The 57,671-nt window shown below is 45.0% G+C and carries 51 protein-coding genes (1 of these 51 running past the window's edge); 34 read left to right on the top strand and 17 right to left on the bottom strand.

Translation table 11 applies throughout. From position 1 onward, the window contains the following. The 3 genes from glnS to nagE all read right to left on the bottom strand — a co-directional run. Positions 1–163, bottom strand: the beginning of a protein-coding gene (gene glnS, locus GMA8713_RS01045) for a glutamine--tRNA ligase (RefSeq protein WP_062704884.1). The gene continues 1,505 nt to the left of window position 1, outside the view; the window shows 163 of its 1,668 coding nt (coding positions 1–163); it begins with the start codon at positions 161–163; its stop codon lies off the left edge, out of view. A gap of 204 nt (positions 164–367) precedes the next feature. Continuing rightward, the gene (locus tag GMA8713_RS01040) at positions 368–3,046 is read right to left on the bottom strand and encodes a beta-N-acetylhexosaminidase (RefSeq protein WP_062704882.1); all 2,679 of its coding nucleotides are present in this window, start codon (positions 3,044–3,046) and stop codon (positions 368–370) included. A gap of 96 nt (positions 3,047–3,142) precedes the next feature. Continuing rightward, positions 3,143–4,633, bottom strand: coding sequence for an N-acetylglucosamine-specific PTS transporter subunit IIBC (gene nagE / locus GMA8713_RS01035; RefSeq protein ID WP_062704880.1), 1,491 nt, complete (start codon positions 4,631–4,633; stop codon positions 3,143–3,145). A gap of 265 nt (positions 4,634–4,898) precedes the next feature. On the opposite strand from nagE, the gene nagB reads away from it, so the two are divergent. The 25 genes from nagB (at position 4,899) to GMA8713_RS00910 (ending at position 34,099) form a co-directional block, all read left to right on the top strand. Continuing rightward, complete coding sequence (gene nagB, locus GMA8713_RS01030; protein WP_062704876.1) at positions 4,899–5,699, top strand: glucosamine-6-phosphate deaminase; 801 nt, start codon at positions 4,899–4,901, stop codon at positions 5,697–5,699. A gap of 15 nt (positions 5,700–5,714) precedes the next feature. Next, on the top strand, positions 5,715–6,851 hold the full coding sequence (nagA, locus tag GMA8713_RS01025; RefSeq protein ID WP_062704873.1) for an N-acetylglucosamine-6-phosphate deacetylase: 1,137 nt from the start codon (positions 5,715–5,717) through the stop codon (positions 6,849–6,851). Between the two features lie 7 nt (positions 6,852–6,858). Then, a complete protein-coding gene (gene nagC / locus GMA8713_RS01020) occupies positions 6,859–8,073 on the top strand; it encodes a DNA-binding transcriptional regulator NagC (RefSeq protein ID WP_062704870.1) in 1,215 nt (404 codons plus the stop codon). Between the two features lie 171 nt (positions 8,074–8,244). Beyond that, the gene (locus GMA8713_RS01015; RefSeq protein ID WP_062704868.1) at positions 8,245–9,816 is read left to right on the top strand and encodes a cation:proton antiporter family protein; all 1,572 of its coding nucleotides are present in this window, start codon (positions 8,245–8,247) and stop codon (positions 9,814–9,816) included. A gap of 247 nt (positions 9,817–10,063) precedes the next feature. Further along, entirely contained in the window at positions 10,064–11,737 is a 1,674-nt protein-coding gene (asnB, locus tag GMA8713_RS01010; protein WP_062704867.1) for an asparagine synthase B, read from the top strand. Positions 11,738–12,358: 621 nt separating this feature from the next. Then, entirely contained in the window at positions 12,359–13,762 is a 1,404-nt protein-coding gene (locus GMA8713_RS01005; protein WP_062704866.1) for an undecaprenyl-phosphate glucose phosphotransferase, read from the top strand. A gap of 10 nt (positions 13,763–13,772) precedes the next feature. Beyond that, positions 13,773–15,005: an outer membrane beta-barrel protein gene (locus tag GMA8713_RS01000; protein ID WP_062704864.1), complete on the top strand. Its 1,233-nt coding sequence runs from the start codon at positions 13,773–13,775 to the stop codon at positions 15,003–15,005. A gap of 23 nt (positions 15,006–15,028) precedes the next feature. Continuing rightward, the gene (locus tag GMA8713_RS00995) at positions 15,029–15,562 is read left to right on the top strand and encodes a polysaccharide biosynthesis/export family protein (protein WP_062704863.1); all 534 of its coding nucleotides are present in this window, start codon (positions 15,029–15,031) and stop codon (positions 15,560–15,562) included. A 160-nt stretch (positions 15,563–15,722) separates the two neighbouring features. Beyond that, positions 15,723–17,951 carry a GumC family protein gene (locus tag GMA8713_RS00990; protein WP_062704862.1) on the top strand — a complete coding sequence of 743 codons (2,229 nt, stop codon included), beginning with the start codon at positions 15,723–15,725 and terminating at the stop codon, positions 17,949–17,951. A gap of 9 nt (positions 17,952–17,960) precedes the next feature. Further along, positions 17,961–19,097 (top strand): non-hydrolyzing UDP-N-acetylglucosamine 2-epimerase, encoded by a 1,137-nt coding sequence (gene wecB / locus GMA8713_RS00985; protein WP_062704860.1) that lies wholly within the window; start codon positions 17,961–17,963, stop codon positions 19,095–19,097. A gap of 131 nt (positions 19,098–19,228) precedes the next feature. Then, a complete protein-coding gene (gene wecC / locus GMA8713_RS00980) occupies positions 19,229–20,467 on the top strand; it encodes a UDP-N-acetyl-D-mannosamine dehydrogenase (protein WP_062704855.1) in 1,239 nt (412 codons plus the stop codon). Between the two features lie 428 nt (positions 20,468–20,895). Beyond that, positions 20,896–21,849, top strand: coding sequence for an O-antigen ligase family protein (locus GMA8713_RS00975; RefSeq protein ID WP_198159436.1), 954 nt, complete (start codon positions 20,896–20,898; stop codon positions 21,847–21,849). Beyond that, the gene (locus GMA8713_RS00970) at positions 21,849–23,174 is read left to right on the top strand and encodes an oligosaccharide flippase family protein (RefSeq protein ID WP_062704850.1); all 1,326 of its coding nucleotides are present in this window, start codon (positions 21,849–21,851) and stop codon (positions 23,172–23,174) included. The genes GMA8713_RS00975 and GMA8713_RS00970 overlap by 1 nt, the downstream gene beginning before the upstream one ends. Positions 23,175–23,191: 17 nt before the next feature. Then, a complete protein-coding gene (locus GMA8713_RS00965; protein WP_269747436.1) occupies positions 23,192–24,097 on the top strand; it encodes a glycosyltransferase family 2 protein in 906 nt (301 codons plus the stop codon). Next, positions 24,094–25,203: a glycosyltransferase gene (locus GMA8713_RS00960; RefSeq protein WP_062704846.1), complete on the top strand. Its 1,110-nt coding sequence runs from the start codon at positions 24,094–24,096 to the stop codon at positions 25,201–25,203. The genes GMA8713_RS00965 and GMA8713_RS00960 overlap by 4 nt, the downstream gene beginning before the upstream one ends. Beyond that, positions 25,190–25,750: a serine O-acetyltransferase gene (locus GMA8713_RS00955; RefSeq protein ID WP_062704844.1), complete on the top strand. Its 561-nt coding sequence runs from the start codon at positions 25,190–25,192 to the stop codon at positions 25,748–25,750. Before GMA8713_RS00960 ends, GMA8713_RS00955 begins: the two co-directional genes overlap by 14 nt. Next, complete coding sequence (locus GMA8713_RS00950; protein WP_062704842.1) at positions 25,747–26,778, top strand: glycosyltransferase family 4 protein; 1,032 nt, start codon at positions 25,747–25,749, stop codon at positions 26,776–26,778. The genes GMA8713_RS00955 and GMA8713_RS00950 overlap by 4 nt, the downstream gene beginning before the upstream one ends. Further along, positions 26,762–27,493, top strand: a complete 732-nt coding sequence (locus tag GMA8713_RS00945; protein WP_062704840.1) for a heparin lyase I family protein — start codon at positions 26,762–26,764, stop codon at positions 27,491–27,493. Before GMA8713_RS00950 ends, GMA8713_RS00945 begins: the two co-directional genes overlap by 17 nt. Before the next feature lie 10 nt (positions 27,494–27,503). Next, the gene (locus GMA8713_RS00940) at positions 27,504–28,244 is read left to right on the top strand and encodes a WecB/TagA/CpsF family glycosyltransferase (RefSeq protein ID WP_062704839.1); all 741 of its coding nucleotides are present in this window, start codon (positions 27,504–27,506) and stop codon (positions 28,242–28,244) included. 73 nt (positions 28,245–28,317) lie between these two features. Then, positions 28,318–30,477: a choice-of-anchor A family protein gene (locus GMA8713_RS00935; protein ID WP_062704838.1), complete on the top strand. Its 2,160-nt coding sequence runs from the start codon at positions 28,318–28,320 to the stop codon at positions 30,475–30,477. A gap of 101 nt (positions 30,478–30,578) precedes the next feature. After that, positions 30,579–31,208, top strand: a complete 630-nt coding sequence (locus GMA8713_RS00930; RefSeq protein ID WP_062704831.1) for a hypothetical protein — start codon at positions 30,579–30,581, stop codon at positions 31,206–31,208. After that, positions 31,201–31,596, top strand: coding sequence for a VanZ family protein (locus GMA8713_RS00925; protein WP_062704830.1), 396 nt, complete (start codon positions 31,201–31,203; stop codon positions 31,594–31,596). The genes GMA8713_RS00930 and GMA8713_RS00925 overlap by 8 nt, the downstream gene beginning before the upstream one ends. Positions 31,597–31,693: 97 nt before the next feature. Next, positions 31,694–32,155 carry a hypothetical protein gene (locus GMA8713_RS00920; RefSeq protein WP_062704829.1) on the top strand — a complete coding sequence of 154 codons (462 nt, stop codon included), beginning with the start codon at positions 31,694–31,696 and terminating at the stop codon, positions 32,153–32,155. Between the two features lie 80 nt (positions 32,156–32,235). Next, positions 32,236–33,663 carry an O-antigen ligase family protein gene (locus GMA8713_RS00915; RefSeq protein WP_062704828.1) on the top strand — a complete coding sequence of 476 codons (1,428 nt, stop codon included), beginning with the start codon at positions 32,236–32,238 and terminating at the stop codon, positions 33,661–33,663. Next, a complete protein-coding gene (locus GMA8713_RS00910; protein ID WP_062704827.1) occupies positions 33,656–34,099 on the top strand; it encodes a low molecular weight protein-tyrosine-phosphatase in 444 nt (147 codons plus the stop codon). The genes GMA8713_RS00915 and GMA8713_RS00910 overlap by 8 nt, the downstream gene beginning before the upstream one ends. 208 nt (positions 34,100–34,307) lie before the next feature. On the opposite strand, the gene GMA8713_RS00905 is transcribed toward GMA8713_RS00910, so the two are convergent. The 4 genes from GMA8713_RS00905 to htpG form a co-directional block, all read right to left on the bottom strand. Beyond that, positions 34,308–35,612, bottom strand: a complete 1,305-nt coding sequence (locus GMA8713_RS00905) for an inosine/guanosine kinase (protein ID WP_062704825.1) — start codon at positions 35,610–35,612, stop codon at positions 34,308–34,310. Positions 35,613–35,742: 130 nt separating this feature from the next. Continuing rightward, positions 35,743–36,714 carry a ferrochelatase gene (gene hemH / locus GMA8713_RS00900; protein WP_062704823.1) on the bottom strand — a complete coding sequence of 324 codons (972 nt, stop codon included), beginning with the start codon at positions 36,712–36,714 and terminating at the stop codon, positions 35,743–35,745. A 113-nt stretch (positions 36,715–36,827) separates the two neighbouring features. Next, a complete protein-coding gene (gene adk / locus GMA8713_RS00895; RefSeq protein ID WP_046305670.1) occupies positions 36,828–37,472 on the bottom strand; it encodes an adenylate kinase in 645 nt (214 codons plus the stop codon). A gap of 259 nt (positions 37,473–37,731) precedes the next feature. Next, positions 37,732–39,639 (bottom strand): molecular chaperone HtpG, encoded by a 1,908-nt coding sequence (gene htpG / locus GMA8713_RS00890; RefSeq protein WP_062704821.1) that lies wholly within the window; start codon positions 39,637–39,639, stop codon positions 37,732–37,734. A 220-nt stretch (positions 39,640–39,859) separates the two neighbouring features. Here htpG and GMA8713_RS00885 point away from each other — a divergent pair, with 220 nt between their 5' ends. Together GMA8713_RS00885 and GMA8713_RS00880 are read left to right on the top strand one after the other, a co-directional pair. After that, positions 39,860–40,738, top strand: coding sequence for a transcriptional regulator (locus GMA8713_RS00885; protein WP_084387633.1), 879 nt, complete (start codon positions 39,860–39,862; stop codon positions 40,736–40,738). Then, positions 40,729–41,283, top strand: coding sequence for a regulatory protein ToxS (locus GMA8713_RS00880; protein WP_062704819.1), 555 nt, complete (start codon positions 40,729–40,731; stop codon positions 41,281–41,283). Before GMA8713_RS00885 ends, GMA8713_RS00880 begins: the two co-directional genes overlap by 10 nt. A gap of 47 nt (positions 41,284–41,330) precedes the next feature. On the opposite strand, the gene recR is transcribed toward GMA8713_RS00880, so the two are convergent. From recR to GMA8713_RS00855, 5 genes are all read right to left on the bottom strand, one after another. Then, positions 41,331–41,933 (bottom strand): recombination mediator RecR, encoded by a 603-nt coding sequence (recR, locus tag GMA8713_RS00875; RefSeq protein ID WP_062704817.1) that lies wholly within the window; start codon positions 41,931–41,933, stop codon positions 41,331–41,333. Positions 41,934–41,935: 2 nt separating this feature from the next. After that, entirely contained in the window at positions 41,936–42,265 is a 330-nt protein-coding gene (locus tag GMA8713_RS00870; RefSeq protein WP_002539630.1) for a YbaB/EbfC family nucleoid-associated protein, read from the bottom strand. A gap of 56 nt (positions 42,266–42,321) precedes the next feature. Continuing rightward, a complete protein-coding gene (gene dnaX / locus GMA8713_RS00865; protein WP_062704815.1) occupies positions 42,322–44,472 on the bottom strand; it encodes a DNA polymerase III subunit gamma/tau in 2,151 nt (716 codons plus the stop codon). Between the two features lie 105 nt (positions 44,473–44,577). Further along, positions 44,578–45,123, bottom strand: coding sequence for an adenine phosphoribosyltransferase (gene apt, locus GMA8713_RS00860; RefSeq protein WP_062704813.1), 546 nt, complete (start codon positions 45,121–45,123; stop codon positions 44,578–44,580). 102 nt (positions 45,124–45,225) lie between these two features. Beyond that, a complete protein-coding gene (locus GMA8713_RS00855; protein ID WP_062704811.1) occupies positions 45,226–45,624 on the bottom strand; it encodes a YbaN family protein in 399 nt (132 codons plus the stop codon). 315 nt (positions 45,625–45,939) lie between these two features. Between GMA8713_RS00855 and GMA8713_RS00850 the strand changes: the two genes are divergently transcribed. Next, positions 45,940–46,287, top strand: a complete 348-nt coding sequence (locus GMA8713_RS00850; protein ID WP_062704810.1) for a hypothetical protein — start codon at positions 45,940–45,942, stop codon at positions 46,285–46,287. 22 nt (positions 46,288–46,309) lie between these two features. Here GMA8713_RS00850 and GMA8713_RS00845 read toward each other — a convergent pair whose 3' ends face one another. Next, complete coding sequence (locus GMA8713_RS00845; protein ID WP_232314303.1) at positions 46,310–46,960, bottom strand: YccT family protein; 651 nt, start codon at positions 46,958–46,960, stop codon at positions 46,310–46,312. Between the two features lie 57 nt (positions 46,961–47,017). Further along, on the bottom strand, positions 47,018–47,977 hold the full coding sequence (locus GMA8713_RS00840; protein WP_062704806.1) for a porin: 960 nt from the start codon (positions 47,975–47,977) through the stop codon (positions 47,018–47,020). A gap of 516 nt (positions 47,978–48,493) precedes the next feature. On the opposite strand from GMA8713_RS00840, the gene dinG reads away from it, so the two are divergent. From dinG to GMA8713_RS00810, 6 genes are all read left to right on the top strand, one after another. Continuing rightward, on the top strand, positions 48,494–50,569 hold the full coding sequence (gene dinG / locus GMA8713_RS00835; RefSeq protein ID WP_062704804.1) for an ATP-dependent DNA helicase DinG: 2,076 nt from the start codon (positions 48,494–48,496) through the stop codon (positions 50,567–50,569). A gap of 14 nt (positions 50,570–50,583) precedes the next feature. Then, entirely contained in the window at positions 50,584–51,357 is a 774-nt protein-coding gene (locus GMA8713_RS00830) for a sulfite exporter TauE/SafE family protein (protein WP_062704802.1), read from the top strand. Between the two features lie 22 nt (positions 51,358–51,379). Then, on the top strand, positions 51,380–51,928 hold the full coding sequence (gene priC, locus GMA8713_RS00825; RefSeq protein ID WP_062704800.1) for a primosomal replication protein PriC: 549 nt from the start codon (positions 51,380–51,382) through the stop codon (positions 51,926–51,928). A gap of 7 nt (positions 51,929–51,935) precedes the next feature. After that, positions 51,936–52,856: a histone deacetylase family protein gene (locus tag GMA8713_RS00820; RefSeq protein WP_062704798.1), complete on the top strand. Its 921-nt coding sequence runs from the start codon at positions 51,936–51,938 to the stop codon at positions 52,854–52,856. Next, entirely contained in the window at positions 52,853–53,023 is a 171-nt protein-coding gene (gene rsmS, locus GMA8713_RS00815) for a pleiotropic regulatory protein RsmS (protein WP_062704795.1), read from the top strand. The genes GMA8713_RS00820 and rsmS overlap by 4 nt, the downstream gene beginning before the upstream one ends. A 407-nt stretch (positions 53,024–53,430) precedes the next feature. Beyond that, positions 53,431–54,849: an alanine/glycine:cation symporter family protein gene (locus GMA8713_RS00810; protein WP_062704793.1), complete on the top strand. Its 1,419-nt coding sequence runs from the start codon at positions 53,431–53,433 to the stop codon at positions 54,847–54,849. An 82-nt stretch (positions 54,850–54,931) separates the two neighbouring features. Here the strand turns inward: GMA8713_RS00810 and GMA8713_RS00805 are convergent, their stop codons facing one another. The 3 genes from GMA8713_RS00805 to GMA8713_RS00795 form a co-directional block, all read right to left on the bottom strand. Then, positions 54,932–55,174, bottom strand: a complete 243-nt coding sequence (locus GMA8713_RS00805) for a TIGR02647 family protein (RefSeq protein WP_062704791.1) — start codon at positions 55,172–55,174, stop codon at positions 54,932–54,934. Positions 55,175–55,304: 130 nt separating this feature from the next. Then, positions 55,305–56,492 (bottom strand): MFS transporter, encoded by a 1,188-nt coding sequence (locus GMA8713_RS00800; protein ID WP_339385752.1) that lies wholly within the window; start codon positions 56,490–56,492, stop codon positions 55,305–55,307. Positions 56,493–56,653: 161 nt separating this feature from the next. Beyond that, entirely contained in the window at positions 56,654–57,547 is an 894-nt protein-coding gene (locus GMA8713_RS00795) for a Tim44 domain-containing protein (RefSeq protein ID WP_062704789.1), read from the bottom strand. Positions 57,548–57,671 lie beyond the last annotated feature (124 nt).

Here is a 57,671-nt window from a genome sequence, read left to right as displayed (position 1 = left end):
CGATACCAAAGTTCAGACAGATCGACTTTGCGTGACCGATGTGCAGATAGCCGTTTGGCTCTGGTGGGAAACGCGTGTGAACAGTGTTGTGAACACCACCTGACAAATCTTTATCAATGATTTGACGGATAAAGTTGGTTGGACGAGCCTCAGACTCACTCATCAAAAAATACCTCGTTGGAAGATCCGGATCTTATACTCAGGCGAACTTAATATGCTGCCGATCAGCGCCTAGGTTGGATAGATTTCAAATAACGCCCAATAATCCCCGATCGTGGCTATTTACTCAACCACTACTGAACGCTCTCAAGCCATTTGAACAAAAAAAAGCCCGCGAAGTGCGGGCTTTGATGCTTTAAGGGGGAAATTACAGAGAAACCGCGCGACCTTCGCGTTGTCTATCTGCACTCAATGCACGCACTTCTACGTTAGCATTGTTGTCAATAGCTACTGGAGCGACGAAGTCCATCCAAGATTGACCACCATCCACAGAGTATTGCATTGGCAGACCCGGCATGCTGGTGTTCATGTGCAGTTTGCCGTCTTGCATGATGGCACCTGGAACAGGAATACGGTAGTTGATACCTGATGCATCCAGTTTCGCCATTTCGCGCTGACCCATTACATTGGCAAAGCGCGTCCAGTCTTGCAGTTGCGCATCTTTATTAACGTGCGAAGTCTCCTGGTTGAATTGCTTACCTACTTGGTAATCCAATTCCCAGTCTGCTTTGTGCCATGCACGCTCAGCGGCGGCAATCACACGAGGGAATACCATGTATTCGTATTGCTCATCAGTACGAACGGTTTCACTCCAAAGTTGTGCCGACAGACCGTGGAAGCCTTCGTTGTGTTCAACGGTACCTTTACCATTAAATCCGTTGCCATCGCGGTCCACAGACGTTTCTGCGTTCTGAGGCAGGTTCTCTGGCGCAAACCCAAACATCTTGCGAGTGTCAGTTGCTCGGGTCGCCCAGTAGTAACCACGCTCTTTCGGGTCTACTTCGTATGGCATATCCATGTACACGTAATCAGGGTTAGAGACGATCAGGTCGTAACCTTTCGCAGCCCAGTCGTATGCAGATGCATCACCGCCCCAGTAAAGAACATCCCAGAAATTCACGCGGGTGCTTTCAGTTTTGAACGCTGAAGCATCTTTCGAGTACTTCAGACCATCTTGCCATGCCTGGAAGTTCTCAATGCCTTGCTCAGCAACTGCACCACTTACTTTCTCCGCAAAGAAGCTTGGTAGGTGACCAAAATCAGACACAACACCTTCTTCGATCAACTTCTGGCACATTGGAGACTTAGCAAACGGCTTGTCTTGCTGGCTAAGGTCAATATTGCCTTTCCACGCTACCTGGTCAGTTGCATTGATATCTTGGAAGCCTGCATTCAGTTTGATGTTCTTCGCTTCGTCACCACCGAAATGCCAGGTATTGAGCGGCATACCAGCAGCATCGTGCATCGCTTTTACTTCAGTGATCACTTTGTTTACGAAGTTCATGGACGAGTCCATACATGGGTTGATGAAGCTGCGCTTATCGTAGAACTGAACCGTGGTTACGTTAGACGTATCTTGCGGATCCATCAGACGGAATTCTTCTGCTTTCGCCAGATCACCCTGCTCTGCATATTTCTGGTAACGTGCTTCCATAGAAACCACCGCCGCACGTGAGTGCGCAGGCATGTCGATTTCTGGGATCACTTCAATACCGCGTGCTTTCGCATGACGCAGAATTTCCATGTAATCCGCTTTCGAGAAGTAGCCAGAACCAAAGTTGTCAGTGCTTGGGCCTGAACCCAACTGTGGCAGAAGACATGAGGTTTCGCTCAGGTCGTGGCAGCGGTTTGCGCCTACGTCAGTCAGCTCAGGGAGGCCCGGAATTTCCAAACGCCAGCCTTCATCATCCGTCAGGTGAAGGTGTAGCTTGTTCAGCTTGTATGCCGCCATTTGATCGATAGTGCGCAGCATCGCTTCCTTAGAGTGGAAGTTACGCGCAACATCTACCATCACACCGCGGTATTCAAAGCGAGGTGCATCTTCAATAGCTACCCAAGGCAGCATCTCGTCGTCACCGTTGTCCATCAGCGCCAGCATAGATTGCAGACCGTAGAATGCACCCACACTGTCGAAGCCCAGCACTTCAACACCACCAGCATTCACTGCCAGTTTGTATGCGCCTGATACCTCTTCTTTGCCTTCGAACGCTTTCGCATCAACATTGATGTTCAGCGCGATGTCACCCTCAACATTCACGCCCAGAAGCTCAGCGCGCTTTTCGAATGCCGCCAGTTGGTCAGCGTCCAAAGCGTTGTTGGTTACTGAGAAGCCTGAGGCAATGTGCAGCGCGCCACGCATTTGCTTGGTTTTCAGCGGAGTTGGAATGATAGAGGCTTCAATTGCACCTTCTGCCAGTGCTGCGACATCGCTGTTTTTCGCATAACGCGAAGCTGCAGTCGCCAGCACGTTGTTATCTTCCGGCGTACGCTTCCAGTTCTTGCCTTCGATCTCAGCCACGTAAGCATCGACGTTTTCTGTGTTGAGCGAAGCAATCGTTTTAGGAATAGCATTACCTGCTGTCACGTATGCACGAGGCATAAAGTCAGTTTCAAACAGCGTCCAGTATTCCTGAATAAGAGGGATCTCGATTGTTTCGCCAGCTGCAAAACCCTCGAAGGATGCCGTTGGAGTCATCACATAAAGGTCACCGGTGATGTGTTCAATCGCGAAATCTTTGTTCTCAACATCCAGAATGACACGAATGCTGTGCAAGTATATTTTCCAGTCGTTGCCGGAAACCGCTTCACCGTCGTTAACCACAGTCATCAGGATCTTGTTACAAGAAGCCCACTCTGCGCCCATATCCTGACACGCCATGCCTTCCTGTGCACCGTGGTTTGTCTCCACGTCGTAGCTAATATTCAGCTGAGAAGCCAGTGCATCAACCTTTCCTTGTTGCGCTGCGTCTGACTGCAGAGAACTGCAACCAGCCAGACCTGAAGCAATCGCAACAGACAAGATACCCATCTTAAATGTTTTGTTCATTGTTCATTTTCCCTACGAATAGCCTTAAAAAAGGCCCAAAAAAAGCCGACCCCGTTAGAGGCCGGCTATGTTGACTGTTTAGTCAGTATTTTTTTATTAAGGCAGTTTTACGTCAGACAGGTCTTCAGTAGTGCCGACTTTTTTCATTTCGCCAGCAACGATTTCTGCCAGTGGGCCCAGAATAACCTGAAGGTTGTTGGTACCCAGTTTAACAACACCCATCGCACCCAGTGCTTTCAGTGTTTTCTCGTCGATTTGGCTGCCGTCTTTAACAGTCAGGCGCAGACGAGTAATACATGCATCGATGTTAGTCAGGTTGTCGTGACCACCCAGTGCTTTCAGGTATTGACGAGCCAGAACACCAGTTTCGGCTGAACCTTGAACGTCTGAAGAAGTTTCGTCATCTTCTTCACGACCTGGAGTTGCCAGGTTGAACTTCAGAATAGCTGCGCGGAATACGGTGTAGTAGATAATCGAGAACACCAGACCTTGAACAATCAGCATGTACCAGTTAACCGCCAGTGGGTTACGGGTAGACAGAACCATATCCACCAGACCTGCAGAGAAGCCAAAGCCTGCAATCCACTGCATAGATGCTGCGATGTATACAGAGATACCGGTCAGCAGTGCGTGTAGTACGTACAGACCAGGTGCCAGGAACATGAATGAGAATTCCAGAGGCTCAGTTACACCAGTGAAGAAAGATGCGAAAGCAGCAGCCAACATGATAGATGCAACTTTCTCTTTGTTTTCTGGCTTCGCACAGTGGTAGATAGCCAGTGCAGCACCTGGCAGACCGAACATCATGATTGGGAAGAAGCCCGCCTGGTACATACCAGTCACACCAGCAACACCAGTACCTTCAGCGATAGACTTGGCACCGCCCAGGAAGTTAGGGATGTCGTTAATGCCGGCAACGTCGAACCAGAATACTGAGTTCAGAGCGTGGTGCAGACCAACAGGGATCAGAAGACGGTTGAAGAATGCGTATACACCCGCACCCAGCTCGCCCATACCTTGAATACCTTCACCGAAGCTTACGAGACCGCCGTATACAGTTGGCCATACGTACATCAGGATGAATGCGATGAAGATACCAGCAAAAGAGGTCAGGATTGGTACAAGTCGCTTACCAGAGAAGAACGCCAGTGCTTTGTGCAGTTCAACGTGAGAGAAACGGTTGTAAAGCTCAGCAGATACGATACCAACCAAGATACCTACGAACTGGTTGTTGATCTTACCAAAAGCTGCAGGTACCGCGCTTGGGTCAATACCCTGAATTTGCGCAACTGCACCTGGAGAAAGCAGCGTGGTTACAACTAGGAAGCCAACGAAGCCTGACAGTGCTGCCGCACCATCTTTATCTTTAGACATACCGTACGCAACACCAACCGCGAACAGTACAGACATGTTATCGATGATTGCAGCACCAGCTTTGATCAGGAATGCTGCCAGTGCGCTATTCGCACCCCAGCCATTCGGGTCAATCCAGTAACCAACACCCATAAGAATTGCAGCGGCAGGAAGCGTGGCGACTGGCACCATAAGTGCTTTACCTACTTTTTGGAAATAACCGAGAATATTCACCTTTGTTCCCCCTATAGTGGTTCTTTCTCAGATGTGTAATGACAACATGGGACTTTTTTTACTATCCAATGTGAGTCAGGAGGAGTTTATTCCATTAATTTCGCCCCGCAAATTAAAACGGATGCAATTGTGATTATCGTCACTCAAAACACTATGAGATCGGGTTTTTTGCTAGCACGCTCATAAAACTTATTTTATGATGAAAACTAAGATATAAATCCACTTTCATGTATAGTCAGATTTTGAATTAACTGAGAGGTGTCCCGTGAGACTTATCCCACTACAAACAGCACATGAAGTAGGCCTTTGGTCAGCACGTCATATCGTTGATACGATTAACAAATTTTCCCCAACCAAAGATCGCCCTTTTGTTCTTGGCCTGCCAACTGGTGGCACCCCTCTGAACACGTACAAGCAACTGATTGACCTTCATAAGCAAGGCGAAGTAAGCTTCAAACATGTTGTGACTTTCAACATGGATGAGTATTGCGGCATCCCGGCTGACCACCCAGAGTCATACCGAAGCTTCATGTATAACAACTTCTTTAATCACATTGATATTCAAGAAGAAAATATCAATCTTCTGAACGGCAACGCGGAAGATCATTTCGCTGAATGCCAACGTTATGAAGACAAGATCAAGTCTTACGGCAAAATCAACCTGTTCATGGGTGGCGTTGGTAACGACGGTCACATCGCATTTAACGAACCAGCGTCTTCTTTGTCTTCACGTACTCGCATCAAAACTCTTACTGAAGACACGCGCATTGCAAACTCGCGCTTCTTCGATAACGATATTAACCAGGTACCTAAGCATGCGCTGACTATCGGTGTTGGTACTTTGCTTGATGCTGAAGAAGTTATGATACTTATCACCGGTCATAATAAAGCACTAGCACTGCAAGCAGCTGTTGAAGGCTCAGTTAACCACCTATGGACTGTATCTGCGCTGCAACTGCACCCTAAAGCACTGATGGTATGTGATGACCCATCAACTGCGGAGCTGAAAGTGAAGACAGTTAAGTACTTCCAAGAGCTGGAAGCAGAAAACATCAAGAACTTGTAAGGTAAGGAAGTATTCATGTACGCACTGACAAACTGCCGAATTTTCACCGGTAGCGAAGTGCTGGATAAGCATGCCGTTGTCGTTAAAAGCGGTCTGATCCAGAACATCTGTCCAGAAAAAGAATTGCCAGAGGGCATTGAAATCCGTTCACTGGACGGCGCATTCCTGACTCCTGGTTTCATCGATCTGCAACTGAACGGTTGTGGCGGTGTCATGTTCAATGACAAAGTGACAGCGGAAACCATCCGCACGATGCACCTGGCAAATCTCAAGTCTGGCTGCACCAGCTTCCTGCCTACCCTCATCACATCTTCTGATGAAGATATGAAAGCATCTGTCAGTGCGATTCGTGATTACCAGGAGCAATACGCTAACCAAGCGCTTGGTCTGCACCTTGAAGGCCCTTACCTGAACGTTGCCAAAAAAGGTATTCACAGCGTGGATTACATCCGCCGCTCTGACGACGCGATGATTGATTTTATCTCGGCTAACGCAGACGTTGTAACCAAAGTCACGCTGGCACCTGAGCTGACACCTTCTGAACATATCGAGAAACTGGCGAAAGCAGGCATCGTGGTTTCAGCAGGCCACACCAACGCAAGCTATGTCGAGGCGCGCAAAGGTTTCAAAGCTGGTATCACATTCGCAACTCATCTGTTCAACGCGATGACACCAATTGCAGGTCGTGAACCTGGTATGGTTGGCGCAATCTACGATACACCTGAGGTTTACACTGGTGTTATCGCAGACGGTTTTCATGTCGACTATGCAAACATCCGCATTGCACACAAGCTCAAGGGTGAAAAACTTGTTCTGGTTACCGATGCAGCAGCGCCTGCAGGAGCGGACATGGATCACTTTATTTTTGTAGGTAAGAAAGTATATTACAGAGATGGCAAGTGTGTTGATGAGAATGGCACACTTGGTGGTTCGGCATTGACCATGATTGAAGCAGTACAGAACTCTGTCGAACATGTAGGCATCGCTTTGGATGAAGCGGTACGCATGGCAACCTTGTATCCTGCTCGTGCAATCGGCATGGATAACAAGCTGGGCGCTATCAAACAAGGATATGTAGCCAACCTGACCGTGTTCGACCGTGAATTCAATGTCAAAGCGACTGTGGTTAATGGCGAATATACATTGAATTAGGAAATTTATGACAGGCGGACAAATTGGTAACGTAGATCTGGTTAAACAGCTAAACGGTGCCGCCGTTTACCGACTCATCGACCAACAAGGGCCGATTTCTCGAATCCAAATAGCTGATGTAAGTAGTCTTGCGCCAGCCAGTGTTACCAAAATTACCCGCCAGTTACTGGAGCGCGGCTTAATTAAAGAAGTCGCGCAACAGGCATCCACTGGTGGTCGACGAGCTATTTCTTTGACCACAGAGTGCGCACCTTTTCACTCCCTTGCCGTCCGCCTTGGACGCGACCGCATTGAGCTTACACTGTTTGACCTTGCCGGTAACCCGCTTGCAGAACACGAAGAGCCATTCCACTATCCGAATCAGGATACGCTGATTGAAGGTCTGATCTACAAACTGCATACCTTCCTTGCCTCACATCAAGATGTCTTGAAAGAGCTGATCGCCGTTGCTGTTTCCCTGCCTGGTCTTGTTGATGCAGAGGCTGGTATTGTGGAATACATGCCACATATTACGATCGACAAATTACCGTTAAGTGACTTAATTCGTGATGAATTTGGCGTTCAGTGTTTTATTGGAAACGATACCCGAGGTCAGGCTCTTGCGGAACATTATTTCGGGGTAAGTAAAAATTACTACGATACACTGCTGGTAAGTGTCCACAATGGTGCAGGCGCAGGTATTATCGTGAATGGTCAGGTATTTTTGGGATATAACCGCAACGTCGGTGAAATAGGCCATATTCAAATTGATCCACTGGGTAAGAAATGCCAGTGTGGAAACTTTGGCTGTCTGGAAACTGTTGCTTCAAACCCGGCCATTATTGAGCACGCTCAACAACTGCTGGCACAAGGCCACGAGAGTATGCTTCAGGGTAAGAAAGATCTAAACGTATCAGACATCTGTCGTGCCGCTGTCGCAGGTGATGAACTGGCGCGTCAGGTTCTGGTGAAAGTGGGCAATCATTTAGGCAAAGCTATTGCCATGACCATCAACCTGTTCAATCCACAACAGGTGGTTATTTCGGGTGAAATTACGGAAGCTAAAAGTGTCGTCTTCCCAGCAATCCAACGTTGTGTAGAGAACCAATCTCTGCGCACCTTCCATCAAAACCTGCCTATCGTGGCTGCTGGTCTCTCAGGGACGCCAACACTTGGCGCTTTTGCTCTGGTCAAGCGTGCAATGCTAAACGGCGCACTGCTCCAGCGACTGTTGGAAGACTAACACTCAAACCGGCGCGGAATTAAGCGCATAGTTTGCAAAATGTTACAAAGGCAATACTGGTGACCAGTGTTGCCTTTGTTTTATCATTGATACCAACTTTCCAGAGTTGATACTCAGTCTTTCCGTTTTCCACGGCATCAACTCCCCCGATTTTAGGACATTTACTGCTTTATGGATCTAGTGATTATTGCCGTCGCATTTATCAGCGGCTTCCTTATGTTGCGCTGCCATATGCCTCCGTTAGTCGGCTTTCTGATAGCAGGGTTCGCGCTTCACGCTTCGGGATACACCAGTACGCCACTGATTCAGACTCTGGCAGATCTTGGCGTCACCCTGTTACTGTTTACCATCGGCCTCAAACTGGATGTAAAGTCTCTCCTAAACAAAGAAATTTGGCTGGGTGCGACGCTTCACAATATAGCGACCACTGCTCTGTTCACTCTTTGTTTGGTTGGTCTTAAAGCTATCGGTATATCGACATTTGCCAGCCTGAACCTCAATGATCTTGCTCTGATTGCTTTTGCCCTTTCTTTTTCCAGCACTGTTTTCGCCATCAAAGCACTACAAGAAAAAGGCGAGATGAATGCCACTTACGGCACCCTCGCCATCGGCATCCTGATTATGCAGGATATTTTCGCGGTGATTTTCTTAACGATCGCCTCGGGTAAAGTGCCGGGCATTGAAGCACTGTTACTCTTCGCATTACCATTGGCTCGCCCTATCCTTTTCAGGCTATTAGATCGCGCGGGGCACGGCGAAGTATTGGTGCTTTATGCTGTATTTCTCGCGCTGGTTGCCGGGGCAGGTTTGTTCGATGCGGTTGGCATGAAGCCGGATCTGGGTGCACTGATCCTAGGCATGCTGATGGCTGGGCACGCCCGTGCGTCTGAAATGGCAAAGTCCCTTTTTAATCTGAAAGAGCTCTTTCTTGTTTGTTTCTTCCTCAACATTGGCCTTTCAGAGCAGCCAACTGTTCAGGGCTTTTTCATCGCCATAATCCTCCTTCTCCTACTCCCTTTGAAAGGCGCGCTGTACTACCTGATTTTCAGTGCTTTCAAATTCCGGGTTCGTACATCACTGTTCGCGACACTGACCTTATTCAACTACAGCGAATTTGGCCTCATCGTCGGCGGTATCGCTTATCAAATGGGCATCATGCCAGGTAGCGTCTTGGTTGCTATTGCGATTGCTGTTTCCCTCTCCTTTGTTTTAGCAGCTCCACTCAACACCTTCAGTCACAAAATCTATGCGTATGCATCTGGTAAACTTCATGACCCCAACCCGAATAAGCTTCACCACAACGACCAGCTCATCTGCCTTGGGAATGCGCGAGTGGTGATTTTGGGGATGGGACGCATAGGTACGGGGGCATATGACGAGCTATCAGAAGACTACTCTGAAGCAGTGTTAGGCATTGAGGCTCGTGAAGACTCTGTCGAGCGTCATGGCAATGAAGGGCGCAAGGTTATTCTGGGAGACGCAACAGACCCTGATTTCTGGTCGCGGGTAACATCTTCAAAGCAAATAGAACTCATCTTACTAGCGATGCCAAACAGCCACGCTAATACCATTGCCATGGAACAGATTAATCAACTTAATTTTAAAGGCAGAGTTGCTGCTATCGCCCGTTACGCTGATGAACTGGAACAGCTTAAGGCGCTCGGCGTGGATGAAGCCTATAACATCTACCGAGAAGCAGGATCAGGTTTCGCACGTCACGTGAAAGAACAGTTAAATCGTTAAGCAGATTCTTCGCCTGCTAGATACTTTAAAGCGCCATTTCGCCCCGTCGATTGGCGCTTTTTCCATCATGCGCTAACATTTATTCATCAAAAGACCACTTTAATCGAATATTTTCTAATCACACACCAAGTTTGATATTTTTTTTCTCGCTCTTGCTTGCTTTTTTTGTCTAAGTTGGCAAATTGAACACAACGCAAAATAAAATGCGCCTTGAAAAGGCGGCAGTAGGAAGTTTGGAGAGGGATTTATGTGTTCTGTATTTGGCATTCTGGATATTAAGTCAGATGCGTCTGCACTTCGCGAAAGTGCTTTGGAAATGTCCAAGAAACTGCGTCACCGTGGCCCAGACTGGTCAGGTATTTACTCATCCGAGCGTGCTATTCTTGCTCATGAGCGCCTTGCCATCGTCGGTCTGAATTCTGGCGCCCAGCCTCTCTATAGCCCAGACGGCAAAGTGGTACTGGCTGTTAACGGTGAAATCTACAACCACAAAGAAATTCGCGCACGTTATGAGGGAAAATACGAGTTTCAAACTGATTCCGATTGTGAAGTAATCCTGGCTCTGTATCAGGACAAAGGTGCAGATCTTCTTGAAGAGTTAAACGGCATTTTTGCTTTTGCACTCTACGATGAAGAGAAAGATGAGTACCTTATTGGCCGTGACCATATTGGTATTATTCCTCTATATCAGGGTTATGATGAGCACGGCAACTACTATGTTGCGTCAGAAATGAAAGCACTGGTTCCAGTATGTAAAACCATCAGCGAATTCCCTCCAGGTTGCAGCTACGGCTCTAAAGATGCTGAGCCTGTTCGTTACTATGTGCGCGATTGGAATGAGTTCGCAGCGGTTGAAAACAACACCTCAAGTAAAGAAGAACTTACAGCGGCGTTAGAGGCTGCGGTTAAGCGACAGCTGATGACTGATGTTCCATATGGTGTTCTGCTTTCCGGTGGTTTAGACTCTTCTATTACTTCAGCAGTGGCTAAACGTTTCGCCGCAATGCGTGTTGAAGATGATGACAAGAGCGCTGCATGGTGGCCTCAGCTTCACTCCTTTGCGATTGGCCTGGAAGGCGCGCCGGATCTGAAAGCAGCTCGTGAAGTGGCAGAGAAAATTGGTACTGTTCACCACGAAATGACTTACACCATTCAGGAAGGTCTGGATGCTATTCGTGATGTTATCTATCACATTGAGACTTACGACGTAACAACTATCCGTGCATCCACGCCGATGTACCTGATGGGTCGTAAAATCAAAGCAATGGGCATCAAAATGGTACTGTCCGGCGAAGGTGCAGATGAAATCTTCGGTGGATACCTATACTTCCATAAAGCACCAAACGCCCAAGAGTTCCATGAGGAGACAGTGCGTAAACTGCTAGCTCTGAATATGTTTGACTGTGCCCGTGCGAACAAATCACTGGCGGCATGGGGTGTAGAAGGTCGTGTTCCTTTCCTCGATAAAGAGTTTATCGATGTAGCGATGCGCCTGAACCCGAAAGACAAGATGTGTGGCAACGGCAAGATGGAAAAACACATCCTGCGTGAGTGTTTTGAGCACTACCTGCCAGATTCAATCGCATGGCGTCAAAAAGAGCAGTTCTCGGACGGTGTTGGCTACGGCTGGATTGATACTCTACGTGCTGTTGCAGAAGAGAAAGTCACTGTTCAGCAAATGGAATCAGCCAGCTTCCGCTTCCCTTACAACACACCACAAACCAAAGAAGCTTACGTTTACCGTGAGATCTTTGAAGAGCTGTTCCCACTGCCATCAGCAGCAGAATGTGTACCAGGCGGCCCATCAATCGCCTGTTCAAGCGCCAAAGCGATTGAGTGGGATGAGAGCTTTAAAAACAGTGCAGACCCATCTGGTCGAGCTGTGGCAGCTGTTCACAACGAGGCTTACGCCAAGGCTTAAGATTAATCCATTATCGTTAAATAAAGGCTTTCCCAAGTGGAAAGCCTTTTTCTATACCGCAGCTCCAGATACAGTCCTATCACCTACATAAATAACACATATGGTCGCGAACAACTTGACCAAAATTAGTTCCGACTTCTTGCATTTCGTACCAAGACGATACTTATATGTTTCAAATGCATTACTCTTCACAATAATCATCTACTCAATAACAACAACAGCCACCCTTGTATCTAAACCTCACTAGGCATATTGAATAAGTCCGCTATTAACACTCTTGTTTATAGTTAACTCTATATATTTAGCTAATTTTATTTAGTTTCTCGTCGAGTTAATTTTATTTTTCTATATATCAGTTACATTCATTTGTGTGGCATCACGCACGAATGATTTATCGTCAAATCAAACACTCAATATCTATATAAACCCGTAATTTTCTGATGTTAATATCCTGCCATCTATTACTGCGTCAAACTTATGACGCGACAACTCTTTTTATTATCAAAACAATCAATAAGCGACTTTTTTATTTCGTACTTTGGGAACGACACTCAAGGGCGGTAGCGTCGAAAATCACAAGCCAACGATGGATCATCGATTAGTTATCTAAGGTCAGAGAAAATGGATTCCACTCTTAAATTACATAGTAACTACGGCGCACTACACGTTCTATATAGAACAATTGACTGTCTCATCATCTTATTGACACTTTACGTAATATCTACGTCCTATACCAATCAGTTCATCCAAAAAGACTTACTATTAGGAAGCTATGCGATTTTGGTATACATGCTCGTAGCAGAGAAAAATGAACTCTATCGCTCTTGGCGAGTTCATCTTTTTAGGGAAGAGGCGCTAAGTATCAGTAAGGCATGGTTTATTACTTTCATTGCGCTAGTTTTTCTGGCTTTCTTTACTAAAACAAGCACTGATTATTCACGTGTTGTTACTGGCGTTTGGTTGATAGCTACACCAGTAATACTGATTACTTGGCGATATGCAGCCAAACAGACTTTAAAGAAACTGCGCGATTACGGATATAATAAGAAAGAAGCCATCATCATAGGGGTGACAGAAAATGGTATTCGACTCGCTCACCAATTGAAAAAACACCCTGAACTTGGCATCAAAGTGAGCGGTTTTTATGATGACAGAGAAGCCAGCCGTCTAGATATCGACAATCTTCCAGCCCCATTTAAAGGCAATGTTCCTTCAGCGTTAGAGCTTGTTAAAAGTGGTGATGCCCAGCATGTCTACATTTCGATGCCACTGAAGGCAAATGAACGTATCACTGCGTATCTGAAAGACTTTTCAGATACCACTGCAAATACCTATTTGATACCGGATTTCTTTGTCTACAACCTTATCCAATCTCGATTGAGCGCCATTGGAAATATACCCACCATCAGTATTCATGATACCCCTTTCTACGGCACCAATGGATGGTTTAAGCGCGCTCAGGACATAGTACTTGCTTCATTGATTATTCTACTGATCAGCCCTGTACTTATCGGTGTCGCCATCGGCGTCAAGTTATCGTCACCTGGCCCAATCATTTTTAAACAATACCGCTACGGGCTGGATGGGCGCCGAATCAAGGTTTGGAAGTTCCGCTCAATGAGCACAATGGACAACGGCTCTGTGGTGAAACAAGCCACGAAAAACGACCCAAGGATTACCCCGTTTGGGGCATTTATCCGAAGAACGTCGTTAGATGAACTTCCTCAGTTCTTCAATGTGTTACAGGGCCGCATGTCTATCGTTGGACCCAGACCACATGCCGTTGCACACAATGAAGAATATAGGACCATCGTTGATCGTTACATGCTGCGACACAAGGTGAAACCAGGCATCACTGGCTTAGCGCAGGTTAACGGCTACCGCGGCGAAACAGATACCTTAGAGAAAATGCAGAAGCGCGTCGAATTCGACATCAAATACATTCAGTCATGGTCAACCTGGCTTGATCTAAAAATCATCTTTAAGACCGTGTTCAAAGGCTTTACCGGAAAAACTGCTTACTAAAGGAATGAAAATGAACAGCCCGAAGAAAACACTTATTGCTTTGGCTTTGTTAAGTACTAGCAGTTGGGTAGTCGCTAATGAAGATAATGGATACACCACAGAGTCAGGGATTAAAATCACCCCTCTCTTTGAAGCTTATTATGAATACAACGACAACGTCGGTCGCTATTCACCTTCTGAAAGCCTTGAATCCTCCAGTGCGTTGATTGCAAAGCCAGGTGTAATGTTTGAATCTGACCGTAACGGAAACCAATACCAGATTGCATACCAACTATCTTCCGGGAACTATTTTGACAGTGACGTCGACGACTTTCTCGACCACGCTTTCACGACAAACAATTTTGTGCAGATCAGCCAGAGAAGTGGGATTGGTTTTAACTATACGTACTTAAAATCTCACGAAGCTCGCGGTACAGGAATTTTGGCAGGTGACCAACTTACAACTATTGCCACTGAACCTGTTAAATACTCTCTCCACAACGCAAACGTTACCCATGTATACGGTGCAGAAGACGCGACAGGACGACTTGAGTCCAATTTAAGGTACGAAAACAAGAAATATAACAATTATCGCGACCTCACTGCTCCGGGTTTTGTTGCTTTGAGCACCAAGTATAAAGACTACGATGAAATCGCTGGCGGGCTAGCGTTTTACTATCAGATATTTCCAGCGACAGAGCTTTTACTCGAAATAGATTTAGCTGATCGTCAGTACAAGCTTGGTGACCCTATCAGTGGTAGTTCACAGAATAATCTTGATGCTTACTTTCTTGTAGGTACCCAGTGGGACATTACGGGCAAGACCACCGGCAAGCTGAGATTGGGCTTGCAAGACAAGAACTACGAAGATGATGCCAGAGAAGACTTCAATGGTTTCAGTTGGGATTTAGATGTTGTTTGGGAACCCCTTACCTATTCAATGATTGCTTTGTCTGCTGCACAGAGTGCCATCGACCCGGATCAAGGCAACAACTTCATCAATCAAACCAGTTTTGCCGCTAGTTGGAAACACTTCTGGTTATCGCGTGTATATAGCAACATCGCATTCGACATCATCAACGATGACTATTCACAAAGTGCCCGAGAAGACGACCTACTGAGATCCTCTTTCTACCTCGGATACGCGTTCAGGGAAGATACTGAAATTACTGCCGGCTGGCGATATGAAGACAATGACTCGTCAATTGACACCAACCGCTACAGCCAAAATGTATGGTACCTCGGCACTAATCTGGTGTTCTGATTTTACAAAGGATTACCGTTCAAATGACACACATCTATCGCTTACTCGTTACGTTCACCTTTATCCTCGTTTTTCCATTAAGTGCTCTCGCTAGTGGTAATGACTACACCATTGGCGCAGGCGATAAAATTCAAATCATCGTATATGGTGAGGAAGAGCTAACCATTGAAGAGTTATATATCGATAGCAGTGGCGAATTCGATTACCCCTATCTCGGTCAATTAATGGCAATTGGCAAAACGACCGAGCAGCTAAAGGCTGAAATTATCAGAGGTCTAAAAGGCGATTACCTTGTTTCACCCAAAGTTCGTGTGGGTATAGTTGGTTTCAGGAGTATTTTCGTCAACGGTGAAATCAAAAAGCCTGGCGGCTATGAATATCAACCAGGCCTTACCGTCGACAAGGCTATTGCACTTGCCGGGGGCTTCACAGAACGTGCCGCAAGAAAAAGTATCTACATTACTCGCGAAGATAAAAATGTACCTAAAAACCGGGTAAGCCTTTCTCACATGGTCGCACCTGGGGACATCATTGTTATTGAACAGAGCTTCTTCTAGACCCAGCGCCTCAGACGAATAAATTACCCCTAAGAGGGTATTAAAAATTTGGCTCATACTCCTGAAATATTAAATTTTCAAACCCCTTCTCTGTCGAGCCTTGGTCGATATAAATATCTCACGACAGTGAGAATAAACTGCATTTAAGATGGATTAAATAATGTCAGCTCACCCAAATGAAACTTCAGTACACCAAGAGCAACTGATTGATATTGGATATTATATTCATTTAATCAAGAAACGCTGGCTTTCTATCTCCTTCTTTACGTTACTCTGTACAGCGATTGCAGCTCTTGTGGCGTTATCAATCACACCTACCTATCGTGCTACAGCAACCCTTCTTATTGAGTCGCAACAGGCTAAAGCTATTTCTATAGAAGAAGTCGTTGGCATAGATAGCCGTGCAAACGAATACTATCTCACGCAATTCGAGATACTGAAGTCCAATCAAGTCGCACAGCGCGTTATCGACAAGTTACAACTTAGCCAGATTGAGGAGTTCAACCCATCAATCACTGCAAACAGTGAGCCTGGCTTCAAAGAACAATTCAAAGACTGGTTGCGCTCTCATCCAGTTATTGATTCTTTCTTTTCATCAAAAAAAGAAATGGCCATTGACCCAGAATTAGAAAAAGAGGCGACAAACTTAAAAATACTAAAAACATTTAAATCCAGACTTACAATATCACCAATTAGAAAAACGCAGCTGGTTCATATTTCGTTTGATTCACAGGACCCAAAACTTGCTGCTGAGATCGCGAATGCTGTGGGCTATGCCTTTATCGAAAACAATCTGGAGTCCAAGCTTCTCGCCACGGATAAAGCAAATGGGTGGCTAAACGAGCGCCTCACCGAATTGAAACAAAGCCTCAATTCATCAGAGCGAGCTTTGGTCGAGTTTCTACAACGTCAAGAGCTTATCGACGATAGCGGTATTGCGGCTCTAACCAGTAATGAACTACAAAATCTGACAGACAGAATCGCAGAAGCGACAGACCGAAGAACGAAAACCCAGGCGCTGTATAACGCGCTGAAAAGTAGTCCTAACGCCGATATTGCAACCCTCAGTGCTAACGCCCTGATTTCGAACCACCCGCAAGTGCGTGACATCCGCCTTGCAGAGTCGGAAGCTGAGAAAGAAGTCAGTCAGCTATCCAAGCGCTATGGCCCTAAACACGACAGAATGATTCAGGCCAACGCGAGGTTGAAGTCGGTTCAACGTCGTGCGGAAAGCCTAATTTATAAGCTGATCAATGGGGTCGAAAAAGAACTCGCCAGTGCGAAGGAGCAAGAAGCTCTGCTTAAACAAGAGCTGCTAAGCAAGAAAGAAGAGTTTCAATCTTTAAGTGTTGTTAAAAGTGAATACGATGCACTCAAGAGAGAGGTAGAGAGCAACGCCAAACTATATGACTTGTTCTTAACTCGCCAAAAAGAGACCTCTGCAACCAGCGATTTCAGCGCAGCCAATGCTCGCTTCAGCGACCACGCACTGGTTCCGCAAAATCCTTTTAAGCCGAATCGCAAACTCATCGTGGTCATTGCTTTAGTTGCAAGCATGGGTTTTGCTTGTGTTCTGGTGATTTGCTTAGATGCATTCAACAACACCATCTCTTCTGCCAGAGATTTTGAAAACAAACTCGGCTTGTTGCCTACAGGCACACTTCCTTTGGTTAAAGCCAAGGAGTATAAACGCAATCACATCGATGCTTCCGTTTTCAGCAACAGTAAGTTTGCCGCGTTTCAAGAGTCCATTGACTCCATTCGAACCTCGCTCTACCTGAGTATGCCGAAAACTGAAAGAAAATTTCTGGCACTGTCTTCTTCCGTACCTGGTGAAGGTAAAACGACAACAGCAGTCAATCTCGCCCAGTCTTTTGCAAGTATCGAAAAGGTTCTGCTGATTGATTGTGATTTGCGAAAACCTTCTGTGGGGATGCGCTTTGGACTCCCAAATAGTCATCCGGGACTGACCAACATTTTGGTGATGAATGCTTCACCCGATGACTGTGTGGCGTCCATTGATGGAACAAATCTTGACGTACTGCCCGCTGGGTTGATTGTTGCCAATCCGCAAGAACTTCTGAGTGGCACCTCTTTCCATAAGCTCATTGAAGAGCTGGCCGAACGATACGACCGCATCATCTTTGACACGCCGCCTATTTTGCCAGTGAAAGATGCATTTATCGTCGGGAAGTTGACCAAGGGAATTGTGCTCATTCTGAAAGCCAATAGCACAAGCAAGTCTGTTTATAAGCACACCATGTCCTTATTTACTAAACATCAAATATCTATTGATGGCGTAGTGATTAATCAGGTTCCTCAGCCAAAGAAAGGCACACATACCTACTCTGAGTATTCACGCTATGCCTACGGAAACATGGAAAGCTAAGGAAAGCATATGACAACTGCAATTAAAGTACTGACTGTCTTTGGCACCCGCCCAGAAGCAATAAAAATGGCGCCGTTGGTTCACAAGTTAAGTCACGCTGAGGGTATTGAGGCTAAGGTATGTGTCACCGCTCAACATCGCGAAATGCTTGATCAAGTCTTAGATCTCTTTGAAATTGAACCCGACTTTGACTTAAACGTGATGAAACCAGGACAATCGCTTTATGAGGTGACAAGCAATATTCTTTCCGGCCTAAAACCCGTACTTGAAGATTTCAAACCCGACATTGTTCTTGTTCATGGTGATACCGCAACGACACTTTCTGCCAGCCTAGCTGCCTACTTCCAACAAATTGCAGTAGGACATGTCGAAGCGGGACTTCGTACAGGGAACATCTACTCACCTTGGCCAGAGGAAGGGAATCGTAAACTGACCGGGGCAATATCAACGCTTCACTTCGCACCAACGAAAACGTCAGAATGCAACCTACTCTCTGAGGGAGTCAGCGCCGAGAGTATTTCTATTACAGGAAATACTGTCATTGATGCGCTTTTTCTTGTTAAAGAAAAGCTAGAGAATGACCAGGACCTCAATGACACCTTAACGGCTGTCTTTCCGCAAATAGATAACAACAAAAAGCTTATCCTTGTTACTGGGCATCGCCGGGAAAGTTTTGGCGGGGGATTTGAACGAATTTGTGAAGCGCTCGCTGAGATCGCGATTCGCCACCCAGATAGCCAAATTATCTATCCTGTTCACCTGAACCCTAATGTGAGAGAGCCGGTCAATCGCATACTTAAAGGTGTGAGTAACATTCACCTGATTGAACCACAAGAGTACCTGCCTTTTGTATATCTGATGAATAGAGCCCACATTATTCTCACCGATTCGGGCGGTATCCAAGAAGAAGCACCATCTTTAGGTAAACCAGTATTGGTGATGAGAGATACAACAGAACGCCCTGAGGCAGTAGAAGCTGGCACAGTAAAACTCGTGGGCACAGATACGAACAGAATTATCACAGCGGTTGAGAACCTACTTAATAACGAAGACGAATATGAAAGAATGAGCCGTGCACATAACCCCTATGGCGACGGTAACTCTTGTCAGAGAATTATCGAGAAAATAATGAAAACATTCTCCTAGCGTCTATTTCCTTCGTTGCTGAATAAACTGTCTGTTCTTCGTAATAAATGAAAACACAAATCTAATCCCATTTTATTCATTCTTAATTTTTAAAGCGCATACATGTTAAAAGTATGCCTTGAGGAGCTGTTATGTCCTTTAAAAAGGTTTCCGTCATTGGCTTGGGCTACATTGGTTTACCGACTGCCGCGGTAGTAGCATCCCGAGGCGTAGAAGTTGTAGGGGTCGATGTAAATCCAAAGGCCGTTGATACCATCAACCAGGGTAATATCCATATTGTTGAGCCAGACTTAGATATTGTTGTCCGCGGTGTCGTCAGCACAGGAAACCTTCGCGCAACCACGCAGCCTGAACCAGCTGAAGCTTTTATGATTGCTGTCCCTACCCCCTTTAAAGAGGGTCACTCGCCTGACCTTTCTTATATTGAAGCGGCCGCTAACGCCATTGCGCCTGTTTTAGAGAGGGGAAATTTGGTGATCCTCGAATCAACGTCACCAGTTGGCGCGACAGAAAAATTAGCTGCATGGCTAAAAGCTGCAAGACCTGATCTCACCTTCCCTCAAGACTCAGGTGATGCAGCAGACATCAAGGTTGCGCACTGCCCGGAGCGCGTATTACCAGGTTACGTACTTCAGGAGCTGGTTGCGAACGACAGAGTAATCGGTGGCTTGTCCAAAGCGTGTAGCGAAAAAGCGGTAGAATTATACAAAACGTTCGTGCGTGGAGAATGTATTGTCACCAACGCACGAACAGCAGAAATGGCAAAGCTTACTGAAAACTCTTTCCGAGATGTGAATATTGCGTTTGCCAATGAGCTTTCAATGATCAGTGACAAATTGAAAATCAATGTTTGGGAACTGATTCGATTAGCCAACCGTCACCCTCGCGTCAATATACTTAACCCAGGGCCAGGTGTTGGAGGTCACTGCATTGCAGTCGATCCATGGTTCATTGTCGACAGTTGCCCTGAAGAAGCAAAAATCATCCGACAAGCTCGCTTAACCAACGATTCAAAGCCTCATTACGTTATCGAGCAAGTGGCCAAAGCAGCAGATGAATTTAAACGCCCGGTCATTGCATGTTTGGGCCTAGCATTCAAAGCGGATATCGATGATCTAAGGGAAAGTCCTGCTTTGCAAATTGTTGAAGAATTGGCGAGCAAAAACATTGGGCAAATTTTTGCCGTTGAACCAAATGTAGAGTCAATACCAGAGCGACTTGTGCATGCTGGGGTCGAACAGATGACGCTAGAAGGGGCAATCGAGCGCGCCAATATTATTGTTGTTTTAGTAGATCATAAGCAGTTTAAAGAGTCTGACAAAATGCAATTTGCCACTAAAGTTGTGATTGATACCAGAGGCATCTTCTAGATAGAGCAGAGGTGTATGTCACACGTACAGAATATACATAGTTCGGTGAAGACCAAGTAACAGATAGTAGTTCCATACATACACCTCTATAACCTTTCATTGAACGCATGGAGGTTATATCGAAAAAATATTTTTCACAGGGTTTTCCTATAATCAACCTCTTATCCCTCACCTAACTTTGGTTAAAAAGAATGCCTAACATTTATGTAAATAAAAGACAGTTTATGAATATCAGTCTTTTTGTGTCATTTACATTGCTACTCCTAGGACATAATCTTTTTGATAGAAAAACACTATTCGCTTTATTCTTAATACTATGCATATATAATATTAAAAGAATTCCATTAATCGTCTCTAGGCTCGCAAAAAACGCTCCTATATTAGTTGTTATTGTATACTGCTTCGTTAGCATCAGTTGGTCTTCCTGGATGTATAAAAGTCTAGAAGAAGCGATGATTCAACTAATGCTAATATTAACAATTGCGATGCTCTCTTGTAGTTACACAACAAAAGAAGTCATAGCAATATTAAAAATAAGTCTGTGTACTATTGTATTAGTTAACATCATATCAATTCCATTATTAAACAACGCATCATATACAGCCGCAGGTTTACATGGGATATATCCGCATAAAAATCAACTAGGTTTAATAATGGCGTTGAGTGTAATAGTTTTTGTTTTTGACTATGTGGAAAAAAAATCAGCCACGACCCTAGTTTTTATAGTTCTTTCTGCAACTCTCCTCATCCTATCCATTTCAAAGACATCAATGTTGCTAGTAGCTTTGTCTATCGCAGTAGCTCTAGTAATAAAAAACACAACAATAGACATCAATCATGCATCCGTTCCTTCACTAAAATTATTCACTATAATATCTACGATGATATCTGCGTCATTTCTCATAACTTATAGATACGAGATTTTAGACTATCTTTACTATAACTTAAGTGAAGAATTATTAACAGGAAGGGGAAAGTTGTGGCTAACAATGCTAATTCATTCAGAGGAAAATATAATTAATGGATTTGGATTTCACTCTGTTTGGGGAAAGAATGATTATTCCGAAATATACTTTACTGACTTATATAGAACTAATCCACTATGGATTGAAGCACTAGCTGCTTCGGACAGTGGATACATAGACATAACGGTTTCATTAGGAATAGTTGGTTTATGCCTATTTTTTTTCTTCATCATAAATACGATGATCAATATAATCATTGTGAAAAAATCAATTTACTTCCCAGTATTATTTAGCTTTTTATTTTTTATCGCATTGCACAACATAACCGAAACTTCATTTTTACTTTCAACTAACATACTTTGGGTACTGACGATTTTGACATCTTTTTTAGCAATTAAAGAAAGAGAGAGTTACTAATGTCAAAAATGTCCAACATAAAAAAGGCCGCATGGTATGCCGTAGAAAACACAACAATGGTTGCGTTTGGTTTAATAAGTGTAATCGTTGTAGCTCGAGTATTTGGCCCTGAAAACTTAGGAAAATTAAGCTTTATACAAGCATTATCAGCCACAACAATGTTCTTAGTTGTTCTTGGCTTAGATCATATAATCGTTAGAGAACTAGCTAGAAAAAATGATGACTATGATTTAATTTTCACATCAATGATAATGCAAACCATCGGCTGGATTGCTCATGTGATTCTTGTGATTCTTGCAATATTTGTAATTAGCAACGATCCTATAGAAATAAGCATAATTTATATAACCATATCGGTATTGCTAGCAACTTACTTCGCCAGGGGAACTGTATTAAAGTTGTTTTTCCAAGCAATAAACGTGCCAAAGAAAATTGCAATATCCGCCATAATATCAAGAATTATATCACTGAGCTATCTAACAGCAGCTTTAGTTCTAAATTTAGATTATCACCTAGTAATAATCTTTATCCCAATACAAGCACTCGTTCAATTTTTGGTACTTTTAATACAGTTTTTAAGTTGTAGAAACATTGATATTAAAAGTCTTAAATTTGACCAAAAAAGGTCAAAATCACTAATCAAAGAAGCTCTGCCACTCATAGGCTCTTCGATGTTGTTTCCGGTATTTATGCAAGGTGACATATTGCTGATTTCATCAATTCTAGATGAGAAAAATACGGGGATATACAGCTCTGCAACTAGACTTATTTCTCAGCTAGTGTTTGTTGGTCATATCGTTACCATGACTTTTTATTTAGCACTATCTGATAAATATTTCGAAAAAAGCAACGACTATGAGTCATTTTTAAATGGCCTAATAAAAATTCTTTTCATACTAGGTTTTGGGATGGCTTTGTCTATATACATGCTGTCAGAACAAATCATAATCGCACTTTATGGAGAGAAATTCACCGGCGCAGAGGACATTCTAAAAGTTATATGCTGGAATTTAGTATTTATTTTTCCGGCGGCTTTGTTTTCTAGACTTCTTGTACTTCAAAACCTTGCCAAGTATGAGTTCATAAAGTCATTAACAATAGCAATATTTAGTTTATCGATGAACTTTATATTTATCGAAAAATACGGAATACTCGGATCAGCCGTTGTTTCCCTGTGTTCATATGCTCTTGCCGACCTAATATTCTACTCACTTTTCAAGGAAACGCGCGACATATTCAAAAAGGCCATATCATCTTATGCCACTACGATTTTTAACCCACCTAAAGCAATGAAAAACATCATAAAAACTCTGGAGGCAAAGTAGTGTATCTATCGATAGTTATGCCTGTATATAATGGTGAAGTTTTTATAGTGGAAGCACTTGAATCTTTTTTTACTCAGTATCATGACCAGATAGAACTGATTGTTATAGATGATGGTTCAACTGACGATACATATAAGTTAGTTAGCGAAAACTTCAAGGAACAAATAACTAAAGGCGCTCTGGTATTATGTCATCAATCAAATGCTGGCGTAAGCTCAGCAAGAAATAAAGCAATAGGCATGGCAAGAGGAAAGTATGTGACATTTTTAGATGCTGATGACATTCTTCTAGACAATTACACAAACTCCATAATTAATGTAATTGAGTCCTATGATATGGACGTGATTGAGTTTGGCTTTAAAACATTCATAGACTCAGAAAATATTAACTCATGTGATGATCAATTTGTTCATGACAATTTTGGATTGATCGAATTTAAATCAATCAAAAACGTAGTATACGAAAAATCCATCTGGTATCCATGTATACGTGTATTCCGGAAGACTTTATTCAACAATTATTCATTTCCCGTCGGTGTTCGTTTCTGCGAAGATATGATGGTACTTACAAAAATATATGAGAATGTTGAGTATGTATATCATATTGATTGTGCTCTCTATGGATATAGAATCAACGAGTCCGGCGCGACACGCAACATAAGGCCAGATTATCACTCAAACCTACTGACGTTTTACCATTCATTACCAAAAGTAGACGCTACACATATAGACTACATGAAAATAAATCTATCTTATTTACTATACAAGTGCTACAACGGGACAAAATTACCACTTATAATGAGAATTGAATTTCTCAAATTGTTCCTAAAGTATGCTTTTGATAGAAATTTGAATTCAAGAAAAAAATTAATTTTAGGGTTTCCCAATTCACATCGTTTTCTAAAGAGGATTTTGAGCAAGTGAAAATATTTTTTAGGATTTCTAAGTTGGGATTTGGTGGTGCGGAGCAAGTTTTCTTATCTATAGCAAAGGAACTTAAAAAAATTGTAGAAGCGGAAATCTCCTTTATCGTCGACAGTAAAAATGGAGAAAATGTAAAAACAGCTGAAGAACTTGGTTTTCGCGTCATCAGTTTAGAGGCCAACCGGACAATGTCCTCGATCTTTCCATTGAAACATCTTCTTGATTCTGAAAAGCCTGAAATCATGGTTTCCGCCTACACAGATACCAATGCAGCGTGTTTAATATCAAAGGTATTGTCCAAGTCACACTGTAAGGTTATTGTCAGTGAACACGCATCGTTAAAGGAACATTGGGGAAAAAAGTCAATATTAAAAAGGTATATTTTGCGATTTTATGTTTCTTATATCTACCAATTAGCTTCAAAAGTTATTTGTGTGTCAAACGGCCTAAAAAATCAAGTTGTTTCCTTATTAGGTTCAAATACACCTGTAGAAACAATCTACAATCCCGTTCGATATAGACCTTATGAAAAAATAGTAGAGAGGAATAAAGAGCGTCGCCCTATACTACAATTACTTGCAGTTGGTAGAATAACTGAGCAAAAGGACTATTCAACACTAATTAATGCTATTCCTAAAATACTAAAGTACCGTGAAGTAAGCTTGACAATTGTTGGGGGTATATTCTGCGAAAAGGAATATAGTAAACTAAAAGCTTTAATAACCAGTTTAGGGATAGAGAGTTGTGTGCACTTTGTAGGTTACACCGATAACGTAGCTGAATACTATAAATCGGCAGACATATTCGTTCTCAGTTCTGCTTGGGAAGGGTTTGGAAATGTTATTGTTGAAGCAATGGCTTTCGGATTACCTGTCGTAGCGACCAACTGTAATTACGGCCCATCTGAAATCCTTGAAGATGGTCGATATGGACGATTAGCCCCCGTCTCAGATAGTTATTCATTGGCAAAGGCTATCTTGGAAGAAGCAGAAAGACCTTTAATTAATCGGTCTGATTTGATATCCAGATCCACTGAATTTTCTGAAGAGAACATTGCATCTCAATACTTCACTGCAATTAAAAGCACACTAGATGAAAAAATATAGTTTCATATACTTGATAAAATCAGATCTTTATCGACAAAATGGAAAGGTAAGCTTTTTACTGTTCCTAAAAGATATCTTATTCAGAAAAGGGTTCAAATTTGTTTTTTGGATGAGGGCGGCAAAATACTTTGATACCACACCTGTACTAAAATACATCACCAAATTAATGTTCATCTATTATAAAAGAGCTTATACATCCGATGCAAACTATCGAACAGATATTGGCCCTGGATTCTCCATGTATCATGTTTTTGCGACTGCTTGGGATAAAGAGGTTAAAATAGGAAGCAACGTTACAATTTTACATTCGGTAACATTGGGCAGAAAAAATAATAAGTTCCCCGTAGTACTAAACAATGTATATATCGGACCCGGTGCATGCATCCTTGGGGATGTAGTTATAGGCAATAACGCTATAATTGGAGCCAATGCAACTGTGACTAAAGATGTACCAGACAATGCAGTTGTTGTAGGAAATCCTGCACGTATCGTTTCATATAATGGATCTTCAAGCGCCTTGGTTAATGTGTGGAAGGAGGACAATTGAAAGAGCATATAATTACTATTGGCACGGGAGCAAATGGTGGAATTGATTCTGTAATAAAAGGGTATGAAAAAGATGGTCTTTTCGATTCATACTCGCATATTCGAATCGTTAGCCATCTTGGAAAGTCGAAATTTCATGACCTATGGCTTTTTTTGAATGCACTCCTTTCTCTTTTTAAAGTATTTTTAAAATTAAGAGTTAAGATTTTACATTGCCATATGTCTTATAAGGGGAGTTTTTGGCGAAAACTCACCTTTGTTTTAATTGCAAAGTTATTCAATGTTCGTACACTAGTTCATCTGCATGGTTCTGAGTTTAAACAGTACTACTCTTCTAGAACCAACTTAACGAAAAATTCCATACTATGGCTAATCAGAAATGTTGATGAGTTCGTCGTACTCTCAGACAGTTGGAAACTTTATATAGAAGGGATTTCAGGTCGCAATGTCACTTCAATTAATAACTATGTGAACATAAATAATGTATCCACTAGTCGGCTAGAAGGACATATTCTATTCTTAGCAGCATTTATTCCCAGGAAGGGTATTTATGACCTGTTGAATGCCTGCGCATTACTCAATCGGGATTTCCATTTACATCTATGTGGCGCCGGAGAGGATGAGAAAGTTAGGCAGCTAGTCGGAAAGCTAAACTTAACAGAAAGTGTAACTTTCCATGGCTGGGTAGATGGAAGCACTAAAAAAGATCTTTTAAGTAAGTGCAGTGTAATGATTCTGCCATCATACAACGAAGGGTTACCAATGACGTTAATCGAATCATTGGGTTGCAAAATACCTGTCATCAGCACCCCAGTAGGTGCTATATCAGAAGTTATATTAGACGGCGAAACAGGGTATTTGGTTGAGCCAGGCTCTATTGATCAAATAGCAGATAAATTAAATCATGTGCTTTCCTCCCCACCTGAACTCAAAGCAATCGTAGATAATGGACATCGGAAATATGTCGAGAACTTTACTTCGGAGGTTATCCTGCCAAAATGGCAAAGCATTTATGAAAAGATGTCATAGTGCTCCTAAAATAATTTCCTCACTTATTCTTCTATCTTTATCTACTAAGTCTTTATCTAATCAAAAATCAGAGCAATTGGACAGCATAGCGAAATCTCTTAGTGCAGTTGAACTCATTGAATACTTTGAAGTCGAGTCTTATTATGGGAAAACAATTTTCTCGGAGACTGAAAAACTGAAGTTTTCCATTTCTGGTTCTCAAGAGAAAATAAACAATGGTCGCCGCTCCGAGTTAGCAATCGACTTTCCGTTCAAACTTGAAGATGAAGTCATTTATAGATACGAGTTATTTATTCCAAGTGATTATGAAAGTGATATACAAGGTCGTTGGTCATTAATAACCCAATGGCATGACCAACCTAATCCCAACAAAGGAGAAACATGGTCAAACTTTCCGGGTCGAAGCCCACTTGTCGCGTTATATGAAAAAGTTGACAAAGGTGAAACCAATTTCACAATTGTTTATGGTGGCCAAGTTATATCTATACCAATCAATCTCGGAACATGGAACCAGATTACATACCACTTCCGGTGGTCTAATAGTAATAGTGGGTTTCTTAACTTGAAAGTAAATAACTCAACTTTTACTTTTAATGGTCCCAATATGCACAACGACTATCAGCATTATCTAAAGATTGGACCATATCGGCATCCAGATATTTCCACAGATAATCATATCTATTTTAGAAATCTAAAAATCACCAAAAGAATCTAGGTTAAACATCATGGAACGTATTGAACTTCTAGGTTCTCCAATGCATGTGTCCACAATGGAAGAAACGGTGTCTTTCATTGAGGAAAAAGTAGCAAAGGGAGAATTTTTGCAACATGTCGTCGTGAACGTCGCAAAAATAGTTAACATGAGGAATGATAAGCTATTAGCTGAATCAGTAAAATCATGTGATGTCATTAATATTGACGGCATGGGTGTCGTTTTTGGAGCCAGGTTTCTTGGGCACAATGTACCAGACCGTGTCGCTGGAGTGGACTTGTTTCATGAGCTTCTAAAAATGAGTGCTAAACGCAATTTTCCGGTCTTTTTGCTCGGTGGCACAACGGATGTTGTTACCAAAACTCACGACAAAGTACTCGAACTTTATCCTAATTTAACTATAGCTGGTTTTAATGATGGGTACTTTTGGGATAACGAAGAGGTAGTAGTAGAAAAAATCAGAAACTCTGGTGCAAAGTTGCTTTTTGTAGCCATTACCTCTCCCAAAAAAGAAAATTTCATTAACAAATGGAAGGAAGAGCTCGGCGTTGATTTTGTAATGGGAGTGGGAGGAACGTTTGACGTAGTCGCCGGTAAGGTAAGTCGCGCGCCCCTATGGATGCAAAAGATTGGCCTAGAATGGTTTTATAGGGTTATACAAGAACCACGAAGAATGTGGAAAAGGTATCTAATAACAAACTCAAAGTTCGCAGCATTATTATTAAAAAACAAACTTTTCAAAAAAGCAAAATAAAGTCCCGTCTATTGTCGTAAATGCATCTGTGTTTTGTAGACTAAACTCCATTTTCACTTCATTAGGGATGATAATGAAAAAGATAATTGGTATGGCAGTATTACTCGGCTGTTTTCAAGCATCAGCATTCGAGTCAGAATATAGCGCTTTGGTTTTTGAAAACTTCAGTTCTCCTCACTCCTCCAGTAGCGGCCCTTTGGCAATAGGGAATAACGCCACTCTCGACGGATATGGAATTAACTATGGAAGTTATGATTTCCCCCCTGAGGATTATGCTTTAGTGGTAGGCGGTGATCTCTCTTTTGCTAACGGTCAGGTATATTACGGAAGTATCATTACCGGAGGTGACATTTCAAATGTTTCTGAATCAGTTCGCTCTAGTTTGTCTCCAGGTAGCAATATAAGTGGCAACGCTGACTTACCGATTAACTTTAATGATTTAAGAAACAAAGCAAGGCGTTTGTCTTTAGATCTGAGTAGTAGAAAGGATACAGGTTCGGTTATTTACCAATGGGGCGGGATATATCTAGAGGGTGACTGTTCAAGTGATTTTCATGTTTTTAATGTTGATGGTATAGCGCTTGAGAGAGCACACACCCTCGCATTGAGCTGTGTACCTGAAGATGCAACGGTTATTGTTAACATTAACGGTAATGTCAATGACTTTAAACCATTGAGCAATATCAGTCTTTCAGACTTTATTCCAAATCGCACTAAGACTGTTTTCAACTTGTACGAAGCAACATCGCTTTCCATATCAGGTGTGGCAATAGAAGGTTTACTGTTGGCCCCAATCGCTGACATTTCTGCGCCCTCAGGCTCTTCATCAGTAGGTATCATAGCAAATAGCTGGCAGGGATCTATGTCACTTGCCTACCAACCATTCGCCGCCAGTATACCGGGATCCAATGAGTCAATAGATATGTCTCTGAAATGGCAATGGGATGGTAATGGTTTTATGCCAGACCACAATCAGGTCATGGTTTCCCCAATTATCGGCCAACTCAATGATGATAATCGCGATGGAAAAATCGACAGTCTAGATGCTGCAGATGTCGTCGTCGTTAGCTTCAAGGGAAAGAATTACAAAGGAACCGGTATAGTCCGAGCATTGAGTGGTATTGATGGAGAAGAGCTGTGGTCTTATGAAAATGGTTTTGTATCAGTAGATCCTAGATTCACTCCTGCTCTCGGGGACGTAGATAATGATGGGGTGATAGAGGTTGTTGCAGTCGATGATAGCAACCAGCAATTGGTCATCTTCGACCACGAAGGCAATGTTAGCAAAAGAGTTGAATTGGCTGATACGCTAGCAGGTAATGTCACTTTGACAGATATTGATAGCGATGGCTCTATTGAAATCCTCGCTGGCACGAGCGCCTACAACTATCACACAGGTATGCTATTCAAAATGCACTGGGTTGCTGATCACATTTCGGTAGATGTTGATGGTGATGGTATTGCTGAAGTCTTGTCCGGAAACAAATTGTTCGACAGTAATGGTCAACTATTGTGGAGCCATCGCGCTAACGAGCTAGGTTGGTTTACTTCTGTTGTAGATACAGATCAGGATACTTTTCCCGAATTCCTTGTATCTTTCCCAGATCCAAAAAACGGGGAAAGCAATTTAAGTTTGTTGTCTCATACAGGTAATGTTATTTGGGAAACATATACTTCAGGGCAAGGTGCTGGCGCTCAAGCTATTGGTTCTTTTTTTGGTGCTGACAAACTCGGGATTGCTGTAGCAGGTTATAACTCAGTAGATATGTTTAATACCAAAGGCATGCTCATTTGGAGTAAAGACATTAACGACGAAACAAGTGGTAAAGTTGGTGTAACGTCGTTCGATTTCGACAGCGATGGTATTCAAGAAGTGATTTTACAAGATCATGAGCATCTTTACGTCTTAAACGGTGAATCAGGCGAAGTCAGAGCTAAAGTACCCAATTCAACAGCAACACTTTGGGAATACCCTGTTGTCGCAGATCTCGAAGGTGACAACAATGCAGAACTCATCGTCGTTTCTAACAACTATCACCCGCTCTACTCCAAAACTACAGGTGTTCGTGTATTTGAATCCTCCAATAAAAAAATGCCATGGCAGAACGCCACCCGCATTTGGAACCAGCATTCATATCACCAGACCAACATCACACAAGATGGTAAAGTTCCGCAGTACGAACTACCAAGTTGGCTTTTGAACAATTCCTACCGCTCCAGCACGCTAAGGTAGGGTTAACTTAATGGACTTGGAAGGGTTTAGCGCTCCAAGTCCAGTTTTGTTTTTTAAAAAGGGATAGTCACTTTGGTACGCATTAGGACTCGAAGCTGCATATGAAGCTAAATCTTGTTTCTCTAGTCACATTTGTGCTCGCTTCTCTATTACTTATTGCCAGCCCACTTTCATTGACGAATGCTCTGACTTCGAAAGCAATGACTTCTCGGTTAGAATCGTTTGCTGACCGTCCTGATCAGACGATACGCCGAAGCGATGAGCAGTTAGTGAATGCCAAATTCGGTTTGATAGGAACAGCCCACCAGCTAAACAGTATTGTACTCTTTGACCAGTGGGTGTCTTACCTCAATCAAAGGCATAAGACCTACCTTGATTCAAAATCGCTTCTGCAAACCAGTACCCATATTCGACCGACTTGGTCGAATACTTACGTTGAATTGGCAAAGCTTTCTGAATCAAAGAGCGAGCGTGATAAATATATTCATTTTGCATCGCTGTTTGGCCCATATGCGACATCGAGTCGATTACTCATGATTGAGGATACTTTTACAAAGTGGGAAAAAGCAGATTTGGATAAACAAGTTGGGGCTTCTCAACATCTGGTCTCTCTGGCTCGTATATGGCGTCACAGAGAAGCGCTGGACGCTATGATTTCATATTCCCCGGCAAAACAGAGAATGTGTAGTCTATTGGCTTTCAACGCCATCAGGGTGAAAGCCTGTGCATAGCGTTCAAAAAGTGCCATTTTTTATCCTCGTCGTCATGTTGTCTTTCCTGGGTGGCGCTTCAATACTAAAGTCCACTGGTATTTTTAGTATTCATATAAGAGACACCGAACTTATGTTCGGTGGTGCTATTTATCTGCATATGGTTGGTTCTTTCACACTAGGGGTGCTCTGCCGCCTAGCCTCATCGAAGGGAATTATTTTAGGACTTCCAGTTACAACTCTCTTTGTACTGTTCTTGGTCGTGCTAGACGAATCACTACAGGCCCAAATCCCATCCAGACAGTTTTCCTGGCTGGATATGACCGTCAATGTTTTTGGCTTGCTGCTTGGTACATATTTTTGCAGTGTAATTGCGACATTTCGTTCAAAAACAAAAGCCATTCACTGATTGAGCTTTTCTAATTGCTCTGAATTTATCTTTAATCATCTTAACTTTGATATAGTCTTTTTAATCAGACTCTTGAAAACACTTTCAAGGAAAAACCATGAAGATTACCGCCACCATTTTTGGTGTAACAAGCTTGGCTTTGTCATCAATAGCCTTTGCTTTCGAAAGTGACGAACAGCGTCAATCCATCATTTCACAACTCGGTGACGTTCCAAGCGAAGAAACGTACCAAAGCGTTTTGTTGGAAAACCCGGTGTTCGTGATTGAAATCCTCGCTTTATTGTTGGAGATGGAAGGCGTCGACCCTCAATTCGCGATTCAGGCAGCAATGACCGCTGCGCCGGACAAAGCGATTGAAATTGCGCAGTTTGCCCGAGATGCAGGTATTGCCAACGAAAACATTACGACTGCGGCACTGTTGGCTGGGCTTGACCCAACAGAAATCGCAGAAGCAACCGCGGCTGGTATCCAAACTGCTGCCGCTGGCCCTGCTCCACCATCAGCGCCGGCAGTAGGCGGCCAAGGTGGGGGTGGTGAAGACGTCATCTCTCCAAACTAATCATTTTTAGGAAAGATTCACCCCACCAAAGCCCAGCGTTCGTTGGGCTTTTTGTTGTACTCACATATTGAGTGATTCACATGGCGTCTATTGAAAAATTCTCGTTCTATTCCCTACTCGCGCTCATCATTTGGTTACCTATCCCCCTTGGGAGCAATCGAGATTGGGCATGGTCAATTGCGGAGTTCTGGATAGCATTTCAATCAATACTGCTGATCATCGCCTATCGGGGGAACTTACCTTTCGAGCCGTTAAAGCAGTACAAATGGCTTCTTTCTGGTTTGGCACTGTTCCAGTTATGGGTATTGTTTCAAACTCTTCCTCTTCCTTGGGAAGTACTGGCCTTCTTTTCTGGAAAAAGTGCCGAGATTTACCAACTCGTCGGAGCACCCGAAGGTTTTATTTCCCTTGACTCTCGAATGACTTTGGCATCTCTTTTCAAAGGGATTGCCTACACCATGCTGGTTTTCAATGCCATATATCTCGTGAACTCCAGTAAGCGACTTAAGCAAGTGGTATTGGTCATTGTGGTTAGCGGAACCTTACAGGCCTTCTATGCAGCAATAGCCGTTTTGCTTGATATCAAAGAGAGCCTGGTGTTTGGTTATAGTGAAAAAGGGATTGCCACTGGCTCTTTTGTTTACAAGAACCACTTAGCGAACTACTTGATGATGACGCTCTGTATGGGCATTGGCCTTATCGTCTCTCAGCTTCACACTACCCCTTCCGAATCGCGCCATATGTTTGTTAAAAGACTGATGGAAGGCATTCTCAGCCGGAAAATGTACATACGCCTCTGCCTTGTGATCATGGTGATTGCGTTGGTAATGACACGTTCGAGAATGGGAAATACGGCTTTTTTTGCAGCGACAGCTATCGGTGGTCTACTTGCATTGGTGTTTTATAAGAATAAGCCACGTGCTTTAACCATCTTGGTGGGCAGTGTTATTGCTGTCGACACAATCGTTGTGGGTGCCTTATTCGGGCTGGAAAAGGTTAAACAGCGCTTGGTTGAAACCTCCCTTGGCGCGGAGTCCCGCGATCAGGTGGTGGTATGGTCACTGGATATTATCAGGGACTTCCCTTTAACCGGCACTGGTATGGCGAGCTTTTACACGATCTTCCCCATGTATTCCAAGGCCGATATTGGGTTCTATGACCATGCTCATAACGACTATATCCAGTTTATGGTCGAAGCCGGAATCCCTGCGACATTGCTTTTAGGCCTCGTGGTACTTTTGGCCTTTGCGCGCGCCTTCCATACGATTCGAAAGAGGCATAGCCGAACAATGAAAGGAATAGCGCTGGGTTGTATCATGTCCATCATTGGTATGCTCATTCATATCAGTGTGGATTTTAACCTTCAGCCAATGGCGAATGCGCTGACATTTATCCTGATACTCTTCATTGCCAATGCATGCTCGGCTTTACCAGCGGTGGGAAAATTGATCACTATGCCTCCAAATACAAATCACGCTGAGCGCTTAAAGGAAGCAGAACATGTTTAAACGCATTCTCGTGGTGTGTACTGGGAATATCTGCCGATCGCCAATCGCAGAGGCTCTGCTAAAAAAGCTCTTGCCAGAATTAGTCATTGAATCAGCTGGCACTGCAGTTACCAAGAGCAACCTGACCGATGCGCCTGCTCACCCGTATAGCGAGCAAATTTGTACTGAAAACCACCTTGATATTTCTAACCACAATGCGCGTCAGCTTTCGCCAGAACTTTGCGATGGCTTTGATTTAATTTTGGTGATGTCGCATGAGCATATCGAGGAAGTCGCACTGCTCTCTCCAGGTTCGAGAGGTAAAACCATGCTAATTGGCCAATGGATTGGCCTTGGCGATATCGAAGATCCCATCCTTGAGCCCAAAGCGTCTTTTGATGCCCTTTATCACACACTCTTCCGCGCAACAAACACATGGGCTAAGAAGCTGTCTTAAGCCCAACGACTCCAGTTCATTCGCGTCGCTCTCCCTATCAAATAAAAATCCGCCCAAGTGGCGGATTTTCTTTATGAAATCGGCAATCACAACTTAGATGGTACTTAGACAATGCGATAAAATGATTTCTGCTCGGGAGCTTAGTCCGCTAAGTGACCGAGAGAAATCATGAAATCAACGCCGCATAAGTGCCAAATAAGGCAGTGATTTAGCGTTCCCAGTAGGCCTCTTCGAGCGAATCCTCTTTCTCTGGCAAACCACGAGACAAACGTGGTGAATGCTGTGCCAGTACTTCATAGCTCACACGGTTCGCATATTTACATACCTGAGAGAACGAGCTGTAGGTCAGGAATGAATGGGCGTGCTTGCTGGAGTTTGGCACGTTATCACGGTGATAGCGGTTTGCTGACATATCGTGTAGTACCGCTGACAATGCGCCATCACCCGCACCATTGGTGTTTTTGATACGCTCTGGACCACCCATGTAAGGCGCAATGTGTGAGTAAACCTTAAATGGGTTTTCACAGTCCGCTTTTTTCATTGGGCGGCTGAATTCGTAGCGATTGAATTCGGCAATTGAACCAGGCAATAACGGCAAACTGGTTTCACGCTTGGCTTCTTCTTCCGTATAGCCAGCCATGTAAAGCCCCACAGGACCTGCCGTACACAACACCATATCTACCCATTCAAGGGCCTTGTCTGCCGCCAACAATGGATCAGACTCACCAGTCAGCGCTTCCGCTTCTTCTTCGTTCATCGCAACAACAGAAACATGCTCTGACAAGAAGTCACGCCACCATTGCGGATTGTTCTGAATCACGTACTTGGTACCCATGGTCATCACCACAGGTACATCGTATTTTTTCGCGAACTCGATTGCTTTCATGGTCGCTTCCGGCATCGGGTCGCCCTCTTTACAGCGAACCAGATACGCGGTCAGTACCAATGCAGATGCATTTTTGAAGATATGCTCTGGAATAGAATCAGCGTGAAGCTGGTTCATCAAACCTTCGCTGATAGCGAAAGTACGCTCACCCTCTTCACTGATCAGTGTGTAACAACGACCAATTGGGCCCTGAACCGCCTGTAAGTAGTTAAGGTCCATGCGGCTTGAAGTGTTACAAAGATAACGATATGCATAGCTGCCGATCGTGATGTCTTGGCTCATGACACCAAGCAGAATAGATTTGTCGTCGGCAAGCGTTGAGTAGTTGTGCAACGTATTACCAATAGTACCGCCTGCAAACTCGTGACTAACCATGTTGTTATCTTTTAGTTCTTGATACAGCGCTTCTGCGCGCTTGTCATCAATCACCAAAGAATGCCCTTTGCTCAACTCGTATTTCGCGACGAAATCGTCGGCAACTTTCGCTTCAATATCCACCAGCGTCTGGTCGATACCGATAACGTGTGGACGTTTCAGCTTGCGCTGCTCGCTCGCTCGCACCAAAAGTGGATCGCGTGCATGGACAGGAAAGTAATGCTTAGACTTGCGTTGGCCCGGGAATTTCATGATTCAATGCGTCGTTGTTGTGGCGAAAGTGCGAATTCTATCACACAAATTTCAACGAGGAATCTTTCGGACAAAAATATGCCCGGGTGAAAAATCAGCCCGGGCATAAAACGAAAATGAAAAGAAGTCGTTACCAACCTTTGGTATTTCGTTCTACCAACAGCTTCATCATGTCGATATGAGCAGGAGAATCATTGAGGCAAGGGATGTATCTGAATGACTCGCCGCCAGCTTCCATAAAGCTCTCATGGCACTGTTCGGAAATCTCTTCCAATGTCTCCAAACAATCCGCAGAGAACGCCGGCGTAATCACATCCAGACGCTTCACCCCTTCAATTGGCAATCTTTCTAGCGTTTTGTCGGTATAGGGCTGTAGCCACTCTTCTCGACCAAAACGCGACTGGAATGTCGTTTTCAGTGGTACATCGCTGGACAATCTTACTACCAGTTTTTCTGTTGTCCCTAAGCAGTGCGTTTGGTATGGGTCACCGTTATCTGCGTAGCGTTTAGGAATACCGTGATAAGAGCAAAGCAGCATGTCAGGTTTACCGTGCTCTGCCCAATGCGATTCGACGGATTGCGCCAGCGCTTCGATATAGCTGTCTTCACTGTAGTAGTGGTTCACAAAACGGAACTCCGGCAATTCGGGCGTTTGCTTAAGTGATTTCGCAATTTTATCGAAAACAGCCGCCGTCGTGGTGCGCGAGTACTGCGGATACAGCGGCAACACGAGAATTTTATTACAGCCTCTGGCTTTTAATGCTTCAACAGCGGTGAGAATGCTTGGGTTGCCATATGTCATACCCAGTTCCACAGGCAGTCCAGTTTCACGCTCCAACGCAGCTTTTTGACGCTTGGAGTAAACCATCAGTGGTGAACCCTCTTCCATCCAGACGGTTTGATAGAGCTTTGCCACCTTAGGAGAACGCACTGGCAAAATGATCCCGTGTAATAGCGGACACCATAGCCAACGTGTCATATCGACCACACGCTGATCATGAAGGAATTCGCTGAGAAAGGCTTTTACTGCTTGTGCGGTCGGTGCTTCCGGTGTGCCGAGGTTAGCCAGCAACACTCCTACTTTGTTGTTTTTGTTTTCCATTTCGTCCTGCAACACAGATTGTTTTACCCCGAGGATACCACTACTTTTCTTTGGGAGAAAAAGATCAAAAAAGGGCAATCGTATTGATTGCCCTTTTCTTAAACACTGGGGTATTAATCCAGCGCTTTAGCGATTTCTTCGCTTACTTCAGCAACTTGCTGAGTACCATCAAATTTCAGGTACTTGGTGTTGCCTGCTTCTGCTTCTTTCGAGTAGTAAGCGATCAGTGGCGCTGTTTGGTCGTGGTATACACCCAGACGGGCGCGTACGGTTTCTTCTTTGTCGTCGTCACGAACAACCAGATCTTCGCCAGTCACGTCGTCTTTACCTTCCACTTTAGGTGGATTGTAAACAACGTGGTAAGTACGGCCAGAAGCCAGGTGTGCGCGGCGACCACTCATACGCTCAACGATAACGCTGTCTGGCACGTCGAATTCCAGTACATAGTCAACCACTACGCCGATGTCTTTCAGGCCATCTGCCTGTGGAATAGTGCGTGGGAAGCCATCCAGAAGGAAGCCTTTCGCACAGTCTTCTTGTGCAATGCGCTCTTTAACCAGACCAAGGATGATATCGTCAGATACCAGTTGGCCCGCGTCGATAACTGCTTTCGCCTGTTTGCCCAGCTCGGTGCCGGCTTTGATTGCTGCACGCAGCATGTCACCAGTGGAAATTTGTGGAATACCATATTTTTCCATGATGAACTGCGCTTGAGTCCCTTTACCTGCACCTGGTGCGCCCAGAAGAATGATGCGCATAGTTATCCCCTTTATTGACTTTGGAGTTTCGCAAAAACACGAAACATACACGTATATTGATACCTAAACAACCTCGTGCCCGACGTTTTCAACACAATTGGCGCTGACATCGGCTCAGGTCTCTTAGTTTCTTCATTCGACATTGGGTCGGCAAAAGAAGAGGCTATGGATCACAAAATCGTTTAGGTATTGAAGTTAATAAGCCCAGCATTCCCGCTGGGCTCGGTCATATTAATAACGAAAATGAATCGTTATGCAATTAGCCTTTAGTCAGAAGTTGGTTCACCGCACTCAGGAATTGAGATGGGTCATCCATCGAGCCGCGCTCTGCAAGCATTGCCTGTCCCAACAACATTTCAACCCAACGGCCGAACACTTCTTCGTCCGCTTCGTCAGCCATTTGCTTCACAAGAGTGTGCTCTGGGTTCATTTCAAAGATGTACTTCACTTCTGGCGCTTCCTGACCAGCTGCGGCCAATAGCTTCGCCATTTGTGTTCCCATTTCAAACTGGTCGGTTACTACCACTGCTGGCGTACCTGACAGTTTAAAGGTCGGGCGAACATCTTTCACGCGGTCACCGAGATACGCTTTGGTTCGATCAACCACAGAAGCAAACTCTTTTTCGGTTTCTTCACGTTTTTCTTTCTCAGCGTCGTCTTCAAACTTGCTGAGATCCAGATCCGCTTTAGTGATCGCCTGGAATTGCTTGCCATCAAACTCAGGCAGATAGCTCATCAGCCATTCATCGATACGGTCATACATCAGAATGACTTCAATACCTTTAGCTTTGAATTGCTCTAAGTGAGGACTGTTTTTCGCTGCCTGATAAGAATCTGCAGTCAGGTAGTAAATCTTGTCCTGCTCTTCCTTCATTCGAGATACATAGTCAGCAAGAGAAACTGTTTGTTCACTACTGTCTGTTTCAGTCGAGGCAAAGCGCAGTAAGCCAGCTACTTTCTCACGATTTGAAAAATCTTCCGCCGGACCTTCTTTCAGTACCAAGCCAAATTCTTTCCAGAAGCTCTGGTATTTGTCTGCGTCATTGTTTGCCAAACGCTCAAGCATGGTCAGAACACGCTTGGTGCAGGCGTTACGCAAAGACTGAGTCACTTTATTGTCTTGCAGAATTTCACGGGAAACGTTCAATGGCAGATCGTTTGAGTCAATCAAACCACGGACAAAGCGCAGGTAACTTGGCATGAACTGCGACGCGTCGTCCATGATGAACACGCGCTGCACATAAAGCTTCAGACCGTGTTTATGATCGCGGTTGAACATATCCCACGGAGCTTTAGATGGAATGTAAAGAAGGCTGGTGTAGTCGTTTTTACCTTCTACGCGGTTGTGGCTCCACTGCAGTGGGTCAGCGAAATCATGGGACAGATGCTTATAGAACTCGTTGTACTCTTCATCAGAAATGTCTGATTTTGAACGAGTCCACAGAGCCTGAGCTTTATTGACCTTTTCCCACTTACCTTCGCCCGTTTCTTTGCCTTCTTCGTCGCGTTCCTGCTCCCACATTTCGACAGGGATACCAATATGATCAGAGTATTTACCGATCACGTCACGCAAACGCCATTCATCCAGAAACTCTTTGTCTTCTTCACGAAGGTGAAGAGTAATCGAGGTACCGCGAGTGGCTTTTTCAATGCCTTCGATGGTGTATTCACCTTCACCAGCCGATTCCCACTGAACACCTTCTGAGGCATCAACACCTGCTGCGCGGGTCATAACGGTGACTTTATCTGCGACAATAAATGCAGAATAGAAGCCCACACCAAACTGACCAATCAGCTGGCTGTCTTTCGATTGGTCTTCGGAAAGTTGTTTAAAGAAATCTGCTGTGCCCGATTTTGCAATCGTACCGAGGTTTTCAATCACCTCGTCGCGGCTCATACCAATGCCGTTGTCTTCAACAGTCAAAGTGCCCGCTTCTTTGTTGACGCTCAGACGGACACGAAGATCACCATCACTCTCATACAGTGCAGAATCAGACAGTGCCTTAAAACGCAACTTGTCAGAGGCATCCGAAGCATTAGAGATCAGCTCACGCAGGAAGATCTCTTTGTTGGAATAGAGTGAGTGGATCATCAAGTGCAGCAGTTGCTTCACTTCAGATTGGAAACCACGTGTTTCCTTGCTTTGTAGAGTCGCTTGATCGCTCATTTTAACCCCAAACTAAATGTATTTTTGGTTTAATCACTACCTGTAAATATGGTCACGATTTTCCAATTCAAGGGCAGATAAGGAATTTTTGATTTCTTGAGCTATTTTTCGCACTTCAGGTATAATCGTCTTTATTTTTAGCCAATTTAGGCGCTATTCACCTCTAAGTTCGAGGTTAACCCGCCAAACTTTTCAAGATTCGCGCAGGTAAGTAAATCGAATGTTAAATAAATCGAACCGTTACCTTCTGGGAGAGCGTTTTGTTTTTTCTCCCAGCGACAGTTCTTTGATCGATCTTTATGAAAATGATGAGTTGATCCGACTGGGCAGTAACGAGTGCCGAGTATTGATGGTTCTGATCGAAGAACCCCACGCCATTGTCACCCGAAATCGAATTCACGACTTTGTTTGGCGCAAGCAAGGTTTTGAAGTGGATGATTCCAGCCTGACTCAGTCCATTTCTACCCTTAGAAAAGGCCTGAAAGATTCCACAAAAAGCCCAATGTTTGTGAAAACGGTACCAAAGCGCGGATATCAGGTTGTTTGTTCCGTTGAGCTCTACAACGATCAGGAAGTCGACTTGCCGAAAGCTCCCGCTCCAATCGTTGAGGAAGAGTCAACAGAAGCGGAAATCAGTGCGAACGAAGTCAAAAGCGAAGAGCCTGAAGTCTTGGCAGAAACAACAGCTTTGGTGCCGCAGCCAGAACTCGTGGTCGCCCCCCCAACACCAGTCGCGCTCAAAGTGCCTCTGGGTTCATGGGTAGCTTTTGTCCTAGCACTTTTGGTGCCTTTAGCTTTCTACGTGGCCTCTACCCCTAAATCAGAAGCATTCCGTGAAATCCTGAAGGTGGAGAACGTACCCGTTTACATCCCAGTCACCAATGCCCGTATCACGCAGTGGCAACCCATGGTTCAACGATGTGTGGAAAAATACATCGGCTTTTACCGTCAGGAACGGGACTTGGAAGAAGTCATCGTCACGGGTGGACAGGATAATCAGATTTCGCTGAACTATATCCACAGTGCAAAAGATGCAGATGACAATATCACTTACGTTCTGCTGACAAGCCAAGAGGGGAGTGCTGCACTATGTCGATAAGTCACCACGCACCAAAGCGCCGAGATCAGATCAAGCGGTTTGGCCCATTTGTGCTCTTGTTAGTCTCTTTCGTTTCCAGCTTATGGGTATTTCTCGGCGAAGACATGCGCACCTCAAACTTGCTGCTTTCTAAAGAGTGGAAGTCTCGGACGATTAACCATATCGAAGAGTCTCAGTACCGCGAAGTGACTGGTCTGACGGCAACGGAACAACAAAGTAATATGGTATTTTTGCCGAACAATACCTATTCGCGCGACACTCAAATTGTGTTAAAAAATGAAAAGCAGAATACTCAAGTGGTGATGTCGGTTTCCGAGTCTGGAGAATGGGAAATCAGCGGCGGTTATTTGAAGCTAAAGCTGGGAAGTATTAAAGACGTCACAACAGGCGATACCACCGAGTTCTCTGAAGAGGATTTAACACTGGTGCGTACTTTCTATCGCCTCGGTGCTGAAAAGGTACGTCGTATTGACGTATTGAATGACGGCTCACTGCTGCTTACGAGTTTAAACCACGGTTCACTCGTGCTTTATAGTAAGTCTTGATCAAAGACACGCCGAAGAAAAAGGCCGCTAAGCGGCCTTTTTGCTTTCTATCCCAAACGGTGACGTCCGATAATCGAGTGAGAAAGTGTGGTACCATCCACCAACTCTAACTCCCCTCCCATCGGAACACCGTGTGCTATGCGACTGGCAATCACACCATGCTCGGCACAAAGCTCACTGATGTAATGTGCTGTCGCTTCACCTTCCACGGTCGGGTTGGTAGCCAGAATCAATTCAGACACTGACTCGCTGGATAACCTCTTTTCAAGCAAATCCAGACCGATGTCAGAAGGGCCTATACCATCCAGTGGTGACAAATGCCCCATAAGAACAAAGTAACGACCCGAATACTGACCCGTTGCCTCTATGGCGGCAATGTCTGCCGGGCTTTCGACCACACAGATTTGACCGTTTTCCTGACGACGAGGATTAGCACAAATAACGCACTCTTCCTCTTCAGTGAAGGTTCTGCATTTTTCGCAATGGCCGATATCGGTCATTGCGGCAAGCAAAGCTTCGGAAAGCTTTACACCGCCTTGGCGGTTACGCTGAAGAAGGTGAAAAGCCATACGCTGTGCTGACTTGGGACCGATCCCAGGTAGACAACGCAAGGCTTCCATCAACTGCTCAAGCAATTGGCTTGTACGCATACTTAAAATGGCATTTTAAAGCCTGGAGGCATTTGCATGCCGCCAGTGACTGAAGCCATTTTCTCTTTCTGAGCTTCTTCAATGCGACGCGCTGCATCGTTAAATGCCGCAGCAATCAGGTCTTCCAGCATATCTTTGTCGTCTTCCATCAAGCTGTCATCCAACTCAACGCGACGAACGCTGTGGCTGCCGGTGATAGTGACTTTTACCAAGCCTGCACCCGCTTCGCCGGTAACTTCCATGTTCGCAATTTCTTCCTGCATCTTCTGCATGCGCTCTTGCATTTGCTGCGCCTGCTTCATCAGGTTGCCCATTCCGCCTTTACCAAACATATTCTTCTCTCTATGTAGCTTTAGGCTGAGATTCGGTGAATCGCAGCCCATTAGGTTTATATAGGTCTAACGCTCTCTTCATCTATCTGCGCAGAAAAACGCTGGCAGATGAAGCGAACATTGGGATCATCGCTCAGGCTTTGGGAAGCCTGAGCCAATTTTTCTGTATAAAGTCTGTCGCGCCATTCAAGCGGTGTGGTACCTGCTTCTCCAAGCGTGACCGACAGTGTTAATGAGGTGCCCAGTTGGTTGCTCAAAGCTGCCAATAAAGCTGCCTGCGCCTTATCAGTATTCAAGTGAGCCTGTTCAGAGCGAAGGCAGAGATTAATCTGATTACCATCCCGCTCCATAGAAGCGTTGAGTGCCATCTGCTTCACCAAACGAGGTGCTTCCAACGCGCTGGCAATACGGCTCCATTCATCAAGTTCAATTGACTCTTTTTCGAGCTTATCGCGCATTTCCGGCGTGCGCTCATGTTGAAGCGCCTTTTTGATTTTGTCTGGTGTGACTGAAACGATCTTCTCTTCTGTCGTTTCTACTTTAGTTGGCTTCCAGCGATAAGCTTCATCTTGGGTGGCGGCACTTTCATTCGGCATCAATGCTTGCTGGAAAACAGCAGGATCAGCAGGCTTATGTTTTGCTGCGATACGGTCGATAACCGACAGTGCATCACCGCCGGCTGTTGCCGCACTACCCTTTTTTGGCGATTGGCCCTCTTGCTGACGAACCCGACTTCTCAACATATTGCGGGCTGCAACCAGGCTTCCTGCAGAAGAAGGCGCCGCTGACTGAGGTTGTTCGGGCGCAGCCGTTGGCTGGGCTGGGATATCATAATCTGAATGAGACTCTGTTTCCCGTTGCGCCTCCATTTCCATCGCAGCCATGTGCGCAGACATCTGAGGATCATCCTGAGCCAAGTTTGGCTGAGAATCCGGCGAATGTTGCAGTTGTGGTGGCGTCACTTCTGACTGAGCAGGAGCCGCTTTACTCACTTTTCGGCTGGCTTCTACCTGTGCTTTTAGGGTTTCCAGTCGAGCATTTGACTGGGGGACCGACGCTACTGCTTGCTTATCTGGCTCAGTCAAAGGCTCGCCAACCGCCGAAGGCTGGTACTGCTGAGACGTAACAGGCCTAAACGCCAACATACGCAGTAACACCATTTCAAGACCGGCACGACCATCCGGTGCGTAAGGCAAGTCTTGGCGTCCCTGTAGCGCTATCTGATAGAAAAGTTGCGTATCTTGCGGCGAGATGGATTGACTGAGCATTAAAATACGTTCTGCATCCGGTGATGCTTTATCAACAGACTCTGGCAAGGCCTGTGCCATGGCCACGCGATGCAACTGACCAGCAATTTCTTTTAATAGCCCGTCCCACTCAACGCCCACTTCAGCCAAATGTGTCAGACACTGCATTACATGGTTTGCATGGCCTTCTGCCAACGCCTCAAGCAACAAAATCGCCTGATCGGTACTTAAAGTACCCAGCATCTCTGTTACCTGCCCTTCCTGCACGCTGCCATTACCAAGGGCAATCGCTTGATCTGTCAGAGACAGGGCATCACGCATACTGCCTTCAGCAGCTCTCGCGATAAGGGAAAGCGCTCTGGGTTCTGCCACAACAGATTCTTGCTCAAGAACATATGCCAGTTGGTCTTTAATCTGAGTGGCATCCAAATGCTTCAAATGAAACTGCAGACAGCGCGACAGAATCGTCACAGGCAGCTTTTGCGGATCAGTAGTAGCCAACAGGAACTTTACGTACTCCGGAGGCTCTTCCAACGTTTTTAGCAACGCATTGAAGCTATGACGCGAAAGCATATGTACTTCGTCTATCAGATAGACTTTGTAACGGCCACGAGCGGGTTTGTATTGAACGTTGTCTAGAAGGTCACGGGTGTCTTCAACCTTGGTACGAGAGGCTGCATCAATCTCTAACAGATCAACAAATCTGCCTTGATCGATTTCCTGACAAGTTGAACAAACACCACAAGGCGTGGAGGTGACACCCTGTTCGCAGTTCAAGCCCTTGGCGAAGATGCGGGCGATAGTCGTTTTACCCACACCGCGCGTACCGCTGAAAAGATAGGCGTGATGCAGACGATTATGGTCGAGCGCATTCGCCAAAGCTGTCAATACATGGGATTGGCCGACCACATCGCGGAACTGGTGTGGTCTCCATTTTCTGGCTAGTACCTGATAACTCATGCGTTATAAATTCTTTCTATAGTCTTTTGCCATGCTAGCACAGACACAAAAAGAGCGCGATCTTGGCGATCACGCTCCTTTCACTTTAAGCGCTTTAACGCTCGATTAATGACCGTCAAACTGGCAGATGCTGTATACATCAATACCATTCTGTTGAAGACGCTTCTCACCACCAATTTCCGGCAGGTTGATGATAAAAGCAGCGTGAGCCACATCACCACCCAAACGGCGAATCAACTTGGTCGTTGCTTCAATCGTGCCACCCGTTGCAAGCAGGTCATCAACCATCAGAACTTTGTCACCTTCAACGATAGCATCGGTGTGGATTTCCAGCTTATCTGTACCGTATTCCAGCTCGTAGCTCTCGCTGATCACTTCGCGCGGCAGTTTTCCTGGTTTACGAACAGGAACAAAACCTACACCCAGCTCCAGAGCCAAAGGCGCTCCAAACAGGAAACCACGGGACTCAGTTCCTACGATTTTTGTGAAGCCTTGGTCTTTATATTTTTCGACAAGCAGTTCAATTGTTGCTTTGTACGCTTCCGCGTTCTCCATCAAACTGGTGATGTCACGGAACATAATGCCTGGCTTTGGGTAGTCAGGGATGGTTTTGATGTTGTCTTTGATAAATGCGATTTGATCTTGGCTCATAATGACTCACCACAGTGCGTGGCTTCCGATAATACTGGAAGTAAATGACCCCATTTTCGCCCGCTATCAAAAGCCAGCAGATGGGGAGACGAAGGGGCCATGTTATGTATTTTCTGTGGCGCGGGCAACAGGTTCAATTTCGCGCAAACGGTTAAACCAAAATAAAAGTGCGGCGCACATCGAAGCCAACATAATCTTGTGCCAAAGTTCGGGCACGATCGCTATCGAGAGGGAAAAGCTGAGAACAATAAACAATGTCGCACGACGCTTAATTTTTTTGTCGATGGCGCGATGCTCGTTCCAGTTATTGATGACTGGACCAAAGGTAGGATGATTATGTAACCACTTGGCTATACGAGGTGAGCCGCGCACGAAGCATGCGCTGGCGAGGAGCAAGAAAGGCGTTGTGGGTAACAACGGGAGAAAAATGCCGATGACACCTAAAAATACACAGAGCCATCCAACACTCAGCAAAAATACACGTTTTATCGATTCTTGCACTCTTCCTCCCTAAAGGGTTCTTATCTGCTTAGCATGCCAATCCAAGTGAGGGTTGCAGGCAAGGTTGGGATAAACAGTACTGCAATCATTCCCAAGAAATAAGCAAAGTTAAACGGATCTTTGAAGTTAGCGTCCATCTTTTTACATCCTTTTAGTTCTGACTATTATCGAGCAGGCTGCAAATATAACCGTTAAATCTATGGTTAAATACCGACAAACAGCAGGGTTTATCTCTTTTTGTCTTGATATATATCAGAACAAAGACAGTCGATTTCACTACACTGTCCCGGTTACAACGCGCACCGAGACATCACAATGATTGATACAGAAACTGTAGCACAGCTACAACAAAAGCTCGCGAATGAGAAAGAAGCGGTACGCAGCAGATTAGAAGATGTACTGATTGGCTTAACGGGACTGGACGTTTCAAATGTCCCTACAGCACATCTGATTAAGCTATGTAGAAAAGAAAGAAGCACCAATTTGCATGATGATGGATTAAGACTGGAGAAAATCGACGCCGCACTTTGTGCTATTCATACAGGGCTAATTGGGCTGTGTGCGGACTGTGAGGAAGAAATAGAAGTTGGGGATATTATTTCTGACCCAGCTGAGTCGCGCTGTAGGGCTTGCCGAGAACACAGCCGTTATCACCACGCATAAAAAAACGCCTTGCGGCGTTTTTTTACTCTTGGTCAATTACCCACTTACGGAATGCTTTGCGTTCTTCTTTTGACGCTTTGGTGTACCAGAGTTTGAGTTGTGCAAGTGCATCGCCAGTTAATTCCACTTTGCCAGTTTCAGAAACAGCAACAACAACCTCTTCATTGAGATCTTTTATTTCCTGACCTTCGAAGTAGATACCGTTTTTCTTGTTGTAGGTAGCTAATGCTTTTGGAAGATCATCGTAGGGAAGAAAGCCAGGATTACCAGGAAGCTCATCAAGCTGGAATGGAATATCCTTCCCGTTGGTGTCCTCAATAGACCATTCTACATTGCCTTTTTCAAACGCTTTCTCTGCTTTGATGTATTTACGGAAACGTTCGACAGAGAGTGAAAGATTCTTCGCAGTATTTGTAAACTGAAAAACATAGGGTTTTGACTCAAAAAGCTTGGTTCTTGAACCATCCTTCAGAATAGACTTATAGCGGACAACAATCTGATTATCACCGTCTTTAAGTCTAATCTTATCGCCGCTACCTGCATCAGCCTCTTTACCATTTAGCACATAGGTTTGAATATCCGTACCTATCTCAATAGTTACTGCGTTGGCAAGACTGCAAAACAACATAGTAAAAGCAACACAAAGCGTCCTTATCAAACCGTTTCCCTCCAATAAACAAAGAGCTGCCCACGGGCAGCTCTATAAAAATATTATTATGGTAGTTAAAGATTAAAACTTAACTTCCATACCTACAAGGAAGCCTGTAGCGTCGTCTGAAGAGCCACCTGATGCTTCAACTTCTTCCCAACCAGCTTCGACATACGTTGTCACATTTGCATGCAGCTTGTATGTCGCATTAGCATATACGTTTTGGTACTCGTCGTCGTCGTCAGACTCAGCTAAGTTGTAGCCTAGGTAGTATTGCCAATCACCAGCGCCATAACCAAACAACAACTCGATCAAAGAGCCTGAGTCGCTCTTGTCAGTCGCACCGTTAACTTCGGTTTCGAAGTCGGAGTAGGCAACACCAGCAGTAAACGCGTCTACATTGTACACTGCACTCAGTTGGAAGGCATCGTATTCAGTAGTTGAACTGGAATCACCAGTGATGTAATAACCCGCGAGGTCAACACCTGCTACTGACGTGCCCACACCAAGGTCGGTATGCTCATTGCCTTCGTTAGCTTCGGTCTCTTCGTTCCATGCATCTAGGTCGTGAGCGATACCAAACCAAACATCACCGTCATAACGGTATTTAATTACGTTATTACCAGATGCATCACCAACAACGCCGAATTGGCTCATACCCAACTCAATGTCTTTACCGATACCAGTGTCATCCCAAATAGTAGTCTGGCGACCGACTGTAAATGTACCAAAATTTCCTTTGAAACCAGCATACAAGTCTGAGTTCGAAACGTTACCTTTTTCCCAATCGAAATCAAAATAGCCCAATGCAGTAAGGCTATCGCTGACAGCAACTTCCGTGGAGAAATTCAGATTGCCATCATCAAGGCGCACATCAAGGTTTTTGTCTTCACCGGTAAACTCGTAGTTTTGGATGATTTGGACTTCAGCCGCACCGCCTACAGCTACAGTTACACCATCTTGGTCATAAATAGTTGCTGCATTTACTGCACCAGCAGCCAGCAGAGCTGGTACTGCCATCGCTAAGATAGTCTTTTTCATGTTAATCCACTGCCTTTTCTTTATTAGATTGGAATTCCTGTTCCAGGATCCCTTTTATTTTGTATTTGTCACAACGTCACTAAAACGCCGTTACAAATACGCTTAAACTTCGAAACTTAGAGTGCAGAGAAATCTAAAATCTGTCAAATCAACCAAAATCAACATCAAAAAATAAAAATTGCTTTCAAATACATAAGGTTAAAATATCAACCTTGAGCAAGGTCACGAAAACTAAATAGCATTGTCAAATTTATGTAAAGTTGATCGCAAAGCCTAATCAGAGCAAAAAACCAAATTAGTTTAATTTTAAATAAAAATTTAGAATATTATTCTACATTCAGGCAATCTATGCAGTGAATGGCATTCCCTTTGGATTTCATAGTGATAGCTAATATTAGTTCAATTGATATTCGTGATCTATGTCTCATAATTCAGAATAGATGATCGAATACTTGAACTCTTTCACATTCTCCACACGTGATATACTGCGGTTCTACAACCCAAATTGTGACAATCATGCTTAGCACATCAACTAAAAAAGACATCCGCTCCAGCTACGAGAATTTGAAAGCGCAATTACAGAATTTTATTCCACGAAAAGCACAAAATTACCTCGTCGCAGAAATCGCCAAAACCCTTGCAGGGGACTACAACCCCAAAAGACGCATTCTGGTGGCGGAAGCGGGGACAGGTATCGGTAAGTCAATGGCTTACCTGATGGGATCCATTTGCTACGCCCTCAACAATAATAGAAAGGTGGTGGTTTCCACAGCCACTGTGGCTCTGCAGGAGCAGTTAATAGAAAAGGACCTCCCCCTTTTTCGCTGTGTCGTTCCCCGAGAATTCAGCTTTGTCCTAGCAAAAGGCCGACAGCGTTATTGCTGTGGCGAAAAGTTAGCCGCTGCAGCCAGTGCAGAAGGGCATGGGCAGCAAGCGCTATTTACGGAGAAACCGAAGAAAGCCGATATCGACATGTTTAATACTATGTATAGCGCTTACTCCCTCGGCAAATGGAATGGTGACAGAGATGCCTGGCCCAAAACGATTCCAGATCACCTCTGGCAAACTATTGTGTCCGACAAACATACCTGTCACTTAGGGTTGACCGCTCACCGCAACTGCCCTTTTGCAAAAGCCAGAGAGCATCTGGATAAAGCAGATGTTGTTGTTGCTAACCACAGTTTATTGATGGCGGACTTAGAGCTTGGTGGCGGTGTTATCCTGCCCGAGCCAGAACATGCTCTTTATATGATCGACGAAGCGCACCACTTGCCCACCGTAGCGCGAGACTTTTCTGCTGCGTCCGCCAGCTTGGTTGGCGCAGCATCCTGGCTGGAAAAACTCAATCAAAGCGCATCTAAGATTGCCAATGGCGGCGACATCAAACGCAGTGGCCGTTTTTTAGATGCCTTGCAGTCAGGAATCCAAGTGCTTATTCCCGGGCTTCGAAGCATTCGCGACATGCTGGCTCAATTCCCGCTTAATAATGATGGCGTCTATCGTTTTACCGATGGTGAATTGCCAGACACTTTGCATCTCGAATCTAAAGAAATGCAAAAAGCAGCAAAAAAAGCTAATCAATCGCTAGCAAAGCTTCATGACCTTATCTCAGAACGGGTAAAAGATGGCGAACTTGCATCCCGACTTGCCGACCCACTTCTTGCCGAATCCGCCTTCTTCTTACAGCGTTTGGAAAACCTTGAAAAAGTGTGGACCTTAATGGCACAACCTAATTCGGACAAAGGAGCGCCAATGGCAAGGTGGATTCAAAAATGTTCCGAGCGCGAATCCGACCTTATTGTTCATGTGTCACCGCTGGAAATCGGTTGGCGCTTAGACCAATTGCTTTGGTCACGAGCAGCCGGAGTCTGCTTGCTGTCCGCTACGTTACGCGCATTGAACTCATTTACTTACTTTTGCCGTCAGGTGGGATTAGACGAAAACGATGGCACCACCTTTCTCGCCCTGCCCTCGCCGTTTAATTACCAGGAAAACGCGCGTCTAGTTGTTCCCGCCATGCCTTGCGAACCGCAAGACGAGAAATTCACAAGCCATCTTCCCGGTATATTGATGGAATACATCGAAGGAGAAACAGCAACCCTAGTACTGTTTTCCTCCTACTGGCAGATGAATCAGGTTGCGGAGAAAATGCGTGCTGATATCAAAAAGCTTGGCTGGCATCTTCATGTGCAGGGAGAAGCGTCACGTTCATCTATATTAGATGCGCACCGCAAGTGTTGTGAGAAAGGGCGGGTCAGCATCCTTTTCGGGACGGGCAGTTTTTCAGAAGGCCTCGATTTACCCGGAGAGCAGCTGACCAACCTTATTATCACCAAAATTCCGTTTGCCGTACCTACTTCACCCGTTGAAGAAGCTCATGCTGAGTATCTAGAGCGAAAAGGTGGCAATGCATTCCTCCAGATCTCTGTGCCGGAAGCCAGTAAAAAGCTTGTTCAATCAGCAGGTAGACTGCTGCGCAAAGAACAGGACTCTGGTAGAGTCGTTTTGCTAGACAGACGGGTTGTCACAAGGCGTTATGGGAAAGCCTTGTTGGATTCATTGCCTCCCTTTAAGCGTGTTATGGAACACTAAGTAGAAAAATAAAAATGCTCGAACTTCTGGATCCCAATACCCTCATTATTTTGGGAATGGTGGCACTTGCGGCAGGTTTTATCGACGCTGTTGCCGGTGGTGGTGGCATGTTAATGGTTCCTGCCTTGCTTTCCATTGGTTTGCCCCCGCATATCGCGTTAGGAACCAATAAGCTGTCAGCAACGTTTGCATCATCAACAGCAGCGTTTACCTATTACCGGAAAAAGCTGTTTTCGCCTTCTTTTTGGATTCATTCCTTTATCGCCACTTTCATTGGTGCCATTTTGGGTACTTTGGTTGTGGACTATATTTCCACCGAGTGGCTCGAAAAAGCCTTGCCACTTGTCGTGCTGGCAACCGCCGCCTACACCATTTGGCTTCGCCAACCAAAAGCAGAGAATCACAATCTGCCGAAGGATGAACCTCACTTAAAAGAAAAACAGTGGGGTCAAGGGCTCACCTTAGGATTCTATGATGGGGTTGCAGGGCCCGGAACCGGCGCGTTCTGGACCGTGTCTTCTATGTCGATGTATAAAATGAATATTCTGCTTTCGTCAGGTCTGGCCAAAGCAATGAACTTCGTTAGCAACATCACATCACTCGTTACCTTTATCATTTTGGGTCATGTGAACTGGACGCTTGGGCTGACTATGGGTATGTGCCTGATGGTAGGTGCTTACATCGGCGCACATTCTGCTATTAAGTTTGGCGCTAAGTTTATTCGCCCTGTGTTTGTTACTGTGGTTGTAGTTCTATCCGTTAAACTGGCCATCGACGCTTGGCTTTAAAACCCAATAGGTATTAATAGCTATGGATTTATCATCTCTCAGAACCGAGCTTCAAACGCTGGCAAACCGAGCCGCGGAGATCGACCGTAAGCGCGGTGAGAGTGCAAAGCCGTTGTTCGATGAACGCCTATTCTCCTGTCTCGCTAAGCTGCTTACGCCTTGTGTGTCGGAAGCAAAAAGTGTCGTTGATACCCTTGAACGCGAGCAGGCAAGCGGACGCCTTTCAGCGATGCGTGCCGAGCACCTATGCGAAAAGCTGGTTAATCAAATCGGTGCGCTTCAGAGAGAAATGGCAACACTGTCTATTCGACAGCAAGAAAAAGCCATGACGCCAAAAAGTGGAGCTTCTATCAGCCAGCTCTATCAGGATCTAGCACGGCATCAAGGGTGGGAAAGAAGGCTGGAAGATATGGTACGTGACGCAGAAGCAAAGCTTGGACAGTACGCCAGCTTTACCGAACAGCAACAAGCCCAGAAGCAGTTGCTCGCAATTGAAAAGCGTCTCTCTCGCTGTCGTGAGGCCAGACAAAAAATCGAATCCCGTATTTCTTTCCGTGAGCGTAAAGGCTGAAGTTTTCATGCTGCCTATTGTTTACCATCCGATCTACTCTGACTTTCCATTGCCTGAAGGTCACAGGTACCCGCTGCAAAAATACCAACTGCTCAAGGAGCACATTGATAAGTTGGGCTGGCCAGTAACAACGTTTCAACCAACACGCCTTGAGCACGGACATCTGAAGCGTTTCCATGACGAAGACTATGTCGATGCTTTGGTGAGCGGCTCTTTACCTCTGGTAAAAATGCGACGTATTGGATTCCCCTGGAGTGAGGCACTGATACAACGTAGCCTCACATCACTGGGAGGAACCACTCTCACCGTCGATAAAGCGATTGAGCAAGGTGTAGCGATTCATCTGACCGGTGGCTATCACCATTCACACCGAGACTTTGGCAGTGGTTTTTGCCTATTCAATGATTTGATTCTCGCAGCCGACCACGCGCTTTCCTATCCGAACATAGACAAGGTGCTTATCGTCGATTGCGATGTTCATCATGGCGATGGCACAGCGACAATCGCGCAGGAGAGGGAAGACATCATTACCCTTTCGGTGCACTGTGACAAAAACTTCCCATCACGAAAGCCAGACTCGGACATTGATATCCCGATGCCTATAGGCATTGAGTCAGATGCCTACCTCTCCGAGTTCGTGCCTGTACTAAAGCTTGCTATCGCCCAACACCAACCGGATATGGTCATCTACGACGCAGGTGTTGATATTCACGTCGACGACGAGCTTGGTTATATGAATATTTGTCAACGCGGTATCGCCGAAAGAGATAAAGCCGTCATGGAATCTTGCCATCAAAATGGTGTTCCTATCGCCGCGGTTATCGGTGGTGGATACCGCACAGAGCAGAAAGCCCTAGTTCCACTTCATGCGGAGCTTATAAAAGCGGCGCTCAATACCTATTACCCAAAATGGAGTGCAAAGCCATGAGTCAATCAGGACTGGATAACGCCCCCGATGAAATCAAACTTGCCGTTGATTTAATCTATCTATTGGAAAGCAATGAGGTCGATCCTGAAACTGCATTAAAAGCGCTGGAAATCGTCAGAACTGACCTTGAACGAAAAGTGTCGAAAGCAACGATTAACTCGCAGTAACATCTTCTAACTCCCTCGATTGAGAAGCTAAATTCACACCTCAAAAATGTTAACACTAATAGTAAATAATGTTGTAAAAATATCCTTTTATTAAACTATTTGCCTAACATTTATTCTTTTAGTGAAATTTACAGATGCCAGAAGATTAAATTTAGAGTATTATCCCGCCGCTTTATTTTGCTTATCTTGACGTCAAGAGAGCAAAAAAACGGCCACAGATCATGCTCAAATGGATTTGTAAGTAGCGCAATAGAAGCGCAAATCTGCTGGCTGGAATCTCTGCACGGAAGCGTCGCCAGGACAAGTTATTTGTCCGGGGCAAAGAGCTGAAAAGGAAGTTTCAGATCCCTTGTCTCCTCCTTCTCACTCAACTGCCACTTTAAATTTGACGACAGTAGAGTTTGTATATGACGGAACTAAAAGAACTATTCGTTTCCTTTGTCGACGCCGGGAATGGCTTGTTGTGGGGAAGCGTGCTTATTTACCTGTTGATCGGCGCCGGTCTTTACTTCACTTTCCGCACCGGTTTCCTCCAATTCCGCTCTTTCGGGCACATGTTTGAGCTCATCAAAGGTAGCCGTGAAGGCGCCGACGGTGGTATCTCATCATTCCAGGCATTCAGCACCAGTCTCGCCGCTCGTGTAGGTACAGGTAACATGGCAGGCGTAGCCGTGGCGATTTATCTTGGTGGCCCTGGCGCAGTGTTCTGGATGTGGATTACTGCACTGGTGGGTATGTCTACCAGCTTTGTAGAATCGACACTGGCACAGGCATACAAAATCAATCACAAAGACAACACCTTCCGCGGCGGTCCGGCTTACTACATTGAAAAGGGTTTGGGTCAGCGCTGGTTGGGTATCGCCTTTGCTATCTGTTTGATCATCGCATTTGGTCTGGCATTCAACGGCGTACAGTCAAACTCTATCGCTGCAGCGATGAACACCGCTTTCGGCACTGATAACACTTGGGTAGGTGTGATTCTGGCGCTGGCAACAGCACCTATCATCTTTGGTGGTATGCGTTCTGTCGCCAAAGTAGCAGAGCTGATCGTACCATTTATGGCGATCGGTTACCTCGTTGTAGCCTTCTACGTTATCGGTATTAACATCACACTGCTTCCTGACGTTTTCGGCACCATCATCGGCAGTGCGCTTGGTTTTGAGCAAGCAGCAGGCGGTGCGATTGGTGCAGCCATGATGCAAGGTATCAAACGCGGTCTGTTCTCAAACGAAGCCGGTATGGGTTCTGCGCCTAACGCAGCGGCAACAGCAACCACCCGCCCTAACCACCCAGTGGCGCAAGGCTATGTACAAATGTTGGGCGTGTTTATCGACACCATCGTTATCTGTACCGCAACCGCATCTATCATCCTACTCTCAGGTATGCTGGACACTGACAGCGGTATCACCGGCATTGCGCTGACTCAAGCGGCTCTGGTTGAAGAAGTGGGCGCATGGGGTGCAGGCTTTATTGCTATCGCTATCCTCCTGTTTGCATTCACCTCGCTGATTGCCAACTACTCATACGGTGAATCAAACATCGAGTACATCTTCAAAAGCAAAAAAGCGATCAATGTCTACCGTGTTGCTGTGCTGGCAATGGTAGTGATCGGTGCTGTTGTTGACTTACCGACGGTTTGGGCATTTGCAGACCTGTCGATGGGTATGATGGCTCTCATCAACCTTGTGGCAATCCTTGCGCTGTCTGGCATCGTGTTCGCGCTGCTTAAAGACTATGAAACCCAGCGTAAAGAAGGCAAAAAGCCGACGTTCGACCGCACCAAGTTCCCGAAACTGGACAAGCAGATCGACAAAGACGTTTGGTAATCTAATACCAAACGTCAACAGACCCAAAAAACACAACATCAAAAAAGGGAGCCGATGGGCTCCCTTTCCTTTTTAAGTGGGTTTATTCAGGGTGCGATCTTAAAATGCGCAGCGCTTCTTTCGCATGCTCAACCGCATCTCGACCAATCGAAGTTAAGTAACCACCATCTTTTGCTGTGATCAGCTTTTTGTCATAAAGGCGTTCTGTTGCAGCCACAATATCAGGATCCGCATCGCTGTGAACCTTGATACCCATGAGATCAGAAGAACGAGAAAACTTCACCAGGACGTTCATTTCGTCGACCAGTTCAGACGTAAATGGCATAGCGCCTCCAACATTTATCCGTGTTTCGATACCCTTGAATATAGTTGGTCGTGCCACATAGAATTTGTGCCGAGATCAAGAACTGATCGATAAGCACCATTATGCAGCGACAAATAGACAGGAGTTTGATTCACGCCACATCCTGAGCCCGTTTTCGACCTAAGAAACTGACTTCATTGCCTGATTCTGGCGCCAAAGGCACCATTCGCGACAAAGTCAGTGACCCTAAGGCAAGGCCGGTGCCAACTAAGAAGACTGTTGTTGGAGAATACAACCACACCACGCCCAACGCTGCAGGGATAACCACCGCCGCAATATGGTTGATGGTAAAACTCACACCCGCTGTAGATGCAATGTCTTCCGGATCGGCAATCTTCTGGAAGTAGGTTTTAATCGCAATGGCCATGGCAAAGAACAGGTGGTCTACCACGTATAGCACACCCGCCATCGTGGCACTTTCCACAAAGGCATAGCCAGTAAACACACACGCAAGTCCGACATATTCCACGGTCAGTGCACGACGCTCACCAACCTTGCCAATCCAAGCACCAATTTTGGCCGCAAACAGCATGTTGAAGAGGTAGTTGACAATGAACAGAAGACTCACATCACCCACGGAATAACCGAACTTCTCAACCATCATGAAGCCGGCAAATACGACAAAGATCTGACGACGGGCACCACTAAGGAAAGTCAGGCCATAATAAAGCCAATATCTTTTGCGAAGAATCAGCTTACGGGTCTGAGCATGCGGGCTCTCAAAAGAAGGGAAAACGGCCCACAGTGCGAGCACCGCCACCAAGCTGACAAAGCCAAACAGCATGTACACGATGTTATAGCTAACCGCCATCCACTCCATTAACAGCCAAACTGCAGCGTAAGCGATAAGGCTTGCCGCCCCCTTCCAGGCCAGAACCTGTCCCATAAAGTGCGCGCTTTTGTCTTTATCTATCCACTGTAAAGTCAGTGACTGGTTGACGGTTTCGAAATAGTGAAAGCCAATCGACATCACAATCGTCGTCAAATACAGTCCCCATACCGTTGGAAACCAACCTGTCACTGCAACACCGAGACACATCACCGCCAGAAACAGCAAGGCAAATCGCTGCTCTTTAATAAACAACAAGAGATAAATTGCGGTGAACGCCAGAAAACCAGGGACTTCACGCAGACTTTGCAGCATGCCGATTTCTTTACCGGTAAACGCGGCTTTTTCTACCACAAAATTGTTGAGTAATACGTTCCAGACAGAGAAAGCCATAGCCATGATAAAGGCCATCGCGACAAGAAGATGGGCGGGAGTTCTAAAGCGTTCCACGTTATTGTTTCTCGATATTTGTTCAAAGTCGTTTACGCCAATGTAACTGCGAATCAACAAATAAGCTAACGTGAATCATTGAAGTGATTGTTCAATAAAGATGAACAAAAAAAGAGCAGCCACTTGGACTACTCTTGATTAGGGGGATTTTTGCTAAATCATTAGGCTTGAATACCAACAATCAACCAAGGCGCGTTTGCTTGCGTCATATCACGTTCAAGATGCCAAATATCCGTAATGTCTTCTTCAACACCTTCCTGACGGTCAGTGTAGCGGCCACTGAACTGCAAGCTCAGTTGCGCGCGTTTGCTGTCGTAATCAGCACGCACGATTTCCGCGTCTACATACATCACTTCAGTATGCTGCTCACCTTCCAGCTTACGGCGTTCTTCAGCCAGATCGTTATATAGTTCAGGCGTCACGTATTCCTGAATGGTTTCAAGCTGGTTGTGGTTCCATGCACCTTGAAGAATACGGTAGTGCTCACGGGCACCGTTTACAAAACCTGCCATATCGAAGTTCGGCGGGAAGTTGAACGGTACATCGGTATTCACTGCACCAAAACCACCTGTCGAAGATGTCGCCGCTGACTCACGGAACTGAGGCTGCTGTTCCTCGTGGTAGTAACCTTTGTTTTGCGGCTCTTGTCCACCAGCGTAAGCCTGTTGATTTGGTCGGTTCATCGAACCACTCTTGGCCGCCATCATGCTCTTAAAGATCTTAAACAGCACGAATGCGATGATTGCGACAATAAGGAAATCCATCATCTGGAAACCTTCAAACGCACCACCAAACATGGCTGCAATCAAACCACCAGCCAACAGACCGCCCAGCAAGCCGCCCATCAAGCCTTTCTTAGATGACGACTTCGCTGCTGCCGCAGGATCGTTTTGCTTATTGATAGAATTAGTGTTGGTAGGTTGTGATTTTGGCGCTGGCGCCGTCTTGAAGCTTTTGCCGAAAGACTTACCGCCACCGAACTTCTTCGCCTCAGCATGTGGTGCGGATACCACCATCACGAACATCAGCGCGAACAGAGTAAAAAAGCGTTTCATTGCAAACCTTTTGTTTCAATGTCAAATAACGCAACAAGCGTAAGGTAACTCCATGCTATGTCAGCAGCACGGAAAGTCAAACCCTGTTGCGGGCGAAAATGTTACCAATCGTTTAAATTTTCTC

The organism is Grimontia marina (assembly GCF_900060185.1).
GTDB classification, from domain to species: domain Bacteria; phylum Pseudomonadota; class Gammaproteobacteria; order Enterobacterales; family Vibrionaceae; genus Enterovibrio; species Enterovibrio marinus.
This window is presented reverse-complemented; position numbering and strand designations above follow the sequence as displayed.

Bases quoted from the DNA above. Each gene is read 5' to 3' on its own strand.
- GMA8713_RS01040 (WP_062704882.1), bottom strand. From the start codon at position 3,046: ATGAACAAAACATTTAAGATGGGTATCTTGTCTGTTGCGATTGCTTCA.
- nagA (WP_062704873.1), top strand. From the start codon at position 5,715: ATGTACGCACTGACAAACTGCCGAATTTTCACCGGTAGCGAAGTGCTG.
- nagC (WP_062704870.1), top strand. From the start codon at position 6,859: ATGACAGGCGGACAAATTGGTAACGTAGATCTGGTTAAACAGCTAAAC.
- GMA8713_RS01015 (WP_062704868.1), top strand. From the start codon at position 8,245: ATGGATCTAGTGATTATTGCCGTCGCATTTATCAGCGGCTTCCTTATG.
- asnB (WP_062704867.1), top strand. From the start codon at position 10,064: ATGTGTTCTGTATTTGGCATTCTGGATATTAAGTCAGATGCGTCTGCA.
- GMA8713_RS01005 (WP_062704866.1), top strand. From the start codon at position 12,359: ATGGATTCCACTCTTAAATTACATAGTAACTACGGCGCACTACACGTT.
- GMA8713_RS01000 (WP_062704864.1), top strand. From the start codon at position 13,773: ATGAACAGCCCGAAGAAAACACTTATTGCTTTGGCTTTGTTAAGTACT.
- GMA8713_RS00995 (WP_062704863.1), top strand. From the start codon at position 15,029: ATGACACACATCTATCGCTTACTCGTTACGTTCACCTTTATCCTCGTT.
- GMA8713_RS00990 (WP_062704862.1), top strand. From the start codon at position 15,723: ATGTCAGCTCACCCAAATGAAACTTCAGTACACCAAGAGCAACTGATT.
- wecB (WP_062704860.1), top strand. From the start codon at position 17,961: ATGACAACTGCAATTAAAGTACTGACTGTCTTTGGCACCCGCCCAGAA.
- wecC (WP_062704855.1), top strand. From the start codon at position 19,229: ATGTCCTTTAAAAAGGTTTCCGTCATTGGCTTGGGCTACATTGGTTTA.
- GMA8713_RS00975 (WP_198159436.1), top strand. From the start codon at position 20,896: ATGTATAAAAGTCTAGAAGAAGCGATGATTCAACTAATGCTAATATTA.
- GMA8713_RS00970 (WP_062704850.1), top strand. From the start codon at position 21,849: ATGTCAAAAATGTCCAACATAAAAAAGGCCGCATGGTATGCCGTAGAA.
- GMA8713_RS00965 (WP_269747436.1), top strand. From the start codon at position 23,192: ATGCCTGTATATAATGGTGAAGTTTTTATAGTGGAAGCACTTGAATCT.
- GMA8713_RS00955 (WP_062704844.1), top strand. From the start codon at position 25,190: ATGAAAAAATATAGTTTCATATACTTGATAAAATCAGATCTTTATCGA.
- GMA8713_RS00945 (WP_062704840.1), top strand. From the start codon at position 26,762: ATGAAAAGATGTCATAGTGCTCCTAAAATAATTTCCTCACTTATTCTT.
- GMA8713_RS00940 (WP_062704839.1), top strand. From the start codon at position 27,504: ATGGAACGTATTGAACTTCTAGGTTCTCCAATGCATGTGTCCACAATG.
- GMA8713_RS00935 (WP_062704838.1), top strand. From the start codon at position 28,318: ATGAAAAAGATAATTGGTATGGCAGTATTACTCGGCTGTTTTCAAGCA.
- GMA8713_RS00930 (WP_062704831.1), top strand. From the start codon at position 30,579: ATGAAGCTAAATCTTGTTTCTCTAGTCACATTTGTGCTCGCTTCTCTA.
- GMA8713_RS00920 (WP_062704829.1), top strand. From the start codon at position 31,694: ATGAAGATTACCGCCACCATTTTTGGTGTAACAAGCTTGGCTTTGTCA.
- GMA8713_RS00915 (WP_062704828.1), top strand. From the start codon at position 32,236: ATGGCGTCTATTGAAAAATTCTCGTTCTATTCCCTACTCGCGCTCATC.
- GMA8713_RS00910 (WP_062704827.1), top strand. From the start codon at position 33,656: ATGTTTAAACGCATTCTCGTGGTGTGTACTGGGAATATCTGCCGATCG.
- GMA8713_RS00905 (WP_062704825.1), bottom strand. From the start codon at position 35,612: ATGAAATTCCCGGGCCAACGCAAGTCTAAGCATTACTTTCCTGTCCAT.
- hemH (WP_062704823.1), bottom strand. From the start codon at position 36,714: ATGGAAAACAAAAACAACAAAGTAGGAGTGTTGCTGGCTAACCTCGGC.
- adk (WP_046305670.1), bottom strand. From the start codon at position 37,472: ATGCGCATCATTCTTCTGGGCGCACCAGGTGCAGGTAAAGGGACTCAA.
- htpG (WP_062704821.1), bottom strand. From the start codon at position 39,639: ATGAGCGATCAAGCGACTCTACAAAGCAAGGAAACACGTGGTTTCCAA.
- GMA8713_RS00885 (WP_084387633.1), top strand. From the start codon at position 39,860: ATGTTAAATAAATCGAACCGTTACCTTCTGGGAGAGCGTTTTGTTTTT.
- GMA8713_RS00880 (WP_062704819.1), top strand. From the start codon at position 40,729: ATGTCGATAAGTCACCACGCACCAAAGCGCCGAGATCAGATCAAGCGG.
- recR (WP_062704817.1), bottom strand. From the start codon at position 41,933: ATGCGTACAAGCCAATTGCTTGAGCAGTTGATGGAAGCCTTGCGTTGT.
- GMA8713_RS00870 (WP_002539630.1), bottom strand. From the start codon at position 42,265: ATGTTTGGTAAAGGCGGAATGGGCAACCTGATGAAGCAGGCGCAGCAA.
- dnaX (WP_062704815.1), bottom strand. From the start codon at position 44,472: ATGAGTTATCAGGTACTAGCCAGAAAATGGAGACCACACCAGTTCCGC.
- apt (WP_062704813.1), bottom strand. From the start codon at position 45,123: ATGAGCCAAGATCAAATCGCATTTATCAAAGACAACATCAAAACCATC.
- GMA8713_RS00850 (WP_062704810.1), top strand. From the start codon at position 45,940: ATGATTGATACAGAAACTGTAGCACAGCTACAACAAAAGCTCGCGAAT.
- GMA8713_RS00840 (WP_062704806.1), bottom strand. From the start codon at position 47,977: ATGAAAAAGACTATCTTAGCGATGGCAGTACCAGCTCTGCTGGCTGCT.
- dinG (WP_062704804.1), top strand. From the start codon at position 48,494: ATGCTTAGCACATCAACTAAAAAAGACATCCGCTCCAGCTACGAGAAT.
- GMA8713_RS00830 (WP_062704802.1), top strand. From the start codon at position 50,584: ATGCTCGAACTTCTGGATCCCAATACCCTCATTATTTTGGGAATGGTG.
- priC (WP_062704800.1), top strand. From the start codon at position 51,380: ATGGATTTATCATCTCTCAGAACCGAGCTTCAAACGCTGGCAAACCGA.
- GMA8713_RS00820 (WP_062704798.1), top strand. From the start codon at position 51,936: ATGCTGCCTATTGTTTACCATCCGATCTACTCTGACTTTCCATTGCCT.
- rsmS (WP_062704795.1), top strand. From the start codon at position 52,853: ATGAGTCAATCAGGACTGGATAACGCCCCCGATGAAATCAAACTTGCC.
- GMA8713_RS00810 (WP_062704793.1), top strand. From the start codon at position 53,431: ATGACGGAACTAAAAGAACTATTCGTTTCCTTTGTCGACGCCGGGAAT.
- GMA8713_RS00805 (WP_062704791.1), bottom strand. From the start codon at position 55,174: ATGCCATTTACGTCTGAACTGGTCGACGAAATGAACGTCCTGGTGAAG.
- GMA8713_RS00795 (WP_062704789.1), bottom strand. From the start codon at position 57,547: ATGAAACGCTTTTTTACTCTGTTCGCGCTGATGTTCGTGATGGTGGTA.